Source organism: Salmonella sp. 32070601201500089SM, assembly GCF_017573605.1.
Lineage (GTDB): Bacteria > Pseudomonadota > Gammaproteobacteria > Enterobacterales > Enterobacteriaceae > Salmonella > Salmonella enterica.
In genome coordinates, this window is the sequence record NZ_JAGETK010000004.1 from 1 (window position 1) to 57,671 (window position 57,671).

The 57,671-nt window shown below is 52.2% G+C and carries 50 protein-coding genes and 8 pseudogenes (1 of these 58 running past the window's edge); 38 read left to right on the forward strand and 20 right to left on the reverse strand.

Annotated features, from left to right (window positions below):
• Positions 1–121 precede the first annotated feature (121 nt).
• Together J4728_RS24170 and J4728_RS08075 are read left to right on the forward strand one after the other, a co-directional pair.
• Positions 122–499: pseudogene (locus tag J4728_RS24170) on the forward strand (gp53-like domain-containing protein); the annotation flags it as partial.
• 6 nt (positions 500–505) lie between these two features.
• Positions 506–913: a tail fiber assembly protein gene (locus tag J4728_RS08075; RefSeq protein ID WP_208211565.1), complete on the forward strand. Its 408-nt coding sequence runs from the start codon at positions 506–508 to the stop codon at positions 911–913.
• Between the two features lie 66 nt (positions 914–979).
• On the opposite strand, the gene J4728_RS24275 is transcribed toward J4728_RS08075, so the two are convergent.
• Positions 980–1,216: a PagK family vesicle-borne virulence factor gene (locus tag J4728_RS24275; protein WP_350028752.1), complete on the reverse strand. Its 237-nt coding sequence runs from the start codon at positions 1,214–1,216 to the stop codon at positions 980–982.
• A 224-nt stretch (positions 1,217–1,440) separates the two neighbouring features.
• Here J4728_RS24275 and J4728_RS08080 point away from each other — a divergent pair.
• Both J4728_RS08080 and J4728_RS08085 read left to right on the forward strand, forming a co-directional pair.
• Positions 1,441–1,554, forward strand: a pseudogene (locus tag J4728_RS08080) (helix-turn-helix domain-containing protein); the annotation flags it as partial.
• 35 nt (positions 1,555–1,589) lie between these two features.
• Positions 1,590–1,682 (forward strand): annotated as a pseudogene (locus tag J4728_RS08085) (DUF4113 domain-containing protein); the annotation flags it as partial.
• A gap of 363 nt (positions 1,683–2,045) precedes the next feature.
• Here the strand turns inward: J4728_RS08085 and J4728_RS08090 are convergent.
• Positions 2,046–2,232, reverse strand: a pseudogene (locus J4728_RS08090) (IS630 family transposase); the annotation flags it as partial.
• Positions 2,233–2,333: 101 nt separating this feature from the next.
• On the opposite strand from J4728_RS08090, the pseudogene J4728_RS08095 reads away from it, so the two are divergent.
• Positions 2,334–2,423 (forward strand): annotated as a pseudogene (locus J4728_RS08095) (integrase core domain-containing protein); the annotation flags it as partial.
• A 730-nt stretch (positions 2,424–3,153) separates the two neighbouring features.
• Here the strand turns inward: J4728_RS08095 and J4728_RS08105 are convergent.
• Positions 3,154–3,291 (reverse strand): PagK family vesicle-borne virulence factor, encoded by a 138-nt coding sequence (locus tag J4728_RS08105; protein WP_001542312.1) that lies wholly within the window; start codon positions 3,289–3,291, stop codon positions 3,154–3,156.
• A gap of 119 nt (positions 3,292–3,410) precedes the next feature.
• Between J4728_RS08105 and J4728_RS24280 the strand changes: the two are divergent.
• A pseudogene (locus tag J4728_RS24280) lies at positions 3,411–3,510 on the forward strand (hypothetical protein); the annotation flags it as partial.
• Positions 3,511–3,745: 235 nt separating this feature from the next.
• Here the strand turns inward: J4728_RS24280 and gogB are convergent.
• Complete coding sequence (gene gogB, locus J4728_RS08110; protein WP_208211567.1) at positions 3,746–5,239, reverse strand: type III secretion effector GogB; 1,494 nt, start codon at positions 5,237–5,239, stop codon at positions 3,746–3,748.
• Between the two features lie 404 nt (positions 5,240–5,643).
• Between gogB and lepA the strand changes: the two genes are divergently transcribed.
• The 7 genes from lepA to acpS all read left to right on the forward strand — a co-directional run bounded on the left by lepA (position 5,644) and on the right by acpS (position 12,153).
• Positions 5,644–7,443, forward strand: coding sequence for a translation elongation factor 4 (gene lepA, locus J4728_RS08115; RefSeq protein WP_000790154.1), 1,800 nt, complete (start codon positions 5,644–5,646; stop codon positions 7,441–7,443).
• Between the two features lie 16 nt (positions 7,444–7,459).
• Entirely contained in the window at positions 7,460–8,434 is a 975-nt protein-coding gene (lepB, locus tag J4728_RS08120) for a signal peptidase I (protein WP_000002559.1), read from the forward strand.
• 273 nt (positions 8,435–8,707) lie between these two features.
• Positions 8,708–9,388, forward strand: a complete 681-nt coding sequence (gene rnc, locus J4728_RS08125; RefSeq protein WP_001068341.1) for a ribonuclease III — start codon at positions 8,708–8,710, stop codon at positions 9,386–9,388.
• Positions 9,385–10,290 carry a GTPase Era gene (gene era / locus J4728_RS08130; protein ID WP_000102230.1) on the forward strand — a complete coding sequence of 302 codons (906 nt, stop codon included), beginning with the start codon at positions 9,385–9,387 and terminating at the stop codon, positions 10,288–10,290. Before rnc ends, era begins: the two co-directional genes overlap by 4 nt.
• A gap of 11 nt (positions 10,291–10,301) precedes the next feature.
• Positions 10,302–11,030, forward strand: a complete 729-nt coding sequence (recO, locus tag J4728_RS08135; protein ID WP_000399381.1) for a DNA repair protein RecO — start codon at positions 10,302–10,304, stop codon at positions 11,028–11,030.
• A gap of 11 nt (positions 11,031–11,041) precedes the next feature.
• A complete protein-coding gene (gene pdxJ, locus J4728_RS08140; protein WP_000818964.1) occupies positions 11,042–11,773 on the forward strand; it encodes a pyridoxine 5'-phosphate synthase in 732 nt (243 codons plus the stop codon).
• A complete protein-coding gene (gene acpS / locus J4728_RS08145; protein WP_000986043.1) occupies positions 11,773–12,153 on the forward strand; it encodes a holo-ACP synthase in 381 nt (126 codons plus the stop codon). The genes pdxJ and acpS overlap by 1 nt, the downstream gene beginning before the upstream one ends.
• Before the next feature lie 111 nt (positions 12,154–12,264).
• On the opposite strand, the gene J4728_RS08150 is transcribed toward acpS, so the two are convergent.
• Both J4728_RS08150 and J4728_RS08155 read right to left on the reverse strand, forming a co-directional pair.
• Positions 12,265–12,525 carry a YfhL family 4Fe-4S dicluster ferredoxin gene (locus J4728_RS08150; protein WP_001196291.1) on the reverse strand — a complete coding sequence of 87 codons (261 nt, stop codon included), beginning with the start codon at positions 12,523–12,525 and terminating at the stop codon, positions 12,265–12,267.
• Between the two features lie 52 nt (positions 12,526–12,577).
• On the reverse strand, positions 12,578–13,489 hold the full coding sequence (locus tag J4728_RS08155) for a LysR family transcriptional regulator (RefSeq protein WP_208211569.1): 912 nt from the start codon (positions 13,487–13,489) through the stop codon (positions 12,578–12,580).
• A 115-nt stretch (positions 13,490–13,604) separates the two neighbouring features.
• On the opposite strand from J4728_RS08155, the gene J4728_RS08160 reads away from it, so the two are divergent.
• Positions 13,605–14,801 (forward strand): OFA family MFS transporter, encoded by a 1,197-nt coding sequence (locus J4728_RS08160; RefSeq protein WP_001276364.1) that lies wholly within the window; start codon positions 13,605–13,607, stop codon positions 14,799–14,801.
• A 21-nt stretch (positions 14,802–14,822) separates the two neighbouring features.
• Positions 14,823–15,740, forward strand: a complete 918-nt coding sequence (locus J4728_RS08165) for an oxidoreductase (protein ID WP_000684036.1) — start codon at positions 14,823–14,825, stop codon at positions 15,738–15,740.
• 38 nt (positions 15,741–15,778) lie between these two features.
• Here the strand turns inward: J4728_RS08165 and J4728_RS08170 are convergent, their stop codons facing one another.
• Entirely contained in the window at positions 15,779–16,627 is an 849-nt protein-coding gene (locus J4728_RS08170; protein ID WP_001522296.1) for a MurR/RpiR family transcriptional regulator, read from the reverse strand.
• A gap of 115 nt (positions 16,628–16,742) precedes the next feature.
• On the opposite strand from J4728_RS08170, the gene murQ reads away from it, so the two are divergent.
• Genes murQ through tadA form a run of 4 tightly spaced genes read left to right on the forward strand, consistent with a single transcriptional unit; the run spans position 16,743 to position 20,223 of the window.
• The gene (gene murQ / locus J4728_RS08175) at positions 16,743–17,636 is read left to right on the forward strand and encodes an N-acetylmuramic acid 6-phosphate etherase (protein ID WP_001048530.1); all 894 of its coding nucleotides are present in this window, start codon (positions 16,743–16,745) and stop codon (positions 17,634–17,636) included.
• Between the two features lie 10 nt (positions 17,637–17,646).
• Complete coding sequence (locus J4728_RS08180) at positions 17,647–19,008, forward strand: PTS transporter subunit EIIC (RefSeq protein WP_000361663.1); 1,362 nt, start codon at positions 17,647–17,649, stop codon at positions 19,006–19,008.
• Positions 19,009–19,011: 3 nt separating this feature from the next.
• Positions 19,012–19,647, forward strand: coding sequence for a phosphatidylglycerophosphatase C (yfhb, locus tag J4728_RS08185; RefSeq protein WP_000253558.1), 636 nt, complete (start codon positions 19,012–19,014; stop codon positions 19,645–19,647).
• Between the two features lie 24 nt (positions 19,648–19,671).
• Complete coding sequence (tadA, locus tag J4728_RS08190) at positions 19,672–20,223, forward strand: tRNA adenosine(34) deaminase TadA (RefSeq protein ID WP_001134566.1); 552 nt, start codon at positions 19,672–19,674, stop codon at positions 20,221–20,223.
• Between the two features lie 50 nt (positions 20,224–20,273).
• On the opposite strand, the gene mltF is transcribed toward tadA, so the two are convergent.
• Both mltF and J4728_RS08200 read right to left on the reverse strand, forming a co-directional pair.
• The gene (gene mltF / locus J4728_RS08195) at positions 20,274–21,818 is read right to left on the reverse strand and encodes a membrane-bound lytic murein transglycosylase MltF (RefSeq protein WP_000734241.1); all 1,545 of its coding nucleotides are present in this window, start codon (positions 21,816–21,818) and stop codon (positions 20,274–20,276) included.
• A pseudogene (locus J4728_RS08200) lies at positions 21,819–22,049 on the reverse strand (hypothetical protein). It abuts the gene before it with no gap.
• Between the two features lie 24 nt (positions 22,050–22,073).
• Between J4728_RS08200 and purL the strand changes: the two are divergent.
• The 5 genes from purL (at position 22,074) to glnB (ending at position 30,411) form a co-directional block, all read left to right on the forward strand.
• A complete protein-coding gene (gene purL, locus J4728_RS08205) occupies positions 22,074–25,961 on the forward strand; it encodes a phosphoribosylformylglycinamidine synthase (RefSeq protein ID WP_208211571.1) in 3,888 nt (1,295 codons plus the stop codon).
• A 504-nt stretch (positions 25,962–26,465) separates the two neighbouring features.
• Complete coding sequence (gene qseE / locus J4728_RS08210; protein ID WP_001676035.1) at positions 26,466–27,896, forward strand: two component system sensor histidine kinase QseE/GlrK; 1,431 nt, start codon at positions 26,466–26,468, stop codon at positions 27,894–27,896.
• 1 nt (position 27,897) lies between these two features.
• On the forward strand, positions 27,898–28,662 hold the full coding sequence (qseG, locus tag J4728_RS08215) for a two-component system QseEF-associated lipoprotein QseG (RefSeq protein ID WP_076741729.1): 765 nt from the start codon (positions 27,898–27,900) through the stop codon (positions 28,660–28,662).
• Entirely contained in the window at positions 28,662–29,996 is a 1,335-nt protein-coding gene (gene glrR, locus J4728_RS08220; protein WP_024131115.1) for a two-component system response regulator GlrR, read from the forward strand. Before qseG ends, glrR begins: the two co-directional genes overlap by 1 nt.
• A 76-nt stretch (positions 29,997–30,072) precedes the next feature.
• Positions 30,073–30,411 (forward strand): nitrogen regulatory protein P-II, encoded by a 339-nt coding sequence (gene glnB, locus J4728_RS08225; RefSeq protein WP_000717694.1) that lies wholly within the window; start codon positions 30,073–30,075, stop codon positions 30,409–30,411.
• Between the two features lie 48 nt (positions 30,412–30,459).
• Here glnB and dtpD read toward each other — a convergent pair whose 3' ends face one another.
• From dtpD to hmpA, 5 genes are all read right to left on the reverse strand, one after another.
• Entirely contained in the window at positions 30,460–31,920 is a 1,461-nt protein-coding gene (dtpD, locus tag J4728_RS08230; protein WP_208211573.1) for a dipeptide permease DtpD, read from the reverse strand.
• A gap of 55 nt (positions 31,921–31,975) precedes the next feature.
• On the reverse strand, positions 31,976–34,120 hold the full coding sequence (gene cadA / locus J4728_RS08235) for a lysine decarboxylase CadA (RefSeq protein WP_001100652.1): 2,145 nt from the start codon (positions 34,118–34,120) through the stop codon (positions 31,976–31,978).
• A gap of 82 nt (positions 34,121–34,202) precedes the next feature.
• Positions 34,203–35,534, reverse strand: coding sequence for a cadaverine/lysine antiporter (gene cadB, locus J4728_RS08240; RefSeq protein ID WP_000100008.1), 1,332 nt, complete (start codon positions 35,532–35,534; stop codon positions 34,203–34,205).
• A 360-nt stretch (positions 35,535–35,894) separates the two neighbouring features.
• Positions 35,895–37,433 carry a lysine decarboxylation/transport transcriptional activator CadC gene (cadC, locus tag J4728_RS08245; protein WP_208211575.1) on the reverse strand — a complete coding sequence of 513 codons (1,539 nt, stop codon included), beginning with the start codon at positions 37,431–37,433 and terminating at the stop codon, positions 35,895–35,897.
• Positions 37,434–37,614: 181 nt separating this feature from the next.
• Positions 37,615–38,805, reverse strand: a complete 1,191-nt coding sequence (gene hmpA / locus J4728_RS08250) for an NO-inducible flavohemoprotein (RefSeq protein WP_000883146.1) — start codon at positions 38,803–38,805, stop codon at positions 37,615–37,617.
• A 324-nt stretch (positions 38,806–39,129) separates the two neighbouring features.
• On the opposite strand from hmpA, the gene glyA reads away from it, so the two are divergent.
• Positions 39,130–40,383, forward strand: coding sequence for a serine hydroxymethyltransferase (gene glyA, locus J4728_RS08255; protein WP_000919178.1), 1,254 nt, complete (start codon positions 39,130–39,132; stop codon positions 40,381–40,383).
• A 195-nt stretch (positions 40,384–40,578) separates the two neighbouring features.
• A complete protein-coding gene (locus J4728_RS08260; RefSeq protein WP_001173729.1) occupies positions 40,579–41,718 on the forward strand; it encodes a 3-phenylpropionate MFS transporter in 1,140 nt (379 codons plus the stop codon).
• On the opposite strand, the gene csiE is transcribed toward J4728_RS08260, so the two are convergent.
• Positions 41,713–42,990, reverse strand: coding sequence for a stationary phase inducible protein CsiE (gene csiE, locus J4728_RS08265; RefSeq protein ID WP_000982961.1), 1,278 nt, complete (start codon positions 42,988–42,990; stop codon positions 41,713–41,715). The genes J4728_RS08260 and csiE overlap by 6 nt on opposite strands.
• A gap of 125 nt (positions 42,991–43,115) precedes the next feature.
• Between csiE and J4728_RS08270 the strand changes: the two genes are divergently transcribed.
• Entirely contained in the window at positions 43,116–43,754 is a 639-nt protein-coding gene (locus J4728_RS08270; RefSeq protein WP_001540629.1) for a DUF1007 family protein, read from the forward strand.
• On the forward strand, positions 43,745–44,731 hold the full coding sequence (locus J4728_RS08275) for a nickel/cobalt transporter (protein ID WP_000111011.1): 987 nt from the start codon (positions 43,745–43,747) through the stop codon (positions 44,729–44,731). The genes J4728_RS08270 and J4728_RS08275 overlap by 10 nt, the downstream gene beginning before the upstream one ends.
• On the opposite strand, the gene asrC is transcribed toward J4728_RS08275, so the two are convergent.
• From asrC to suhB, 5 genes and pseudogenes are all read right to left on the reverse strand, one after another.
• Positions 44,732–45,745: a sulfite reductase subunit C gene (gene asrC, locus J4728_RS08280; RefSeq protein WP_000020685.1), complete on the reverse strand. Its 1,014-nt coding sequence runs from the start codon at positions 45,743–45,745 to the stop codon at positions 44,732–44,734.
• A 10-nt stretch (positions 45,746–45,755) separates the two neighbouring features.
• The gene (gene asrB, locus J4728_RS08285; RefSeq protein WP_000017587.1) at positions 45,756–46,574 is read right to left on the reverse strand and encodes an anaerobic sulfite reductase subunit AsrB; all 819 of its coding nucleotides are present in this window, start codon (positions 46,572–46,574) and stop codon (positions 45,756–45,758) included.
• Between the two features lie 3 nt (positions 46,575–46,577).
• A complete protein-coding gene (asrA, locus tag J4728_RS08290) occupies positions 46,578–47,621 on the reverse strand; it encodes an anaerobic sulfite reductase subunit AsrA (RefSeq protein ID WP_208211577.1) in 1,044 nt (347 codons plus the stop codon).
• A 181-nt stretch (positions 47,622–47,802) separates the two neighbouring features.
• A pseudogene (locus J4728_RS08295) lies at positions 47,803–48,680 on the reverse strand (alpha/beta hydrolase).
• 144 nt (positions 48,681–48,824) lie between these two features.
• A complete protein-coding gene (suhB, locus tag J4728_RS08300; protein WP_000553465.1) occupies positions 48,825–49,628 on the reverse strand; it encodes an inositol-1-monophosphatase in 804 nt (267 codons plus the stop codon).
• 118 nt (positions 49,629–49,746) lie between these two features.
• Between suhB and trmJ the strand changes: the two genes are divergently transcribed.
• From trmJ to pepB, 10 genes are all read left to right on the forward strand, one after another.
• Positions 49,747–50,478 carry a tRNA (cytosine(32)/uridine(32)-2'-O)-methyltransferase TrmJ gene (gene trmJ, locus J4728_RS08305; RefSeq protein ID WP_208211578.1) on the forward strand — a complete coding sequence of 244 codons (732 nt, stop codon included), beginning with the start codon at positions 49,747–49,749 and terminating at the stop codon, positions 50,476–50,478.
• 159 nt (positions 50,479–50,637) lie between these two features.
• Positions 50,638–51,132, forward strand: a complete 495-nt coding sequence (iscR, locus tag J4728_RS08310; RefSeq protein WP_001241346.1) for a Fe-S cluster assembly transcriptional regulator IscR — start codon at positions 50,638–50,640, stop codon at positions 51,130–51,132.
• Positions 51,133–51,312: 180 nt separating this feature from the next.
• The gene (iscS, locus tag J4728_RS08315) at positions 51,313–52,527 is read left to right on the forward strand and encodes a cysteine desulfurase (protein ID WP_000775263.1); all 1,215 of its coding nucleotides are present in this window, start codon (positions 51,313–51,315) and stop codon (positions 52,525–52,527) included.
• A gap of 27 nt (positions 52,528–52,554) precedes the next feature.
• On the forward strand, positions 52,555–52,941 hold the full coding sequence (iscU, locus tag J4728_RS08320) for a Fe-S cluster assembly scaffold IscU (protein WP_000331704.1): 387 nt from the start codon (positions 52,555–52,557) through the stop codon (positions 52,939–52,941).
• A 28-nt stretch (positions 52,942–52,969) separates the two neighbouring features.
• Positions 52,970–53,293 carry an iron-sulfur cluster assembly protein IscA gene (gene iscA / locus J4728_RS08325; RefSeq protein ID WP_000028952.1) on the forward strand — a complete coding sequence of 108 codons (324 nt, stop codon included), beginning with the start codon at positions 52,970–52,972 and terminating at the stop codon, positions 53,291–53,293.
• 195 nt (positions 53,294–53,488) lie between these two features.
• On the forward strand, positions 53,489–54,004 hold the full coding sequence (hscB, locus tag J4728_RS08330; RefSeq protein ID WP_000384398.1) for a co-chaperone HscB: 516 nt from the start codon (positions 53,489–53,491) through the stop codon (positions 54,002–54,004).
• Between the two features lie 12 nt (positions 54,005–54,016).
• Entirely contained in the window at positions 54,017–55,867 is a 1,851-nt protein-coding gene (gene hscA, locus J4728_RS08335; protein ID WP_001196653.1) for a Fe-S protein assembly chaperone HscA, read from the forward strand.
• Position 55,868: 1 nt separating this feature from the next.
• The gene (fdx, locus tag J4728_RS08340) at positions 55,869–56,204 is read left to right on the forward strand and encodes an ISC system 2Fe-2S type ferredoxin (RefSeq protein ID WP_001124466.1); all 336 of its coding nucleotides are present in this window, start codon (positions 55,869–55,871) and stop codon (positions 56,202–56,204) included.
• Between the two features lie 11 nt (positions 56,205–56,215).
• Complete coding sequence (gene iscX, locus J4728_RS08345) at positions 56,216–56,416, forward strand: Fe-S cluster assembly protein IscX (protein ID WP_000523621.1); 201 nt, start codon at positions 56,216–56,218, stop codon at positions 56,414–56,416.
• A gap of 53 nt (positions 56,417–56,469) precedes the next feature.
• On the forward strand, positions 56,470–57,671 hold the 5' portion of the coding sequence (gene pepB, locus J4728_RS08350; protein WP_208211579.1) for an aminopeptidase PepB. It continues 82 nt past the right edge of the window; only the first 1,202 of its 1,284 coding nucleotides appear in the window; it begins with the start codon at positions 56,470–56,472; its stop codon lies off the right edge, out of view.

The window sequence follows — 57,671 nt, forward strand, 5'->3', positions numbered from 1 at the left end:
CACGATCAACAACCTGTTTGACCGCTTCAATTTTAAACTCTTCGGGATAACGCTTACCGCTCATGGGCACCTCTCTTTAAGTCATCTTAAATGACTCTGAGGTGTCTGTTAAACCTGTGGCGATTCAATCAATAGTGAACTGGCAATTCGTGACAACAACATCAACACCCGCGCCACCATTGATTATGTTAACCAGACTTTCGCCCGTAAAAATACCGGCAGCATTCAGGACTGGGGCTGGATTCTGGACGACAGCACCGGATTTATAATGCAGTGGGGAACACTTGGTAACTCAAACGGAACCTACAATTTTCCGCGCGCTTTCCCTGTTGGTTGCTTTGCAATTTTTGTAACCAATACCAACGCTCAGGGCTCCCAGGTAGATAACGCATTCGGATACCCGGTGAGCAACAGTCAGTTTTTTGCCGCCACAAAGTCATCAGGAATGGTCAATCTGGTCAATAATTTTCCTGTATCCTGGTTTGCAATTGGGAGATAAATATCAATGAGCGATTATTATTACAGCTTTAAAGAAAAAGGTTTTTTCTGGCAGCCGGATACCAAATCAGGCGATTACCCGGATGATTTAATCCCCCTGACCGATGAGCATTACCGCGAGCTTATGCAGGGCCAGGTGGACGGAAAATATATTGAGCACAGGAAAGGAGGCCCGGTACTGGTTGAACATCGCGAATATACGCCTGAAGAGCTGGTTGCACAGGCTGAAGCCAGAAAAGCGGAACTTCTTGCAGAGGCAGAGTCAGTTATTGCGCCACTGGCGCGGGCGGTAAAACTGAAAATTGCCACAGATGAAGAGATTAAACGGCTGGAAGCATGGGAACTCTACAGCGTAATGGTTAACCGGGTGGATACCACAAATCCTGACTGGCCTGATGTGCCTGTAAGCCAGTAATATGAGGTTGTGAAAAATCAGGCTGGCGTCAATAAAATATGCCAGCCTGAATTAATATTCAGTATACTAACAACGACATATCTGGCACCAGTCCGGTGGCTTCAGAATATCTGGTGGGTACTGTTTACACCATTCCTGACTCATGCCGATAAGAGCCCATGGGATTTCAGGCAATCCACTGGAGAAATGTTTTGTATTATCCGGTGGGGGTTTTGAATCACTGGCAGCCATCGCAGATGTCGAAAAGGCTGCAGCCGACAATGCAAAGGCTAGGACTAAAAATATGTTCTTAACGTGTCTCATAATATCACCTTTAAGTAGTGACTCACTATCCTTATTGTTACCGCATCCTTTATTACAGATATTAAAGGTTATTCATTACCACCTGGTGAGTAAATAAAAACTATTTAGAAAATATTTACTTTAAATAAAAAGGATAAGCAATGTTATATTTTCTATAGAAATTAATTCATATGAGAGTGAGTTCATGTGCTATTCAAATCCTTACTGGCTCCCATCCACTGGGAGCGCAGGCCGGGCGCCTGATTAGGGCAGGAGTACCGCGACAGCAGGTAACGATTATTTATGATGCGGGGCTGTCGACGCTGTACAGAAAATTCCCAGTCTCTAAACTGGCTTAAATATGCGCACATGACAATACAACCAGAAAATCACCGGGCAGGGGATACCGCAACAGTGGGCTATGAAGCGAGAAATACTTTCGCTGCGGTACACCACAAGATACTCTGAGCTATTGCGTGTTAAGTAACTTGTTCAATCAATTCCGGGTGTTGGCTCTTCACACTCCATACAGCGCGAGACAGCGTGCCAGATAAATTCTTCTGCCGGCACGGCACAGGAGGAAATTATCTCTCCGGCTTACTTCCCTACAACATCATGAGATCCAGTGAGTTTGATGATGGAACGAGGATGTGATGGGGCATATATGGGACATAAAACGCCACTTGCTTTAAGGTAAACTTAGACGACTGATGTTTAAGCAAGCTCTAACAATCTGTTATTTAGTGCACTCCTGGACGAGCTTTATTGTTTATGAAAAATACATGACCATATGATGAGGATTATCCGCATCACACTTGTCCAGCGCCTCCACACCGTCAGCGGTGAATCAGTTAATCCAGCGTCCAATGGGTGAACGGGCGTAGCAGAGCGTTCTGGCAACGTGGCCGATACTGTCTCCCGGGTTGCAGCATCAACATGGCAGTCAGTCTGCGGGCATGGTTTTTGTCACGCGTTTTATGGATAGTTTTCTGCATCAGGCGTCGTTCGGTACGGGGAATTGGTGCTATGATCGGCATCGCTTAGTCCGGTTGGTGATTTGTGATTTTTGGCGATTGATCAAATCGCACAATCCGGACTGAGTTCTATCAAAGTGATCTACTATTCGGCGCAGCTATTTATAACGCTTTGTTTTATTCATCCGGGAAAACCTCTGCAGAATGCCTGTATTGAGCGATATAACCGGACGGTGGGTTATGACTGGCTGGGGTAGTGCAACTGGTGCTACCTGATAATTTACATTCATCATTGCTACTAATGCTTAATAGTTTTTGGGTTAAAGCATCCGGGGAAACTGGTAATGATAAAGACTCTTTAGTCTCTAAAACTGCAGGGGTGCCGAGTAGAAAAACAATGCTTTCCAGGGGCTGGTACTCGAGGCTTATACGTTCCTGTAATCCTCTATTGTAGCCTTCAACATCTGTAGCTAATGTATTCTGCGGAACATGCTGATCATTTAAGACAAAGCATTGCAAAGAAGAATCATACGCATGTATTGAGGTATGTTCATCTGAAAATGCAGAAGTTAAAAATGTAGCCTTGTCCTCTAAATTAACATCGCTTACACATGCATATGGAGCGATTGTGCTCGCCACCCTGTTAGTACTATTAATTGTAAACATGTTACCTCCCAAGGAAAACCACAAGTATGATCCATAAATCACTAAGATATAAATATATACGAATCTCATCACAACAAGAGGAGACCCTTTTACATGCAGTAGTTTTTAAAGAAAAGTAATTCAAGCCTGTTAGACCTATCAATTAATACACCTCATAACTTCTGTTACATCTGGAACTTCCTGATTTATTAGCTGGGAATTATCTGTAAACGGGTAATATAACGTTGTGAAAAATCAGGCTGGTGTCAATAAAACATGCCATCCTGAAGTAATATTCAGTATACTAACAACCACAAACCTGAGACCAATTCAGTTGCTTCAGGATATCTGGCGGCCAGCCACTGGAAAAATGTTTTGTATTATCTGGTGGGGAGAATGACTGGCAGCCATCACCAATGCCGAAAAGGTCGTTGCCGACAGCACCAGAAGCAATGGTAAAAATATACTATTTTTCATAATTTCACCTGTAAATACTCAGATTGCCCTTGCCCTTGCCCTTGCCCTTGCCCTTGCTATTGATGTCGTTTATGCTCAGCATAGTTCACACTTCACTGTCATTGGATTAATAATTAAGTTTGTTGAGCGAAAATTTAATTAAAGAAAAAATAATAAGCATCGATATTTTTCTTTTTTTGCAGGTTTTCAACGCATGCCCGAATAAACGTGCGCAGATGGTGAAAAATCTGGTTGGCCATAAAAAAGTTTAAAGATAAATGCAGGTGCTTATCTGTTGCGATATCAATTAAATTAATCTTGTTTTTTATTCATACCCTTGCCAAACAGATATGTAGCAAGAAAATATGATACTAAGTAAAGTTGGCATGTAGTCTAGAGTTAGGGGGAGTATATATCCTTAACTCCAATAGGGCTGCTCTATATATAAATATATTAATTGCATATTTTTTTAAAGTCAACGATTTCTATTTTTAGGCTTATATTTATCCCAACCAACTAATGAAAAAACATCTTCGTGTGAAATAGCCTCACCATTAAGAAAAAATTTAACATTTTGTTTTACCAGATCATCATGTCGATTCCGATATACCCATCTTAGCTCATGTGCTGTAATAGAATTACCATGCTTTCCTGTTTTATTTGCGATATCACTTATAGCATCAACTAAATTGTCAATGACAAAAATAACTGACCGTTCCCTCAATCGTGTTTGAAATTCAAGACCGGCTTTACTTGTTTTTATCCAGCACTCCTCATTGGATAAGTCTGAATATTTATCTTCGGTAATATTGTATTTTTTATGTTGAGATAAAAATTCTCTAAAAAAAATCCCTCTCTGAACATCATTCAATCTTTCTGCTATCTTCTCATCTTTATTAAACACGGCTCTATTCTTCCTGTCCCAGACCGCATCTGTTAATGTATTTTGAATAATAATATCTTTTTTTGAAAAATAATATAACGAATTAACTAAAGTATTTACTCGATCTCTTGCCTTACATAAACCATAAACCACATCTCCAGGCTGAAAACTTAACACATCTCCTGCAGGTTTGTTACTAAAGGTAATATCACTCCTGGTAAGAAATTCAGGATTAAGCTTAACATAACCATCGGTACTAATATCTATATGTGCAGGCAGATTGCAGGTTGGTATTTCCCATGCAATAGGGGTCCTTGAGGATAAATTGATAGACTTTAAATTAACAGGAAGCTTAACTGGAAGTTTAATATTATCACAAAAGTTGATACTTAATTTTTTTAGCTTATCAGGCAAAATATCATCTATAACAGTACCGGGAACTGTTCGTATAAGTTCAATACTTAGTTCTTTTAACTCCTCAGGTAACATTTTCATTAATGGCAAGAAAGGGCAATTTTGTAAATCTAATTTATCTAATTTATATGGTAACTCAGCACATAATATTTCAGAGAAATTTTGCAATGACAAAGAAGATAGATGCGGAGGAAGGGGAGGCAAAAATTTACCATAGCATGCAGTAAAACTCTTTAATCCATAAGGTAATGCGGGGAAAGTATAATTTTCTTCATATGCCTGCATATCTATAGATAGTGACTCTAAGCTATCTGGGAAATATGAAATTTTAATGGTCTGATTTCCAGATATAGTTAAACTTTTTAACCCATCAGGAAGATTTGGAATAGACTCCAGTGTATAGCATGAAGATAAATTCAACTCGGATAAATTATCAGGAAATACCGGAATAGAGGTAACATAATGAGCAGTAATTGATAAGCTCCCGGTATGATTTGCTTCTATTATTTTGTCGTAAATACTATTACGCTCCTCCCTCTCAATATCTGGGGATTCTATTCTCCATTTATTTAATAACTCAAGGTTTGATGTCGCCTCGTTACTTGTATATGCATATTGCAATATGGCTGGTTGGAATCCTATTTTCATGCGCTTTTTCAATCTATATGTCAATACCAAGCTATCATTATTACATTTATTTTCATTCAGGCAAGATTTAGAACCTAGCCTAATACCGATCGTTTAAGAAGCTGTTAGCCGATTCAGCAACATGGAGAATTTGAAGACAATCCGGTGGGATGGATTACCGCAGTCACGTTGTCTGCAAGAACGTGACTGCGGTAGGCCGGCTGCTGTTTAGTCAGGACTGACTGTAACCGTGTTTATAGGTTTATAGATCGTATAGACCTCTATTGTGATGTAACATCGTATGTTGATCAGCAGATCGTATGCTGACGATTTCAAAGCTACAGTGTAATATGCACGCCAGTCGTTGATGGGGTAGTTATTGTGGAATGTCCACCGCTGTGTCCATCAAGAAAAATTTATCAGCATAGCGAGTTGAAAAATTCATATTTATGAAGAACATAAGAAATTTCTCCATCATTGCTCACATTGACCACGGTAAATCGACGCTGTCTGACCGTATTATCCAGATCTGCGGTGGCCTGTCTGACCGTGAAATGGAAGCTCAGGTACTTGATTCGATGGATCTTGAGCGTGAGCGCGGTATTACTATTAAAGCCCAGAGTGTGACGCTGGATTTTAAAGCGTCTGATGGTGAAACTTATCAACTGAACTTTATCGACACGCCGGGACACGTTGACTTTTCCTATGAAGTTTCCCGTTCGTTAGCCGCCTGCGAGGGCGCGCTGCTGGTGGTGGATGCCGGCCAGGGCGTAGAAGCGCAAACGTTGGCGAACTGCTACACCGCGATGGAAATGGATCTTGAAGTGGTGCCGGTGCTTAACAAGATTGACCTGCCGGCCGCCGATCCGGAGCGTGTGGCGGAAGAAATCGAAGACATTGTCGGTATCGATGCGACGGACGCGGTACGCTGCTCCGCCAAAACGGGTGTCGGCGTGACGGATGTTCTGGAACGCCTGGTGCGCGATATCCCGCCGCCGCAAGGCGATCCGGACGGCCCGCTGCAGGCGCTGATTATTGACTCCTGGTTCGATAACTACCTGGGCGTGGTATCGCTGGTGCGTATTAAAAACGGCACCATGCGTAAAGGCGACAAAATTAAAGTGATGAGCACCGGGCAGACCTACAACGCTGACCGCCTGGGGATTTTCACGCCGAAACAGGTTGATCGTACCGAGCTGAAGTGTGGCGAAGTAGGCTGGCTGGTCTGCGCCATTAAAGATATCCTCGGCGCGCCGGTTGGCGATACCTTAACCTCAGCGCGTAACCCAGCGGAAAAAGCGTTGCCGGGCTTTAAGAAGGTGAAACCGCAGGTCTATGCAGGTCTGTTTCCGGTCAGCTCCGACGATTATGAAAGTTTCCGCGACGCGCTCGGCAAGCTGAGCCTGAACGATGCCTCACTGTTTTATGAACCGGAAAGCTCCTCGGCGCTGGGCTTTGGTTTCCGCTGCGGCTTCCTCGGCCTGTTGCACATGGAGATTATTCAGGAGCGTCTGGAACGCGAATACGATCTGGATCTGATCACCACTGCGCCGACCGTGGTTTATGAAGTAGAAACAACGGCGAAAGAGACTATCTATGTTGATAGCCCCTCCAAGCTGCCGCCGTTGAATAACATTTATGAACTGCGCGAGCCTATCGCCGAATGTCATATGCTGTTACCACAAGCCTATTTAGGTAACGTTATTACGCTGTGTATTGAGAAACGCGGCGTACAAACTAACATGGTGTATCACGGTAACCAGGTCGCGTTGACCTATGAAATCCCGATGGCGGAAGTGGTGCTCGACTTCTTTGACCGTCTGAAATCAACGTCGCGCGGCTATGCGTCTCTGGATTATAACTTCAAGCGCTTCCAGGCTTCCGATATGGTGCGTGTTGATGTGTTAATCAACAACGAGCGTGTCGATGCGCTGGCGCTGATCACGCACCGTGATAACTCGCAAAGCCGTGGTCGCGAGCTGGTGGAGAAGATGAAAGATTTGATTCCACGCCAGCAGTTTGATATCGCGATTCAGGCGGCGATTGGTACGCATATTATTGCCCGTTCGACGGTAAAACAGTTACGTAAAAACGTGCTGGCGAAGTGCTACGGCGGCGATATCAGTCGTAAGAAAAAACTGCTGCAGAAACAGAAAGAAGGTAAGAAACGCATGAAGCAGATCGGTAACGTCGAGCTGCCTCAGGAAGCGTTCCTCGCCATTCTGCATGTCGGTAAAGACAATAAATAATCCCTAAGGAGTTGGCATGGCGAACATGTTTGCCCTGATTCTGGTGATAGCCACACTGGTGACGGGCATTTTATGGTGCGTTGATAAGTTTGTTTTCGCGCCAAAACGTCGGGCGCGCCAGGCTGCCGCGCAAACGGCGTCGGGAGATGCGCTGGATAACGCTACGCTCAATAAAGTGGCGCCTAAGCCAGGCTGGCTGGAGACCGGGGCGTCGGTTTTCCCGGTTCTGGCGATCGTTCTGATCGTTCGTTCATTTCTTTATGAACCCTTTCAGATCCCGTCAGGCTCAATGATGCCGACACTGCTTATCGGCGATTTTATTCTGGTGGAAAAATTTGCCTACGGCATTAAAGATCCGATCTACCAGAAAACCCTGATTGAGACCGGTCATCCAAAGCGCGGGGATATTGTGGTATTTAAATATCCGGAAGATCCTAAGTTAGATTACATCAAACGCGCCGTCGGTTTGCCGGGCGATAAAATCACTTATGATCCGGTTGCGAAAGAGGTGACGATTCAGCCTGGCTGTAGCTCCGGTCAGGCGTGCGAAAATGCGCTGCCGGTTACCTACTCTAACGTTGAGCCGAGCGATTTTGTACAGACCTTTGCCCGCCGTAACGGCGGAGAAGCGACCAGCGGTTTCTTTGAAGTTCCGCTAAACGAGACAAAAGAAAACGGCATTCGCCTGACCGAACGTAAAGAGACGTTAGGCGATGTAACCCACCGCATCCTGATGGTGCCGATAGCCCAGGATCAGTTGGGCATGTATTACCAACAGCCAGGACAACCGCTGGCGACCTGGGTTGTACCACCGGGACAATATTTCATGATGGGCGACAACCGCGATAACAGCGCGGATAGCCGTTACTGGGGATTTGTTCCGGAAGCGAATCTGGTCGGTAAAGCGGTCGCTATCTGGATGAGCTTTGACAAGCAGGAAGGGGAGTGGCCGACAGGCGTACGCCTGAGTCGTATCGGCGGTATTCACTAACTGTGACGAAATGATCGTTCACGCTGCCGTCTTTTTAGCGGCAGCGTGAATTATTTCCTGGATAAATTCCCTCAGACTAACGACATCCCCTGTCGTTGTGTATAGAATATTCCCCCGAAGTTTTAGGTTGGCGCCGTTTGGTCGCCACGGCACACGAAACAGCGTTGGTTATAGACAACCTTCTTTCCGCTGCAGCGATGCGGCAGGACAGATGACGTGTATCAGGTCTGTTTCGTGTGCTGGATTGTTGACGCATTCATTTATTGGTATCGCATGAACCCCATCGTAATTAATCGGCTTCAACGGAAGCTGGGCTACACTTTTAATCATCAGGAGCTGTTGCAGCAGGCATTAACTCACCGCAGCGCCAGCAGTAAACATAACGAACGCCTGGAGTTTTTAGGCGATTCAATCCTGAGCTTCGTTATCGCTAACGCGCTTTATCACCGTTTCCCACGGGTGGATGAGGGAGATATGAGCCGTATGCGCGCCACGTTGGTACGTGGTAATACGCTGGCGGAATTAGCCCGTGAGTTTGATTTAGGCGAGTGCCTGCGTTTAGGGCCGGGCGAATTAAAAAGCGGCGGATTCCGTCGGGAGTCCATTTTGGCGGACACCGTTGAAGCGTTAATCGGCGGAGTATTTCTCGATAGCAATATCCAGACCGTCGAGCAGTTGATCCTTAACTGGTATAAAACCCGTCTGGATGAGATAAGCCCGGGCGATAAACAAAAAGATCCTAAAACGCGCTTGCAGGAGTATTTGCAGGGTCGCCATCTGCCGCTGCCATCTTACCTGGTTGTGCAGGTACGCGGCGAGGCGCACGATCAGGAATTTACTATCCACTGCCAGGTCAGCGGCCTGAGCGAACCGGTGGTTGGCACGGGTTCCAGCCGTCGTAAGGCGGAGCAGGCTGCCGCCGAACAGGCGCTGAAAAAACTGGAGTTGGAATGAGCACTGACAAAACTTACTGCGGATTTATTGCCATCGTCGGACGTCCGAACGTTGGCAAATCCACCTTGCTGAACAAACTGCTTGGGCAGAAGATTTCAATCACTTCCCGTAAAGCGCAGACCACGCGCCACCGCATTGTCGGTATTCATACCGAAGGCCCGTATCAGGCAATTTATGTCGATACCCCGGGACTGCATATGGAAGAAAAGCGCGCCATTAACCGTTTGATGAATAAGGCGGCGAGCAGTTCGATTGGCGACGTTGAGCTGGTGATTTTCGTTGTGGAAGGCACCCGTTGGACGCCGGACGACGAAATGGTCCTGAACAAACTGCGCGATGGCAAAGCGCCGGTTATTCTCGCCGTTAACAAGGTGGATAACGTGCAGGAAAAAGCTGATTTGCTGCCGCACCTCCAGTTCCTGGCAAGCCAGATGAACTTTCTTGATATCGTACCCATCTCTGCTGAAACGGGTATGAACGTCGATACCATTGCCGGTATCGTGCGTAAACATTTACCGGAAGCGATTCATCACTTCCCGGAAGATTACATCACCGATCGCTCTCAGCGCTTTATGGCGTCTGAAATCATTCGTGAAAAGCTGATGCGTTTTCTCGGCGCCGAGCTGCCGTATTCCGTTACCGTTGAGATTGAACGTTTTGTTACCAACGAACGCGGCGGCTATGATATCAATGGGCTGATCCTCGTCGAGCGCGAAGGGCAGAAGAAGATGGTGATTGGCAACAAAGGCGCCAAAATCAAAACCATTGGTATTGAAGCGCGTAAAGACATGCAGGAGATGTTTGAAGCGCCGGTACACCTGGAACTGTGGGTGAAAGTGAAATCCGGCTGGGCCGATGACGAACGCGCTCTGCGCAGTCTCGGTTACGTAGACGATCTGTGAGTTAACACAGCGTGGAAGGGTGGCAGCGCGCATTTGTCCTGCACAGTCGCCCCTGGAGCGAAACCAGCCTGATGCTGGACGTCTTCACGGAAGAATCGGGGCGCGTGCGCCTTGTCGCCAAAGGCGCGCGATCTAAACGTTCCAATCTGAAAGGCGCGTTGCAGCCTTTTACGCCGTTATTGCTACGCTACAGCGGACGCGGCGAGGTGAAAACCCTGCGCAGCGCCGAGGCAGTTTCTCTGGCGCTGCCGTTAAGCGGTATTACGCTCTATAGCGGCCTGTACATCAACGAACTCCTCTCTCGCGTACTGGAATATGAAACGCGCTTCTCCGAACTCTTTTTTGATTATCTGAACTGTATTCAGGCGCTGGCGGGAACCACCGGCTCGCCTGAACCGGCGTTGCGACGTTTCGAACTGGCGTTGCTGGGTCATCTGGGGTATGGCGTCAATTTCACCCACTGTGCAGGCAGCGGCGAACGGGTGGATGACACCATGACCTACCGTTACCGCGAAGAAAAAGGCTTTTTCGCCAGCGTCGTCATCGATAACAACACCTTTACCGGACGGCACCTGAAAGCGTTGGAGGAGCGGGAATTTCCGGATGTAGATACCCTGCGTGCCGCTAAACGCTTTACCCGTATGGCATTAAAGCCGTATCTTGGGGGAAAACCGTTAAAAAGCCGGGAGCTGTTCCGGCAATTTATGCCCAAACGCACAGTAAAAATGAAGAAAGATTAACGAGGATTGTCATGGCTGAATTACTGTTAGGCGTCAATATTGACCACATTGCCACGTTACGTAATGCGCGCGGCACCGACTATCCGGATCCGGTACAGGCGGCGTTTATTGCTGAACAGGCAGGCGCGGACGGCATTACCGTACACCTGCGCGAAGATCGTCGCCACATTACCGATCGCGATGTGCGCATTCTGCGTCAGACGCTGCATACGCGTATGAATCTGGAGATGGCGGTGACCGAAGAGATGCTGGCGATCGCCGTAGAAACCAGGCCGCATTTCTGTTGTCTGGTACCGGAAAAACGCCAGGAAGTCACCACCGAAGGCGGCCTGGATGTGGCCGGACAGCGCGATAAAATGCGTGATGCCTGTGCGCGCCTGGCGGCGGCTGGCATCCAGGTTTCGCTCTTTATCGATGCCGATGAAGCGCAAATCAACGCGGCGGCGGAAGTCGGCGCGCCGTTTATCGAAATCCATACCGGCTGCTACGCCAACGCAGAAACCGATGCGGAACAGGCAAAAGAGCTGGCGCGTATTGCCAGCGCCGCGACCCTGGCGGCCCGTCTGGGGCTAAAAGTAAATGCGGGTCATGGCCTGACCTACCATAACGTCAAAGCTATTGCCGCACTGCCGGAAATGCACGAGCTCAATATCGGTCATGCCATTATTGGTCGGGCGGTGATGACGGGGCTGAAAGAGGCGGTGGCTGAAATGAAACGTTTGATGCTGGAAGCGCGCGGCTAATGGCGATTCTCGGCCTGGGAACGGATATTGTAGAGATTGCCCGCATTGAGGCAGTGATCTCCCGTTCCGGCGAACGTCTGGCAAGGCGTGTGCTCAGTGACAACGAGTGGGCTATCTGGGAGACGCATCAGCAGCCGGTGCGTTTTCTCGCCAAGCGTTTTGCGGTCAAAGAGGCGGCAGCGAAAGCTTTTGGCACCGGCATCCGCAACGGTCTGGCGTTTAATCAGTTCGAAGTGTTTAACGATGAGCTGGGAAAACCACGTTTGCGGCTGTGGGGCGAGGCGTTAACGCTGGCGGAAAAACTCGGTGTGGCGCACATGCATGTCACGTTGGCCGATGAACGCCATTACGCCTGCGCTACGGTCATTCTGGAAAGTTAGATTTGCCGGATGGCGGCGTAAACACGTTATCTGACCTACAGGCCGATATATTGTCGGCCTGATAAGCATAGCGCCATCAGGCATTGTTGCGTTGGAAGTGCGTTAACCCGCTTACAATTTATCTGCGTGATGCATCAGAACAAACTTATCCCACAACTGTTCTTCGGTTTCGACATGGGCGGGATCCTGCAAAATCGTATTGGGGATCGGGCAGACTTTCTGACAGGTCGGCGTTTCGTAATGGCCTACACACTCGGTGCATTTGTCGCTGTTAATCTCATAAATGCTGTCGCCCATTGAAATCGCCTCATTCGGGCACTCCGGCTCGCACATATCGCAATTGATACATTTTTTGGTGATTAACAGCGCCATCAGGAAATTCTCAGAAACAACACAAATCGGGCGGGCATTATACGCCTATTTTCTACTCGGGCCAGCTCTTTTCTGGCGCTGATTTGTTATCTACAGTGTAAAAATTTTTGATCTGCTTGAGCAGGCAGATGGTTGCGTTATCCAGTGAAAGGTCATTAGTGTGTACCAGCATGACAGGAATAAAGAATGCGGGGATGCCCAGTGAAACCAGGCGAACATTTTTGGGTGTCGATAAATGGGTTAGCGAGCGGGTAATAAATGCGATGCCAATCTGCGCTTCGGCATACTCAAGGCATGAGTAGTGGTTATCCAGTTCGCAGATGACGTTAGGAACGACTTTGCGGTTATTAAATTCTGTGGTGATGATCCCTCTTAATAGCAGAGAGTCATTAAGCACGATAATGGGCTGGTCGTTTAAATCTTTTAGATGCAGACGTTCGCGTGTCGCCAGAGGATGAGAAAGTGGGATTGCAGCGATAATTTCATCTTCAAACAGCATGGTCGAGCTTAGCTGGGCAGGGAGCGCTGTTCGATAAACAATGCCAATATCAACGGCGCTATCCGTCAGCTTTTTAATGGTTTGCTCAGTTGAGAACTCTTTAACATTTAAAGATATTTCCGGATGGTGCGCCATAAAGTTGCGAAAAGCGGGCAGGACCAGGTAGCTGCCTGACACCCCGATTGAAATAGTATCGCGCTGTTGATCCTGATAGGGAAGAAGTTCATTTTCGGCATTTTTTAAATCCAGCATTATTTTGTTAGCGTGTCGTTGCAAAATAATGCCTGCTTTTGTTAATTTAATTCCTCTGCCTTTTTGCTTAAATAATATTGTTTTAAGTGATGACTCAAGTTGTTTGATTTGCTGACTTAATGATGGCTGAGTGATAAATAGGCGACTGGCTGCCCGACCATAATGTAATTCATCACACAATATCAGGAAGGAGTGTAGTTGTTTGATATTCATTAAAATTTAATGCCAATCGATTGGGTTTTGTTATAACGATTATAAAAAATACCAAATTGTTTGCCTATTTTGCTTTTTTTAAACTGTGATCAGTGCATTTTAAAAAGGGAAAATTATGTCGGCATCAATCAACCGCTGGGGAATGCTTGCCGCTCACGTGTGCATCAATTTTGTGCTCGGGGGCGTCTACGCATTTAGCTATTTCAAAACACCACTCATGGCGCAATATCACTGGGATCCGGCTACGCTGGCGTTAGCATTCTCTATCAACATGGGGATCATTCCTTTACCGATGATTTGGGGCGGGAGAATGATCGACAATGGTAAAGGAAAGCAGGCGATAGTTATCGGCGGTATCCTGTTTTCTTTAGGTTTTATCTTGTCCGGGTTTGTGGATAATTTGCCCATGCTGTTTTTAACCTACGGCGTCATTGCCGGGTTGGGATCGGGCCTGGCTTTTACGGGTAATCTTAATAATATTCTGAAATTTTTCCCTGACCGTCGCGGTCTGGCCAGCGGTATCGTACTGGCGGGTGTTGGCGTCGGGACGCTACTTTGCACCCGCCTGGCCGAATATTTTATGGCGCAAACTCACGATGTTAGTCGGGCGTTGTTATATCTGGGTATTGTTTATCTGGTGGTTATTTTTATCGTCCAGTTCTTTATTCGTAGCGCGCCAGCAAAAGATAGCGGAGGAATTAAAGCGTCGCCACTGGATAAAGACTATCGGCACATGCTGAAAGATCTGCGCTTCTGGCTGCTGTTTATGATTCTGGCGCTGGGCGTGTTCTCTGGGATGGTAATTAGCTCAAGCTCTGCGCAAATTGGTATGACGCAGTACGGTTTACTGTCCGGTGCATTAGTCGTTAGCCTGGTCTCGATATTTAACTCGATCGGTCGCCTGTTCTGGGGAGGGTTAACCGATAAATTAGGCGGCTATAATACGCTGGTTATTGTTTACCTCTTTACCTGCTTGTGTATGCTGCTGTTATTTTTCTTCAATGGCAATACTTCGGTATTTTATTTCAGCGCTCTGGGCGTGGGCTTTGCTTATGCCGGTATATTAGTTATCTTCCCTGGTTTGACCAGCCAGAATTTTGGTATGCGTAACCAGGGGCTAAACTACGGCTTTATGTATTTTGGTTTTGCCGTCGGTGCGGTTATTGCTCCTTATGTAACGTCCGCTATTGCAAAATATACCGGAAGCTACAATACAGTATTTATTTTGACAACGGTGCTATTGCTTATTGGAGTCGTGTTGACCCTGATAACGAAAAAATATGTCGCAACGGTTTTAGCCAAAATTCATTAATCAGATAATAAGGAAATAAAAATGAAAATTGCAATCGCAGGTGCAGGCGCTATGGGGTGTCGTTTTGGCTATATGCTGCTGGAGGCCGGGCACGACGTGACGCTTATCGATAGCTGGCAGGAGCATGTCGACGCTATTCGTAGCAAGGGGTTGTTTGTCGAAACGGAAACGACTCAGAAGTATTACCCCATCCCTGCTATGTTGGCTGATGAATCCCAGGGGGAGTTTGAGCTGGTTATTCTGTTTACCAAAGCAATGCAGCTGGATAGCATGTTACAGCGTATCAAGCCATTACTGCCAGCCGCGAAAGTCGTGATGATTCTATCTAACGGTCTGGGAAATATTGAAACGCTGGAGAAATATGTCGATCGGCAGAAAATCTATGCGGGTGTGACGTTATGGTCCAGCGAACTGGAGGGGGCTGGGCATATTATGGCCACCGGTACCGGAACGATTGAACTGCAGCCGATTGCCAGCCAGGATTCGGCTCAAGAGGCTAAGGTCATTGCCACCCTTAATAGTGCTGGATTGAATGCTGAAATAAGCCCTGACGTATTATTATCGATCTGGAAGAAAGCAGCCTTTAATAGCGTAATGAACACCTATTGCGCGTTACTGGATTGTAATGTCGGCGGATTTGGTCAGCGGCCTGGTGCTTTAGATTTAGCGCAAGCGGTAGTTGATGAGTTTGTGTTAGTTGCTGCCAGCCAGAATATTCCGTTGACTGAGCAAATGGTGATGAATACGGTGAAGAAAGTGTTCGATCCGCGTGAGAGCGGCCACCACTATCCTTCTATGCATCAGGATTTACATAAAGGCCGACTGACCGAAATCGACTATTTAAATGGTGCGATTGCGCGAATCGGCGCTCAGAACAATATTGCCGTACCGGTTAACACACTCCTGACGCAATTGATTCACGCGAAAGAAGCGCAATAAACTTGATGGCTCTTCTGCATGAGGCGGAAGAGCCATTTTCATACCAGTTTTTTTACCAGCGCCTCGCTATGGCGAATACGCTCCGGCGCCCGCTCTAAATCCTGTTGTACCAGCGCCATAAACAGTAAGTCGGTCAACATCATTTGCGCATGTGTCGAGGAGATAGCGGCGCTGCGCGTCGCCTGCTCTTCGGCAATCGTATACAGACAGCGGGTGGCGCGTTGCTGCAAGGCGTTGGGAGAAAAACCGGTAATGGCCAGGATTTTCGCGCCTGTGCGTAATGTTTCGTCCGCCGCCAGGTTCAGCTCGCGCCGCTCCCCGGAATAAGAGATCGCCAGCAGCAGATCCTCCGGCGCCAGCGCCTGCACCGTCGCCAGCAGGGCGTGCATATCGCGCTCAACCACCGCGTTAATGCCAATCTTCAGTAGCTTCCAGGCAAAATTTTGCGCCACCAGCCCAGAGGCGCCAATCCCGGTGATCACAATACGGCGGGCGTGGCGCAGCATCGTGACGCTTTCTAACAGCTTTTCTTCACTGTTAACGTCCAGCGTGGCGTGCATCGCCGCCACATTCTCTTTAATTAATTTTTCCCCGACCAGGCGCATCGGATCGTCGCCGCGAATCTGGTTATGAACGGGAACGGAATGCGGATTAGGATTGCTGGCCAACGCTTCGCTGAGAGCCAGTTTCAACGCCGGAAACCCTTTAAACCCCAGTTTTTGCGCGAACTTGACTACGCTGGATTGGCTGACGCCCGCTTCAGCCGCCAGTTGCTGCGAGCTCAGATGCCGCGCCGTATCCGGTTGCGCGAGCAGATAATCCGCCAGTTTCCTGTCGCTTTGCGCGAGATCCGGATAACGCTGGCGAATACGAATCAAACAGTTCATGGGCAGCTCCTGCGAAACGTGATGGCGACGACAAAACGAAATTTCACTCGCCTGGGGGAATATTCTATTCCATCATGGACGCTTATTATGAATTAAAAATTCCAGAGGGACAAAAATGAATCTTGGTACCTTAGTGTCTGAAACCCGTAACCCGCAAACGATGGATCTGGATGCGTTGCCTACTCCTGAATTAGTTAAGCGTTTTAATGAACAGGATACGCTGGTAGCGGAAGCGGTAAAAGCCACTCTGCCTGACGTTGCGCGTGCGGTGGATGCCGCTGCGGCGGCGCTGAAGTCTGGCGGACGTATCATCTATATGGGCGCGGGCACCAGTGGTCGGCTTGGCGTACTGGATGCCTCAGAATGCCCCCCGACGTTTGGCGTTCCGCACGGTCTGGTCGTCGGACTGATTGCCGGCGGGCCGGGCGCGTTGTTGAAAGCGGTCGAAGGCGCGGAAGACAGCCAACAGGCAGGCGAAGACGATCTTGTCGCGCTAAATCTGCAAGAACAGGATCTGGTCGTGGGGCTCGCGGCGTCGGGTCGTACACCCTATGTGATTGGCGGCCTGCGCTATGCGCGACAGTCCGGTTGTACCACTGTTGCCGTCTCCTGTAATCCAGATTCGCCTATTGCGCGGGAGGCTAATATCGCCATTTCGCCCGTTGTCGGGCCGGAAGCGCTTACCGGCTCCACGCGGCTGAAATCCGGCACCGCGCAGAAAATGGTGCTCAATATGATTTCTACCGGCGCGATGGTGAAATTCGGCAAGGTCTATCAAAACCTGATGGTGGATATGAAAGCCACCAACGTCAAACTGGTCGATCGCGCGTGTCGGATGGTCGTTGAAGCGACCGGGATAGGTCGTGAAGAAGCAGAAGCGTTGCTGAAACAGACCGATTTTGAGGTTAAGCCCGCCATTTTGATGGCGCTTACGGGGCTGGATGCTGCAGCCGCCAGGGAAAAACTCGCCGCTCATCAGGGCTTTTTAAGGGCGGCGTTAGAACACTAAAGAGGTGTGTATGGATAAGACGGCAGCGCTCGCCAGCGACATTTTACGTGGTATTGGCGGAGAGCAAAATATTCTGCGCCTGGAAAACTGTATGACGCGAGTCAGGGTGGAGGTACAGGACGACAGCCAACTGGATATTCCGCGCTTAAAAGCGTTGCCTGGCGTCAGTGGATACGTAAAGCAAGGGGAGCAACATCAGCTGATCGTTGGGCCGGGGAAGGCTGCGCAGGTGGTTGATGCGATGCGCGTGCAGATTGCCGCAGGTGGTGTAAAGCCGGACGATGCTATGGCGCGTACCAAATCCGAGGCGAAAGCGAAGTATAAAGCGCCGATGAGCGATGCGTTGCGTAAGCTGGCGAATGTTTTTATACCGCTTATCCCCGCCTTTATCGCATCCGGCTTGATTACCGGCATTATCAACATTCTTAAACGTCCGGATATCGTCGGCGATGTTGCCGTCCACTATCCTAACCTGCTGGGCCTGATGGGGATATTTGGTAGCGCGGTATTCGCTATCATGAACATTCTTGTTGGCGTCAATACCGCGAAAGTCTTTGGCGGATCGCAGGCGTTAGGCGGCGTGATGGCGGGGATCCTTTCCAGCCCGCAACTGGCGCAGATTACGCTCTTTGGCGAGGTGCTTCAGCCGGGACGGGGCGGCGTTATCGCCGTCCTGCTGGTGGTGGCGTTAATGTGCTGGATTGAGCGCCAGTTCCGTAAGCTGCTGCCGGGGTCGCTGGAGTTAATTCTTAACCCTTTATTGACGACTGTTATCACCGGCGCGGTAGCGATTGTCGCTCTGCAACCGCTTGGCGGCTGGATTTCAGACGCTATCGCTCACGGCGCGTCCTGGGCTATCGATCGCGGCGGTTTTCTGGTGGGCGCGGTGTTAGCCGGAACCTTCCTGCCGTTGGTACTGACCGGGCTGCATCAGGGGCTGGTGCCTATTCATGTGGAGCTGGTGCAAGCGCACGGCTATAACGCGCTGTTTCCCATCCTGGCGATGGCGGGCGTTGGTCAGATAGGCGCGGCCATTGCCGTACTGATGAAAACCCGCAATGCGCGACTCAAAAAGGTAATTAAAGGCGCGCTTCCGGTCGGACTGCTGGGGATTGGCGAGCCGCTGATTTTTGGCGTCACGCTGCCATTGGGTAAGCCATTTATTGGCGCTTGCCTCGGCGGCGCGGTAGGCGGGGCGTTGATCAGCTACTGGAAAGTGGCGACGGTAATTACCTTTGGTATTTCCGGTTTGCCGCTGGCATTAACAATTGTTGCCGGAAAAGTCCTGTTCTATCTGTTAGGCTATTTAATAGCGGTAATTGCCGGGTTTATTTTTACCTGGCTGCTGGGGTTCAATGATCCAGAGGAGTAAGGTTTGGTCAGCCACGAGCGTCGTGTCGTCTTTTTTGATTTGGATGGAACGTTACATCAACAGGATATGTTCGGCAGTTTTCTGCGTTATTTGCTGCGCCGTCAGCCGCTAAATGCGCTGCTCGTACTGCCGCTGTTGCCCATTATCGGTATCGGTTTACTGGTAAAAGGGCGTGCGGCCCGCTGGCCGATGAGTCTGTTATTGTGGGGCTGTACTTTTGGCCATAGCGAAACGCGTTTGCAGGCGCATCAGGCGGATTTTGTCCGTTGGTTTCGCGCTAACGTCACGGCGTTTCCGGTAGTACAGGAGCGTCTGACCACCTATCTATTGAGCTCTGACGCGGATATCTGGCTTATTACCGGTTCTCCGCAATCATTGGTAGAGCAAGTCTATTTTGATACGCCGTGGCTGCCGCGCGTTAACCTCATCGCCAGCCAGATGGCGCGACGGTATGGCGGCTGGGTATTAACCGTGCGCTGTCTGGGCCATGAAAAAGTCGCGCAACTGGAACGTAAAATCGGTACGCCGCTGCGTCTTTATAGCGGCTACAGCGACAGCAAACAGGATAACCCGCTGCTTTATTTTTGCCAGCATCGCTGGCGGGTGACGCCGCACGGCGAGTTGCAGCAGCTCGAATAGTGAAACGCATAGCGTCTGTGTATAATGCCGCCCGCTTTCATTACCGGAGTTACCTCTTTGTCTGATGTCGAATTAGATCACGAATACTGGATGCGCCACGCGCTGACGCTGGCGAAACGCGCCTGGGACGAACGCGAGGTTCCGGTTGGCGCGGTATTGGTGCATAACCATCGCGTCATTGGCGAAGGCTGGAACCGACCCATTGGCCGCCACGATCCTACTGCGCACGCTGAAATAATGGCGCTGCGTCAGGGAGGTCTGGTATTGCAGAATTACCGGTTACTGGATACCACGCTGTATGTCACACTGGAACCCTGTGTGATGTGCGCAGGCGCTATGGTGCATAGCCGCATTGGACGCGTTGTCTTTGGCGCGCGCGATGCAAAAACCGGCGCGGCCGGATCGCTAATTGACGTGCTGCACCATCCGGGAATGAATCACCGGGTCGAGATTATTGAAGGGGTGTTGCGCGATGAATGTGCGACGCTGCTCAGTGATTTTTTCCGTATGCGTCGTCAGGAAATTAAAGCTCTGAAGAAAGCCGATCGTGCGGAAGGCGCGGGGCCGGCAGTATAGCGCAATGCCGGATAAGACGTTGCGCGTCGCCATCCGATAAGACCATCGCGCTATTTTTCTTCTTTCTTCTGCGGCGTAAACAGTAAAGACGGCGAATGCGTCAGGTAGCCTGATGACTGCGATAAAAACGACAGGAAGGGGAAGGGGGCTTTATTCAGCTCCTCCGGCGACACCGCCGGGTAATCCTGCGCCAGTTTCATAGCTTCCGCTTCCTGCTTTTCTTTTTCCTGCAAATACCCCACCAAACTTATCTGGTATTTACGGATATTTTCCACATAAGCATAAGCCTCATGTCCACGCGCGTAACCGTAGGTTAACTTACTGTAATACGGTTTTTGGCTTAATAGCGGCAAACGCTGCTTCACATCGGTCCAGCTATCCGGATTGCCTTTGGTTTTTACCGTCAGCGATCTGGCGTCGAGCATGTGCGCATAACCCATATTGTAGGCGGCTAAAGCAAACCAGATACGCTCGTCTTCCGGAACGGTTTCGGGAACTTTAGCCATCATATCTTCAAGATAGCGAGCGCCGCCGCTGATGCTTTGCTCCGCATCGGTACGGTCGGTCAGCCCCAGACTTTGGGCGGTATTTTTAGTCAGCATCATCAGGCCGCGCACGCCGGTTGGCGAGGTCGCCAGCGGGTCCCAGTGTGATTCCTGATAAGAAATCGCCGCCAGCAGGCGCCAGTCTATCTCTTTGGCATATTTTTTAAATAACGGTTCCAGCTCCGGCAGGACGTTATCTACCGCTCGCAGGAAAGAGCGGGTATCAACGTAGTCGAAATCATCGCCATGTCCCAGATATTTCTCTTCGATCCGCGCCAACGACCCGTCTTCATTGATCGAATTGAAAAAATCGAGCAGCGCGGCGGAGAGCGTATTATCGTCGTCCAGTCGGCTAAACCAGGTCACGGGCTGTTCATCCGTGACATCCAGCGCCACGGCCAGCTCGGGATGAACGCGCTGAAACAGACTGATCGCCACTGAATCGGCAATGGTGTAATCCAGTTTGCCGCTGATGACCTCTTCCAGCAGCGTCGTCGAGCCTTTTTTATCATCCACTTTCCAGCTCAGGTCGGGAAACTTTGTCTCTTTTAAACGCTGTAAGTCATTGACTACGACGTGCCCTGGCGCAATGGTAAGCTGATTCTCGTTAACGGTCGCCAGCGAACGTGGGCGATATTGTCCGACCCGGTAGACGAGCTGTTGCGAAACCGAGTAATACATGGGACCGGGCTGATAGTTTTTAACGCGTGCGCTGTCGTAGACCAGCCCAGCCGCGAGCAGGTCGGCATTGCCGTTATCCAGATCGTCAAACAACTGGCTGATATTCTGGCGCACCGTCACTTTCAGCTTCACGCCGAGATAGTTGGCGAACTGCTGCGCCAGTTCATAGTCCAGACCATATTTTTTACCGTTGATAACGGAATAGGTTAATGGCGAGTCGATCGTACTGACGCGCAGTATCCCCCGGGCTTGAATCGCGGCGATATGGTTTTCGGTTTTACCGAACCAGGGGATTGAGGGCCAAAGGGCTGCTGCCAGCAGCAGCGTCAATATGCCGATGAACAGATAATTAATCTTTAATTTTTTCAATTAGTTAATTCTCTGGATCGTGCGTTGCCTCGGGCTGAAAAAGACGTTTTGCTGCAATAGATAAGTCATTAATGAGCGGCATTTTGCGTAACAATGCGCCAGTTGGCAACTTATTCGCAACGATAGCCGCACCGTATGACAAGAAAAAGCGGTGATTTTATTTCTACGCAAACGGTTTCGTCAGCGCGCCAGATTCTTTATAATGACGGCCGTTTCCCCCCTTGCGCACACCGAAGCTTAGAAGACGAGAGACTTATGATGGAAATTCTGCGTGGTTCGCCTGCACTGTCTGCATTCCGTATCAATAAACTGCTGGCGCGCTTTCAGGCTGCCAACCTCCAGGTCCACAATATATACGCTGAGTATGTCCATTTTGCTGACCTGAACGCCCCGTTAAATGATAGCGAGCAGGCGCAGCTTACCCGTCTGCTGCAATACGGCCCGGCGCTTAGCAGCCATACGCCGGCGGGTAAACTCCTGTTGGTCACACCGCGTCCTGGTACCATCTCCCCCTGGTCTTCAAAAGCAACGGATATCGCCCACAACTGCGGCCTGCAACAGGTTGATCGTCTGGAGCGTGGCGTAGCGTACTATATCGAGGCTTCGACGTTGACGGCGGAACAGTGGCGACAAGTGGCCGCAGAGCTGCACGACCGTATGATGGAGACGGTGTTCTCTTCTTTAACCGATGCGGAAAAACTGTTTATCCACCATCAGCCTGCGCCGGTTTCCAGTGTCGATCTGCTGGGAGAAGGCCGTCAGGCGTTAATTGACGCCAACCTGCGTCTCGGTCTGGCGCTGGCGGAAGATGAAATCGATTATTTGCAGGAGGCGTTTACCAAACTGGGGCGCAACCCGAACGATATCGAACTGTACATGTTCGCCCAGGCGAACTCCGAGCACTGCCGCCACAAGATTTTTAACGCCGACTGGATTATCGACGGTAAACCGCAGCCGAAGTCGCTGTTTAAAATGATTAAAAACACCTTCGAAACCACGCCGGACTATGTGCTCTCTGCCTATAAAGACAATGCCGCGGTGATGGAAGGATCTGCGGTGGGGCGCTACTTCGCCGACCACAATACTGGCCGTTACGATTTTCATCAGGAGCCCGCGCACATTCTGATGAAGGTCGAAACGCATAACCACCCAACCGCCATCTCTCCGTGGCCGGGGGCGGCGACCGGTTCCGGCGGCGAAATTCGTGATGAAGGCGCCACCGGGCGTGGCGCGAAACCAAAAGCCGGGCTGGTAGGCTTCTCCGTTTCCAACCTGCGTATTCCGGGCTTTGAACAGCCGTGGGAAGAGGATTTTGGCAAGCCGGAACGTATTGTCACCGCGCTGGATATCATGACCGAAGGTCCGCTGGGCGGCGCGGCGTTTAACAACGAATTTGGTCGCCCGGCGCTGACCGGTTACTTCCGTACTTATGAAGAGAAAGTGAACAGCCACAACGGCGAAGAGCTGCGCGGCTACCATAAGCCGATCATGCTGGCGGGCGGGATCGGTAATATTCGCGCCGATCACGTGCAGAAAGGCGAGATCGTCGTGGGCGCGAAGCTGATCGTCCTTGGCGGCCCGGCGATGAATATCGGCCTCGGCGGCGGCGCGGCATCGTCAATGGCTTCCGGCCAGTCTGATGCGGATCTCGATTTTGCCTCTGTTCAGCGCGACAACCCGGAAATGGAACGCCGCTGCCAGGAAGTGATCGACCGCTGCTGGCAGTTGGGCGACGCTAACCCAATCTTGTTTATCCATGATGTGGGCGCGGGCGGTCTCTCCAATGCGATGCCGGAGCTGGTGAGCGACGGCGGGCGCGGCGGGAAATTCGAACTGCGCGACATTCTTAGCGACGAGCCGGGCATGAGCCCGCTGGAAATCTGGTGTAACGAATCCCAGGAGCGCTACGTACTGGCGGTCGCGGCTGACCAGTTGCCGCTGTTCGATGAACTGTGTAAGCGCGAACGCGCGCCGTATGCGGTCATTGGCGACGCTACCGAAGAACAGCATCTCTCGTTGCATGATAACCATTTCGACAATCAGCCGATCGACCTGCCGCTGGATGTCCTGCTGGGCAAAACGCCGAAAATGACCCGCGATGTGCAAACATTGAAGGCGAAAGGCGATGCGCTGAACCGCGCGGATATCACGATTGCCGACGCGGTAAAGCGTGTTCTGCATCTGCCGACCGTGGCGGAAAAAACCTTCCTTGTCACTATTGGCGACCGTACCGTCACCGGTATGGTGGCGCGTGACCAGATGGTTGGCCCGTGGCAGATCCCGGTAGCTGACTGCGCGGTCACTACCGCCAGCCTCGACAGCTACTACGGCGAAGCGATGTCGATTGGCGAGCGCGCGCCGGTGGCGCTGCTGGACTTTGCCGCCTCCGCCCGTCTGGCCGTCGGTGAAGCGTTGACTAACATTGCCGCGACGCAGATTGGCGATATCAAGCGCATTAAGCTTTCCGCTAACTGGATGGCGGCAGCCGGTCATCCTGGCGAAGATGCCGGTTTGTATGACGCGGTTAAAGCGGTGGGAGAGGAACTCTGTCCGCAGCTTGGCCTGACGATTCCGGTGGGCAAAGATTCGATGTCGATGAAAACCCGCTGGCAGGAAGGCAACGAACAGCGCGAAATGACCTCGCCGCTGTCGCTGGTGATTTCCGCGTTTGCTCGCGTGGAAGACGTGCGTCACACCCTTACGCCGCAGCTGTCAACGGAAGATAACGCCTTGTTGCTGATCGATCTTGGCAAGGGCCACAACGCGCTGGGCGCAACGGCGCTGGCGCAGGTCTATCGTCAGCTTGGCGACAAACCCGCGGACGTGCGTGACGTCGCGCAACTGAAAGGCTTCTATGACGCCATGCAGGCGCTGGTCGCTGCGCGTAAATTACTGGCCTGGCACGACCGTTCCGACGGCGGTCTGCTGGTGACTCTGGCCGAGATGGCCTTTGCCGGCCACTGCGGCGTGCAGGTCGATATCGCCGCGCTGGGCGATGACCATCTGGCCGCACTGTTCAACGAGGAGCTGGGCGGCGTGATTCAGGTACGCGCTGAAGACAGAGACGCGGTCGAAGCGCTGTTGGCGCAGTACGGCCTTGCTGACTGCGTCCACTACCTTGGTCAGGCTCTGGCTGGCGATCGCTTTGTGATTACCGCTAATGACCAGACGGTATTCAGCGAAAGCCGCACTACGCTGCGTGTCTGGTGGGCGGAAACGACCTGGCAGATGCAGCGTCTGCGCGACAATCCGCAATGTGCCGACCAGGAACACGAGGCGAAAGCGAATGATGCCGATCCGGGCCTCAACGTGAAACTGTCGTTTGATATTAATGAAGATATCGCCGCGCCGTACATTGCGACAGGCGCACGACCGAAAGTCGCTGTACTGCGCGAGCAGGGGGTGAACTCTCACGTGGAGATGGCGGCGGCGTTCCATCGTGCGGGCTTTGACGCGATTGACGTCCATATGAGCGACCTGCTGGGCGGTCGTATCGGTCTGGGCAACTTCCATGCGCTGGTGGCTTGCGGCGGCTTTTCCTACGGCGACGTGCTGGGGGCGGGCGAAGGCTGGGCGAAATCCATTCTGTTTAACCCTCGGGTGCGCGACGAATTCGAAACCTTTTTCCATCGTCCGCAGACGCTGGCGCTTGGGGTGTGCAACGGTTGCCAGATGATGTCGAATCTGCGCGAGCTGATCCCGGGCAGCGAACTGTGGCCGCGTTTTGTACGTAACCATTCTGACCGCTTCGAAGCCCGCTTCAGCCTGGTGGAAGTGACGCAAAGCCCATCGCTGCTGCTGCAAGGAATGGTAGGCTCACAGATGCCGATTGCGGTTTCCCATGGGGAAGGGCGCGTTGAGGTGCGGGACGATGCGCATCTTGCCGCGCTTGAGAGCAAAGGCCTGGTCGCTCTACGCTACGTTGATAACTTTGGTAAGGTGACTGAAACCTATCCGGCTAACCCGAACGGTTCGCCGAACGGCATCACGGCGGTGACGACCGAAAACGGTCGGGTGACGATTATGATGCCGCATCCGGAACGCGTATTCCGCACCGTCGCCAACTCCTGGCACCCGGAAAACTGGGGCGAGGATAGCCCGTGGATGCGTATCTTCCGTAATGCGCGTAAGCAGCTAGGGTAGTTCCATTCGTCGCCGTCCCGTATTTGGGTGGTGTCGCGAAATGCCGACATCGCCCTAAATACAGTGTCGCTAAAAGGTGACACTTAACTCATTGTTTTTCGATTAATATTAAGGTGATGGTGTTTAGTGTTGCCTTTTGGCGACATATTGCTTAAGTTTTGCTCGTTAGCGCCAGAGTGAGGTTAAGTTATAAAATATATTAAAATCATCATGTTAATTAATTGTTTTGCAACCTGGCACAATTACTGCATAATGATAACCAGTGGCTCATTCACCTTCTTATGTCAGCCCCTTAGGGACGCGCTACATAAACTTCGAATGACGCACAACAAGGTGCCTGCCGTCCAACTTCTGATAATAGCGTAGCTTTATCAACCTCCGGGCGAAACGTCGAGTTAGGCACCGCCTTATTCCATAACAAAGCCGGGTTTAGCCCGGCTTTGTTGTATCTGGCGCTTCCCTCGGTTAGCATCTTTTTTATTCTTCTTTTATGTGAGCGACACGTTGAAGCGCTGGTCTGTTTTCCCCCGTTCTTTACGACAATTGGTCATGCTGGCCTTTTTGCTGATCCTGCTGCCGTTGCTGGTTCTGGCCTGGCAGGCGTGGCAAAGCCTTAACGCATTAAGCGATCAGGCTGCGGTGACTAACCGCAGCACGCTTATTGACGCCCGGCGCAGCGAGGCGATGACCAACGTCGCGCTGGAGATGGAGCGAAGCTACCGACAGTATTGCGTGCTTGACGATCCGACGCTGGCAAAAGTGTATCAAAGCCAGCGTAAGCGCTATAGCGATATGCTGGACGCCCATGCCGGCGTCTTGCCGGATGATAAGTTGTATCAGGCGTTACGCCAGGATTTAAACGCGCTGGCGCAATTGCAGTGTAAAGATAGCGGCCCGGAAGCGGCAGCGGCCGCGCGTCTGGAGGCCTTTGCCAACGCTAATACGGAAATGGTGCAGGCGACGCGTACTGTGGTTTACTCGCGCGGGCAGCAGTTACAACAAGAAATCGCCGAGCGCGGACAATTTTTCGGCTGGCAGGCGCTGGTGCTATTTCTGGTGAGTCTGGCGATGGTGCTACTTTTTACCCGCATGATTATCGGGCCGGTGAAAGGAATTGAACGGATGATTAATCGCCTGGGCGAAGGCCGTTCTTTGGGGAATACCGTCACCTTTACCGGTCCGCGTGAATTACGATCGGTGGGGCAGCGCATTATCTGGCTGAGTGAGCGTCTGGCGTGGCTGGAATCCCAGCGCCATCAGTTTCTACGTCACCTGTCCCATGAGCTGAAAACCCCGCTGGCCAGTATGCGCGAGGGGACTGAGCTGCTGGCCGATCAGGTGGTTGGGCCGCTGACGCCGGAGCAAAAAGAGGTGGTCGATATTCTGGATGACAGCAGTCGTAATTTACAAAAATTGATTGAGCAATTGCTTGATTACAACCGGAAACTGGTAGACAGTGCCACAGAGCTGGAAGCGGTCGATATCGCGCCGCTTGTGGATATGGTGGTTTCCGCCCACAGTTTGCCTGCCCGCGCTAAAATGATGCATACCGATGTCGACCTGGAGGCCGAACGCTGCATAGCAGAGCCCATGTTGCTGATGAGCGTGCTGGATAATCTCTATTCCAACGCGGTGCACTATGGCGCTGAATCCGGTAACATTTGTATCCGTAGTCGCTCTCAGGGCTCCACGGTTTATATCGATGTGGTTAATAGCGGCGAGCCGATTCCGCAAACCGAAAGAGAAATGATTTTTGAGCCTTTTTTCCAGGGAAGCCACCAGCGAAAAGGGGCGGTAAAAGGCAGTGGGTTAGGGCTGAGTATCGCCAGAGATTGTATTCGTCGAATGCAGGGAGAGATCCAACTGGTGGATGACAAAGCGCAGGAAGTTTGTTTTCGCATCTCGCTGCCGCTGCCTGCATCTGACAAACACTAATATGAATTTAAGCCTGGTGCGTATGTCACACGTTTTCGTCCAAACTATTAAACGATGCCTTTTGCGGTGGGGAATACCGGTGGGCATATCGTGTCTGGCGCTGACCGCATGTGTTCCCCATGCTTCACAGCAACTGCCCGGTAGCGCAGCGCAGGACACGCTCCCCCATTATCAACTGGCGGATTATCTCCCGACGGCGTGCGCGGATATCTGGTCGCTACGCGGGCAGGCGGTGGAGACGAATCCGCTGTACTGGCTACGCACGATTGACTGCGCCGATCGTCTGATGCCGGTTCAGTCGCGCGCAGAGGCGCGCGCGTTGACGGATGATAACTGGCAAAATGCCTTCAGGCGCGGGATTTTACTGGCGGATGCAAAAATTACGCCGCCGGAGCGGCGCGCCATAGTGACCCGTCTGGAGGCGTTAAGCGCGCAAATACCGGCTCAGGTACGGCCCGTCTACCAAATCTGGCATGACGGTCAGGCGTTGCAATTAGCGCTTTCTGCCGAACGTCAGCGTTATAGCAAGCTCCAGCAAACGTCAGATAGTGAGCTTGATGCGCTGCGCCAGCAGCAACAGGCCTTGCAAACGCAGCTCGATCTTACCACCCGTAAGCTGGAGAGTTTAACCGATATTGAGCGCCAGCTTTCGACACGAAAACCGGCAGGGAATTACAACGCCGATACGCCGCATACCAATGACAAACCCGCGACGTCTGGAGATGGCGCGGCGCCGTCGCCGTCACAAGATGAGGTAACGCCATGATAAGCCGTAAACCGGCGCACCTGCTGCTGGTCGATGACGATCCCGGATTACTGAAATTGCTCGGTATGCGCCTGACCAGTGAAGGATACAGCGTAGTGACCGCAGAGAGCGGCCAGGAAGGACTGCGGGTACTGCATCGGGAAAAAGTGGATCTGGTAATAAGCGACCTGCGCATGGACGAAATGGATGGTATGCAACTGTTCACAGAAATTCAGAAAGTACAGCCGGGAATGCCGGTTATTATTCTGACGGCGCATGGTTCTATTCCGGATGCGGTGGCCGCTACCCAGAAGGGCGTATTCAGCTTTTTGACGAAGCCGATCGACAGAGACGCGTTATATAAAGCGATAGATGAAGCGCTGGAACAGTCCGCTCCCGCGACGGACGATAGCTGGCGCAACGCTATCGTTACCCGTAGCCCGCTGATGCTGCGACTGCTTGAACAGGCGCGCATGGTCGCGCAGTCGGATGTCAGCGTATTGATTAACGGACAAAGCGGCACCGGGAAAGAGATTTTCGCACAGGCGATTCATAATGCCAGCCCGCGCAGTAACAAGCCGTTTGTCGCCATCAACTGCGGCGCGTTACCGGAACAGTTGCTGGAGTCCGAATTATTCGGCCATGCGCGCGGCGCCTTTACCGGCGCAGTGAGCAATCGTGAAGGGTTGTTCCAGGCGGCGGAAGGCGGCACGCTGTTTCTGGATGAAATTGGCGATATGCCCGCGCCGTTACAGGTGAAGCTGCTGCGGGTGTTACAGGAGCGCAAAGTCAGGCCGCTGGGCAGCAATCGCGATATTGATATCGACGTGCGAATTATTTCCGCGACGCACCGCGATCTGCCGAAGGCGATGGCGCGGGGCGAATTTCGTGAAGATTTGTACTACCGGCTGAATGTCGTGAGCCTGAAAATTCCGGCGCTGGCGGAGCGTACCGAGGATATTCCGCTGCTGGCTAATCATCTGCTCAGACAGTCGGCACAGCGGCATAAACCGTTTGTTCGCGCCTTTTCTACTGATGCAATGAAACGGCTGATGACGGCAAGCTGGCCGGGCAACGTGCGCCAACTGGTCAACGTCATTGAACAATGCGTGGCGTTAACCTCTTCGCCGGTGATCAGCGATGCGTTGGTCGAACAGGCGCTGGAAGGCGAAAACACCGCGCTGCCCACCTTTGCCGAAGCGCGAAACCAATTTGAACTGAACTATCTGCGCAAGTTACTGCAAATTACCAAAGGTAACGTGACGCACGCGGCAAGGATGGCGGGGCGCAACCGCACGGAATTCTATAAGCTACTCTCCCGCCACGAACTGGATGCGAATGATTTCAAAGAGTAGTTTTCATGCCGTAAAGTAGCGCGAAATATGTTACGTTTAACCGATCAAAACACAGGCGACCTTTTCAAGGAATAGCATGAAAAAGATTGATGCGATTATTAAACCCTTCAAGCTGGACGATGTCCGTGAAGCGCTGGCCGAGGTAGGTATTACCGGCATGACGGTCACTGAAGTCAAAGGCTTTGGCCGTCAAAAAGGCCACACCGAGCTGTATCGCGGCGCGGAATATATGGTGGATTTTCTGCCGAAGGTAAAAATTGAAATCGTTGTGCCTGACGACATCGTGGATACCTGTGTTGACACCATCATTCGTACCGCGCAGACGGGGAAAATCGGCGACGGTAAGATCTTTGTCTTTGATGTCGCCCGCGTTATTCGTATCCGTACTGGCGAAGAAGACGACGCGGCTATCTGATGTGCCGATTCGCTGCCCGTCTCCTCCTTGTGGGCAGCGAGCCACCGTTTAATCGCCCTGCGGTAGCGCCGATGTAGTCCGGGTGCAAACCCATCTCAGGCCGACAATGGCGACGAGCAGCGCCACGCAACTTAGCGTCCACTCGCCCATTTGCGAGAAAAAGTGTCCGTAGGCGGCTACCGCCGTATCACTAATTTGCGATTCCGTGGTTTGTTGCGCGACGACGCCAGCCAGCCAGTTAGCGACCGCGCCGGTCGCCAGCATATAAATACCGGTTAGTACGCCCGTGACGCCAGGCAGGTTGAGGCGGGTAATTTGCGCCATCGCGACCGGATCAATAAACAGCTCTGCAAAGCCCATCAGCGCCAGCCCTGCGATCATCATTCCCATTGATGCCTGCCCGTCTAACCGGGCCTGATGCGCGTTTAGCGCCAACAGCATAAAACCGCCGCCCATTAATACCAGCCCCACGGCAAATTTAAGCCAGACGCGCAGCACCGAGCGGGCGCTCTCTTTCGGGCTGCTCAGCCACGCCAGCACCACGCCCGCCGCCATCACCGCAATCGCATTGACCGACTGGAACAATGCGGTGGGAACGGTCATATTCAGCCAGTGGCGGTTGACAAAACGGTCGATGAATAAACTGATCGAACTTCCGCCCTGCTGCGCCAGAACCCAGAAGAGAGTGCCGGTGATCATTAACAGAACGATTTGCCACAAGGCGCGACGGTGTTCGGGAAATTTAACCATAATACGGGCGATAAGTTGCGCCGCGAAGACGCAGACAATGGCCAGCACATAGCCAGACCAGTTATTTTCCAGCAGGAGGGTGAAGAATACCGGTGCGATACACAGCATTAATACCAGCCAACCCCAGGTTGGAAGGGCGAATTTAACCGCCCGCAGCGCGGGGCGATTAACACCGCGCGTCTGCTGAAAGTGGCGATGACCGCTTAAAAAGATGAGCAGGCCGATGAACATTCCCACGCCCGCCAGCGCAAAGCCGACATGCCAGCCATACCACTGCGCCGCCAGACCACAGGCGATCGGCGCGGCTATCGATCCAATATTCCCGGCGGCGTAGAGCAGCGAGAATCCCCCGTCGCGGCGGTTGTCATCAGGGGCGTAAAGTTCGCCCAGCAGACAGCTAATATTGGATTTAAACAAGCCGTAGCCGCAGATAATAATGGCGAGCGCCGCATATAAACTCAGCGTTGAATCAGATTCTAAGCCCAATACCACATGACCCAGCGTCATCAATAAGGCGCCGGTGATAACCGCCACGCGGTTGCCAAGCAGGCGGTCGGCAAGCCAGCCGCCAAGAATAGGGGTAACGTAAACTAAAGAGGCGTAGGCGCTGAAGAGGTTGATCGCGTGGCTGTCATTAAAACCAAGCTGGTGGGTAAGATAAAGGATGAGTAAGGCACGCATGCCGTAAAAGCTGAAGTATTCCCAAATTTGAATCGCCACGATGTAAAAAATCGCGCGCGGTTGTGAGGGTGTTTTCATAAAGTCTCCTTGCTGCGTGAAAAAAGGGAAGTGGCAAGCCACTTCCCTTTGGTACTTATTTCGTATTTTCTTTCAGCACCTTAACGGTGTAACGTCCGTCTGCCTGACGATAGGCGCCGTGGATATCGGTTTCGAAGCCCGGATAGTGGGCGCCGATTTCGCACAGCATTTGCAGGAATTCCAGTACCGGACGGCTTTCCTCGGTGATCATTTCACCAGGCATCACCAGCGGCACTCCCGGAGGGTAAGGAAGGATCATGTTGGCGTTGACGCGTCCAACCATCTCTTCAAGATACACCTCTTCCGTTTCGCCATGCAGCTCTTTCTGGAACGCAGTATACGGCGTCATCACCATTTTCGGCAGCACTTCAAACGCACGGTACATTAAGTCCGGCAGATTATGATGTTCGACCAGTTTATGAATATTCTGCGCCAGTTCCTGGATGCGCATATTTTCATAAAACTCAGGCGCTTCGCGGTACAGTGCCGGCAGAATGTTTTTGACGCGCAGGTTCAGGTCAAAGGCGCGTTTAAATTCAGTGAGCGCGCGCAGCAGGCTCAGAGCTTTGGTTTTGTCGATACCAATGCTGAACAGGAACAGCAGGTTGTATGGACCGGTTTTTTCTACGATGATGCCGCGTTCATCGAGATATTTGGCGACCAGACTTGCCGGAATACCGAATTCATCCATCGTACCGTCTTTCTTCATCCCCGGCGTCAGGATAGTGACTTTGATCGGGTCGAGGTACATGTGTTCGTTATCGATATTTTTGAAGCCATGCCATGCGCTATCTGAACGCAGCGGCCAGCACTCAGCCCCATCAATATGTTCCGGCTGCCATACGTCAAAGAACCAGCCGTCAGATTCGCTTTTCAGGCGTTTAATTTCTTTACGGAATTTAATCGCACGTTCAATAGAGCCGTTAATCAGGCGTTTACCCGCATTACCTTTCATCATCGCCGCTGCGGTTTCAGTAGACGCTACGATACCGTAGTGCGGAGAAGTGGTGGTATGCATCATGTAGGCTTCGTTAAAGGTTTCTTCGTTAATGTCGCCTTTAACATGAATCATGGATGCCTGTGAAAACGCCGCCAGCAGTTTATGCGTGGACTGGGTTTCATAAATGATTTTGCCTTCTACACGGTCGCCGCTCATACCGCATTTACCCTGATAAATAGGGGAGAAATTGGTATAAGGCACCCAGGCGGAGTCAAAATGAATGGACTTCACATCCAGAGTTTTCTTGATGTAGTCAGTGTTATACAACAAACCGTCATAGGTTGAGTTAGTAATAACAGCATGGACCGGCCAGGTTGCGTTAGGCGTCTCTTTTACCCGTTTAGCGATAGTGGCGTGCTGGAACTCGCTTTGCGGAATACCGCCAAGAATACCGTAGGCGTTACGGGTTGGGCGGAAATAAATCGGCGTAATGTCGCTCATCATCATCAGATGGGTCAGCGATTTATGGCAGTTACGGTCAATCAGTACCGTGCTGCCTGCCGGCGCGGAGTACATACCGACGATTTTGTTCGCCGTAGAGGTGCCGTTCGTCACCATGTAGCTACGTTCGGCGTTAAAGACGCGGGCGATATACTCTTCCGCTTCTTTATGCGGGCCGGAGTGGTCCAGCAGTGAACCCAGTTCGGAAACGGAAATCGAAATATCGGATTTCATCGTGTTCGGGCCGAAGAAATCATAAAAGATGCTGCCGACGGGGCTTTTCTGGAAAGCGGTCCCGCCCATGTGGCCAGGCGTACAGAAAGTATATTTCCCTTCGCGCACATATTTGAACAACGCTTTTGTCAGCGGCGGCAGAATATTGTCGATGTATTCATCGGTATTCTGGCGAATTTTCGCCGCGATATCGGCTGCGGCGCCTAAAGCATATTCAAAGAAGCGAACCTGCATTCTCAGATCGTTGAGGCTGACGTCCAGTGTAGAGTAGCTGTTGGCGAAGGCGTACAGCGGCATATACTCGTTCAGCTTGCTAATCTCTTCGCAAAGCTCAAGGTTATATTTATCCCAGTCGAAAATGACGCCGCAAAGGCGGGAGTTATTTTCAATCAGCTTCAGCAGGTCTTCTCGGTCGTTTGGATAGACGATACGGAAATTTAAACCTTCCAGTGCACGATGCAGTTCACGAATAGGCTCTTCTTTAAAGTAGACGCCCATGTGGTTCATGATAGCAATAACGTTCATAGTCTTGTTCCTGGTAAAGTGGGCCCCTCCCGCTACGCTATAGCAGGTGACGAAAGGGGCTTTGAGAAAAAGGAGTTAGCGGTTAAAGCGCTTCAGCCGTATTGTTGTCGCTGTCGTTGTTCTGGCGCTGGTGCATTTTGCGACCGTAGAACATCAGGATGATCAGACTGACGATAAAGGTGCCGGAGAGTTCGAAGGAGCTGGCGCCCATCAGTGCGATGAAGCAAAATGCGCAGCCCAGTACAGAACAAATCAGGCTTACCGAGTTACGGATGTTGAACCCTTCGAAGCGAATCAGGTCAACACAGGAGTAGAAGTACGGCAGCATGGTAAGCAGTACGGCAATCCCGGTCAGTTCGCCGAACAGGTCGGACGCTTTACCGCCGCTGGAGTTCATGATGGTGATCAGAATCATCAGCGCCGTCATTTTCACCGCAGCCAACAGCAGACCTTTTTTCGGAATACCGTTTTTATCCATTTCACCGTAAATTTTCGGGAAGTTGCCGTCGTTGGCGGCGCGAACCCCAGCCTGGCCGACCAGCATCATCCAGGAGCCCAGAGACGTCAGGCAGGCGAAAGCGGTAAAGGCGGAAACCAGCGGCGCAGCCCAGCCACCCAGAATCGTGGAGGTACTGATAGCGAACGGCGCGCCGGAAGAGGCCATAACGGAAGCTGGGAACATCCCGGCGATAACCTGAGTCGCGGCGATATAGATGATGCCTGCCAGCGCGGTACCCAGCATGGTTGCCAGCGGTACGGTGCGTTTCGGGTTTTTCACCATGCCGGTGCTGACGGCGGCAGACTCAACGCCAACGAACGCCCACAGGCAGAGCAGAATACTTTTAACAATGGCGTGAGAGTCGGTCGTCGTGGACGTGTTCCAGTTCGCGTGATAGGTCGCGATATCGAACCAATGCCAGCCGGCGACTGCGGTCAAGACTACCGGGATCAGCACCAGGAATAGGCCAATCGTTGTCAAGCGGCTGACCCAGGCCCCACCCAGCATATTAATAAAGGTGAACAGCCAGACGATAGCAATACAGGCAATACCTGCCGGTATTGGATTATTTAATGCCGGGAAGAACGTAGAAAGATAAGAAACAGCGGTAATGCCGATGGCTAAGTTACCAATCCAGTTTGCGTGATAATAAAGAACGCCGGTCTGGAAACCAAACGCCGGAGATATTTCCCCAGCATAAGCGATAGGGCCACCCTGTTGAGGGTTTTTGGTTGCCAGCCTCGCATAAACATAAGCCAGCGACATTGCCCCAATAATAGAAATTACCCAGCCCCAGATGGCAATGCCACCAATACTGGCAAGGTTGGCGGGTAATAATGCAATCCCGCTCCCCATCATATTACCGGCAACGACGCCAGTACAGGCAAATAGCCCGATCTTTTTGACAGAACTCATGTTCATTTCTCCTGAGCTGTATTTTTAAGAACCGGGCTTATGCTTCATATATGCTGCGTGCCCGTTCAACTGTCGATAAGATTAACGATTGGGTTGAGATAAGTCCTAAAGAAAAAGTGAAATAAACACAAACATGAAAAAACTGATAGATTGATTTTTTTGAATTAACATATAAATATCATGAAAAATATCATGAAAGGATAAACATCGTTTAATTACAAAGAGTTATATTTACATATCTTTGCGATGAATATGTTGCCAAAATTAACATAAGCTATTTTTGGCAACATGTTTTTCACAAAATAAAAGCGAAAAATTTAATATCTTTTCGCTTTTATTCGTCATGGTTCAGCGTTAAATTTAATCTTCTGCCAGAAAACTATTCAGATAAGGGACAATTTTCTGAACGGATGTCTGAAATACGCCATTTTCGATCCAGTACAGCGTGTTTTCACCTGGACGTAAATTAAAGGCGGTCAGATAGGCATCAGCGGCCAGACGATTCTCACCTTTCATTTCGTAAACTTTCCCCAACAGGACATAGTTAAACCACGACATTTCAAGCTCGATGCTTTTATTGATTTCCTCATACGCTGCATCGATATCACCTTTGCCCAAAAGATCAACGGTCTTGATTTTATAATAAACAGACGTTTTCTCAACGCCCGGAATTTGATCTATTTTTTTAAACTCTTCGTTCAGTGCGGCCACTTGTTCTTTATCAAACGGCTGCTGTGATTGCCGTAATACATCTACCAGCACTTTATATTCATAGGCATAGTTGAAATCAGGAGTTTCCTTAATAATGCCATTCAGAATATCGCTGGCTTTACCTAGCGCCTGCGCATCGCCGCTCAGAATAAGCTGGCGCGCCTCATAAAAACGCATCAGCGCGGTATTTTGCGGCGTTCTGAACAGGGCCAGTTGTTCTCGCATACGATCAGGCCAGGGCTGTGTTAAAACGAAAGACAGGCTATTAAACAGATCATCCTGGATGGACAACAGGTTAGTATTGGTGACGAAATAACGCTTATCCAGCATGGTTGAACCATCGGCGTTATCAATGAGCACTACAGACATAAAGCACTGCTGCGCCCGATAGTGGCGCTGATTGACAAACTGAATGGTTAACGTCTTACCGGAGCTGCTTGGCTCATTGACCCGGTAATTGGTTTTATCGTGCACCATAAAGGTCGAGTAGGTGTTCAGCAAGTCGGTGATTAAGCCGCCCAGACCGATGGCGTAGGACTCCTGCGAGACCCAGTTATTACAGGAATTGCCGCCTTCAAAACGAACATCTATATCTCGTGGGTTAAGTAATAACCGCGTTTTTGTTACCGCGGCATTATGATCTACCACCGACATCACGATAAACACCACCAGCGTCGCCAGCGAGAGTAGGAACATTACCCACGTCCAGAAAGCGGCGATACGCGGCTTTTTCGCCTTTTTAGTCGGCGTTTGCAAAGAGGCGGGCGGCACAGGCGTAGCGGCAGTAGCCCCCTCTGTCGGTTCTGCATTCGTTGCTGCGATCGGCGGCGACGTTGATAAATTATCGATCTCATCGCTATTTTCTTCGCACCAGATAACCGGCGCCGTCAGCTTATAGCCGCGTTTAGGTACGGTAACGATGTATTCAGCATTGCTGTCTCCGCCATCTCTTAATGATTTGCGTAGTTCAGAAATGCTTTGGGTGACAACATGGTTGGTCACGATGGTGCGCATCCAGACATGATCAATAATGTTATCCCGGCTTAACACTTCATCCGGATGATGCGCAAAATACATCAGAAGATCGATCAGCCGTGGTTCAAGAGTAATCTGGCGTCCCTGACGACTGATCTGATTAACAGAAGGTGTAACCAGCCACTCTCCAATGCGTACAACAGGTTGCTGCATAAAAAGATGCCCTAACGAGCTAAGTCAAACGTTAATAATAACACGATTTGCACAGACTTTTTTTATTCCCCTTTTTTGTAAAAGAAAGGCATAAAAAGCAGCGCAATAAGCAGGGGAACGGGGAGGAAAACGGGCGTTCGCCTTAACGATAACGCCCGTTTTTTCAGAGGATTTCTTGCAATTACAGCACCTTATGCGGGCCGAAGCATTCGTAATGAATGTTTTCGTTATTCACGCCAAGTGAAACCAGTTGTTTTGCGGCAAACTGCATAAAGCCTACCGGGCCGCAAAGATAGAACTGCATTGCCGGATCGCTGATCGCGGCTTCCAGTTTGCTTAAATCCATCAGCCCTTCGCTGTCGAAGAGGCGTTGGGCGCGATCGGCCTCAGTCGGCTCGCGGTACCAGGTATGGGCAGTGAAACGCGGCAGTGTACGGCCCAGCTCGCTCACTTCGTCGGCAAACGCATGGACGTCGCCGTTCTCCGCCGCGTGGAACCAGTTCACCTGCGCGGTATGCTGTTCTTTCGCCAGCGTATCGAGCATCGCTAACATCGGCGTCTGGCCGACGCCAGCGGAAATCAGCGAAACGGGGGTATCAGCGGCGACATTCATAAAGAAGTCACCTGCCGGCGCAGCCAGATGTACCACATCGCCTACGCTGGCGTGATGGTGTAACCAGTTTGATACCTGGCCGCCGTCTTCACGCTTCACGGCAATACGGTACCCTTTGCCATCGGGTTTACGGGTCAGTGAATATTGGCGGATCTCCTGATGCGCAAAACCTTCCGGCTTCAGCCAGACGCCCAGATACTGCCCGGGACGGTATTCCGCCACCGTACCGCCGTCGACCGGTTCAAACTCAAAGCTGGTGATCAGTGCGCTACGCGGGGTTTTCGCAACGATGCGGAAGGGGCGCGTGCCTTCCCAGCCGCCGTCTTTGCTGGCGTTCTCGTGATAAATCTCGGCTTCCCGATGAATAAAGACGTTAGCCAGTACGCCATAGGCTTTGCCCCACGCGTCCAGCACTTCCTGGCCCGGGTTGAACATTTCGTCCAGCGTCGCCAGCAGATGCGTCCCGACGATGTTGTACTGCTCCGGCTTAATCTGGAAGCTGGTGTGCTTCTGCGCGATTTTTTCTACCGCCGGCAGCAACGCCGGTAAATTTTCGATATTGCTGGCGTAGGCCGCGATAGCATTAAACAGGGCTTCACGCTGATCGCCGTTACGCTGGTTGCTCATATTGAAGATTTCTTTGAGCTCCGGGTTATGCGTAAACATACGGTCGTAGAAGTGGGCGGTCAGTTTCGGTCCTGTTTCAACCAGCAGGGGAATGGTGGCCTTTACTGTAGCGATGGTTTGTGCGTCAAGCATACGTGCTTCCTTTATGTGAAAATCTAATGATGTATATCAAATGCATCTTATAAAAATACCCTTGCATTGTAAATGGATCTTCTCTGCTTTACGTTATGGAGGTAACAACGTGAAAAATCTGCATCACAAAGCTGAAAAGAAATCCGTTGAAATTCGTCAGGCTCTCGTTCAGGAAACCCTTATCTGACGCATAGGTAATCGTTTGCGTAAAAACCTTTGTCAAGACCTGTTATCGAAGAATGATTCGGTTATACTGTTGGCCGAAGTCCCACGGACTGCCTTTTCAGGCACAAATTTTATTGTTAGCTGAGTCAGGAGATGCGGATGTTAAAGCGTGAAATGAACATTGCCGATTATGATGCCGAATTGTGGCAGGCTATGGAGCAGGAAAAAGTACGTCAGGAAGAGCACATCGAACTGATCGCCTCCGAAAACTACACCAGCCCGCGCGTGATGCAGGCGCAGGGGTCTCAGCTGACCAACAAATACGCTGAAGGTTATCCGGGCAAGCGCTACTACGGCGGTTGCGAATACGTTGATGTCGTTGAGCAGCTGGCTATCGACCGCGCGAAAGAACTGTTCGGCGCCGACTACGCTAACGTGCAGCCGCACTCCGGTTCTCAGGCTAACTTCGCTGTTTACACCGCGCTGCTGCAGCCGGGCGACACCGTTCTGGGTATGAACCTGGCGCAGGGCGGCCACCTGACTCACGGCTCCCCGGTTAACTTCTCCGGTAAACTGTACAACATCGTACCTTACGGTATCGATGAGTCCGGTAAAATTGACTATGACGAGATGGCGAAGCTGGCCAAAGAGCACAAGCCGAAGATGATTATCGGTGGCTTCTCTGCCTACTCCGGCGTGGTTGACTGGGCAAAAATGCGTGAAATCGCTGACAGCATCGGCGCATACCTGTTTGTCGACATGGCGCACGTGGCGGGCCTGATTGCCGCAGGCGTTTACCCGAACCCGGTTCCGCACGCTCACGTGGTCACCACCACCACCCACAAAACCCTGGCGGGTCCGCGCGGCGGCCTGATCCTGGCGAAGGGCGGCGATGAAGAGCTGTATAAAAAACTGAACTCCGCCGTCTTCCCAAGCGCGCAGGGCGGCCCGCTGATGCACGTGATCGCCGGTAAAGCGGTAGCGCTGAAAGAAGCGATGGAGCCGGAGTTCAAAGTTTACCAGCAGCAGGTGGCGAAAAACGCCAAAGCGATGGTGGAAGTGTTCCTGAACCGCGGCTACAAAGTGGTGTCTGGCGGCACTGAGAACCACCTGTTCCTGCTGGACCTGGTGGATAAAAACCTGACCGGTAAAGAAGCTGACGCCGCGCTGGGCCGCGCCAACATCACCGTGAACAAAAACAGCGTGCCGAACGATCCTAAGAGCCCGTTCGTGACTTCCGGTATCCGTATCGGTTCTCCGGCGGTCACTCGTCGCGGCTTCAAAGAAGCGGAAGTGAAAGAGCTGGCTGGCTGGATGTGTGACGTACTGGACAACATCAATGATGAAGCTACCATTGAACGCGTGAAAGCGAAAGTACTGGATATCTGCGCCCGCTTCCCGGTTTACGCGTAAGCGCTTATGTTGTGAAAATGGCCCGATGGCGCTGCGTCTGTCGGGCATTACTTATGCGCCATAACGTGACGCCGCCGGAAGTCATTATCCGGCGGCGTTGTCGTTTGAACTTCTCCCTCCGCCTGTTAACCTTATGTTACCCTTGCCAGCGCAACCGTTTACCGCCAGACTATCGCCTCCAAACGGGAGGGAATCATGGCATTGCATTCCACGCGCTGGCTGGCGCTCAGTTATTTCACCTACTTCTTTAGTTACGGTATTTTTCTGCCCTTCTGGAGCGTCTGGCTCAAAGGTCTTGGGCTAACGCCGGAAACCATCGGTCTTCTGCTGGGCGTGGGGCTGGTCGCGCGTTTTCTCGGTAGTCTGCTCATTGCGCCTCGCGTAAGCGATCCTTCGCGGTTGATCTCCGCGCTGCGTGTACTGGCATTGCTGACGCTGGTATTTGCGCTGGCATTTTGGGCAGGAACGCATGTCGCGTGGCTAATGGTGGTGATGGTTGGGTTTAACCTCTTCTTTTCACCACTGGTGCCGCTGACCGATGCGCTGGCCAATACCTGGCAAAAGCAAATTACCCTGGACTATGGTCGGGTGCGGCTGTGGGGGTCCATCGCCTTCGTGATAGGGTCGGCGCTGACCGGTAAGCTGGTGAGTTTATACGATTACCAGGCGATTCTGGCGCTACTGACGCTCGGCGTCGCCTCGATGTTGCTGGGTATGTTGTTACGTCCCAGCGTGCCGCCGCAAGGGGAAAGCCGTCAGCAGGAGAGCGCAGGCTGGCCCGCCTGGCGTACGCTGGTGGCACAAAGTTGGCGTTTTCTCGCCTGCGTCTGTTTGCTGCAAGGGGCGCACGCCGCCTACTACGGTTTTAGCGCCATCTACTGGCAGGGGGCTGGCTATTCAGCATCGGCGGTCGGCTATTTATGGTCGTTGGGCGTGGTGGCGGAAGTGATCATTTTCGCCCTGAGTAAAAAGCTATTCCGCCGGTTTAGCGCCCGCGACTTGCTGTTGCTTTCCGCTGTGTGCGGCGTGGTACGCTGGGGACTGATGGGCTGGAGTACGGCGTTGCCGTGGCTGATTGTGATACAAATCCTGCACTGTGGCACGTTTACCGTTTGCCATCTGGCCGCCATGCGCTATATCGCTGCGCGTCAGGGAAGCGAGGTGATTCGTTTGCAGGCCGTCTATTCCGCTGTGGCGATGGGCGGCAGTATCGCGATTATGACGGTATTTGCCGGTTTTCTGTATCAACATCTGGGCGGCGGCGTATTCTGGATTATGGCGCTGGTGGCATTGCCCGCTATCTTCCTTCGGCCCAAAGTGGTTGCCGCGTCATGATTCCAGGATCTTGCGGATCTGCTGCTGTTGGTGCTCTGTGAGGGCGCGATCCGCATGAATTAATGGCGGTGAGAAGAGCGGTAGCGGCGTGGCGTAAGGGGTAACAATCAGCGCTACGCCGCGCGGGCATCCCTCTTTTTGAAACGCCTGGAGCGATATCCGTCTGATATTCAGCGGCAATAGGGTCAGTTCACGCAGTTGCTGCTCAATATGCGTCTCCAGCGCATCATTTTTATCCGCTAACAATACGATCTGTCTCTCATGCAAATCGTTATCCTGCATCAGCCAGGCGCCGAAAATCACTGCCACCAGCCCCGTCTCTTCCTCGGAAAAGTGGATACCATATTCGGCTTCAAACCCGGCGAGCGCCTCACGTGTGGTGCGAACCAGACGCGGATAAAGACGGTTGAACTCTTCCGGAAGCGTATTATCGATGCCAATCGTGAATAAACTTCGGTTCAGCGCCTGGGCGAGATGGACATAGAGCTGATCGTTAAGCCCTTGTTCGTCGCTGAAGCGTACGTTCCCTTTTTCTCGAAAGCGCAGCACCAGCCGCGCCACCTCCAGTCGCAGTTGTTGCGCCCGTTGATGCGTGTCGCGAATCGGGTCGGGGAGGCGAATCATTGAAAACAGTAACGCCATAAACAGCGCTTCATTGAGCGGTGCGGCCTGCATCACGTGGCGCTGCCAGTGACGACCAATTTCCTGGGCGAGTGGATATTCCGCGCACGACTGCGCCCAAATCTGCTGTACAGGGTTGAACTCCGGGGTGATGCCGGCATGGTGTTGTAGCAGACAATACTGTAAAAAGAGACGCAGGAACTGCACGTCGCGATGTTCAAATGGTTTTTGCAACCGGCGGGCGCACAGATTGATGAGCGCGTGCAGATTAATATCGTCATACAGCGGACGCGCGATACCGCGCTGCTTTAGCGCGTTTTTTAAGGCCGGGGTAAACTGTTGCGTGACGAAGGTCGGGCATAAACGCAGGCCGCGCCTGAGCCAGTGTAAAAGGCAAAGGCGCTGATCGAGTGCTGTACCTTCGATCCGATAGCAACCGTTCTGGCATGTTGTGATGGCAAGGCGATGATAGCGCTGGATCTCCAGGCTTGTCTCAGTGATATCCTCACGGGCAGTATCATCATCAACGCCATTAAGCGCGCTGAAGATTTCCACCGTGGCAATTGGCTCCGGCTGGAAAAGCGTCAGCAATACCTGACAGCGGCGCTGGGGAGCGGAAAGTACAGATGGTGGGGCAATTGTCGGCATCATCTGTCAGGTCTCCCGTTAGTTTGTCTGGTAAGGATAGCTAAAGTTTGCGTGTGAAAAATGTGATAAGCGTGCTTTTAGGCCAGGAATGCTGAGGAGTGTCACAGAATTTTTATCGCGAGGAACAGATGAAGCCAGTGAAACGCAGCGCCTTAACACTATTTCTTGCCGTTTTATCTTTCGTGGCGGCGGCGCATCCGCACAGCTTCATCCGTCTGCAAACGCAGGTGGTCAGTGAAAATGAGCAATTTGTGGCGTTAAAAATGCGCTGGACAATGGACGCGCTGACGTCCGCCGATCTGCTGTATGACGCCGGAAACGCGGCACCGGGGTCAGAAATATGGAAAAAGTTGGCGGCGGAAGTGATGGCTAACGTACTTGGGCAGCACTACTTTACAGAAGTGTGGCGCAATGGCGCGAAAGTGAAGTTTAAAAACAGGCCGACAGAATACGGTATGACGCGTGACGCGCATCAGGCGGTATTGACCTTTACGCTACCGCTGGCTGAACCGCAGCCGTTAAGCGGACAGACTTATACCTTTTCAACGTTTGATCCCTCTTATTATGTCGATATGCATTATGACCAGGCCAGCGATATCACGATGCCGGAACCGCTGCGCGAAAAGTGTCGGATTCAGGTTTATACTCCTGCGCCCGGCGAAGAGACGCTACGTTTCGCCCAGTCGCTGGATAAGGAGGACGCGCCGCCGGAGGATATGGATTTAGGTAAACAGTTTGCCCAAACGGTGACCTTGCAATGTCAGTAATTTTTTCTCAACGCACTCCGGGGCGACGCTGGCTCTCGCTGTGGCCATTGGCGTTATTCCTGCTGCTGATGCTGGTTGGCGGTCTGTGGATATGGCAGGCCTGGCCGCAGGTGATGTTGAAAAGCGCTCTTTGGCAGCGGGACGTAAATCAGCAGTTGAGCGCGCTGCTTAATGCGGTGGCGACGCATCCTGAGCGGGCGGGCGGATCTTTGCTTCTGCTGAGTTTTATGTATGGCGTGCTTCATGCGCTGGGGCCGGGACACGGCAAAGTGGTGATCGCGACATGGTTGGCGACGCATCCTTCGAAGCTGAAATCAAGTATCGTGTTAACCCTCGCCGCCGCGTTATTACAGGGGTTCGTGGCTATCGGGTTGGTGGTGGGCGTGCTGACCGTATTGCAACTTCCGGCCAGGCAGCTCCATCTGAGCGGTTTCTGGCTGGAAAAGGGGAGCTATGCGTTAGTTGGCGGGCTGGGCATTTTGCTGTGCTGGCGGGCCATAAAAAGGTTACGCGCGCTGCTACGTAAACCTGTCTTTATCGCTTTTACGCCGCGCCATGTTCACCATGAAAAATGCGGCTGCGGACATCAGCATCTACCGACGCAGGAACAATTGCATAGCGGCGATGACTGGCGCGCGCGATTCATGATCGTACTGTCTATGGGGATGCGGCCCTGTTCCGGCGCGATAATGGTGCTGTTATTCAGTAAAGTGATTGGCGTTTTTAGCTGGGGAATGGCGTCGGTACTGGCGATGGCGGCGGGAACCTCGCTAACGATTACCTCGCTGGCATTGCTGGTACACACTTTTCGTGCTCTGGCGGTGAAGCTCAGTGGAAACAAAGCGCCAGCGTTATGGCGGCAGGTAGGCTGGTCAACGCTGGCGCTGGCCGGAGGGGTCATACTGCTTGTCGCGGCGCTGGTCATGTGGTTTAGCGTGCCGCAGCCTGTGGGCGGGCTGCGGCCATGGCGTGGTTGATTAGTGTCCGGCGGGTTTGAGATGCATCCGCGCGACGGATTCGTCTTCGGCCCAGTAAATGCGTTCGGCGACCATCGCTTCCGGATTGAGCTGAACGCCGCGCAGTACCCGTTCTTTAAAACGCAGATAGCCGCCTTTGTCGATCAGATGGCCCATATGTAGATAGATCGGTTTTCCGCCGAGCATCTCTTTTTCAAATTCATACAGGTTAACGATCACCTGCTTTATCACATCTTCAGTCACCCAGTTGAGGAAGAGCTTGCCGACGCGCGGCGTCTTTTTACTGGTGCGTCCGCCCAGACGGACTTGCCAGAGCTGATCCGGCTTACGTTGCCAGGCCAGCGTCGGACAGGCCAGCACGCACTCGCCGCAGCCGATACAGGCGGACTCTTCTTTGACCGCTTTGCCGTTCTTCAGTGCCAGGCAGCCTACCGCGTGGTGACTACAGGCCTTCACGCAGGCGCCGCAACCGATACAGCGATCGGCAGTGAAGCGCATTTTCGCCACGCCAATAATTCCCAGATCGGCCATTGACGCCTTCGCGCAATCATTCGGGCAGCCAACGATGACCGTTTTGAGATGATAAGGGCTGGGATAGACCAGTTTTTCAAGACGACGGGACAGACCGGTCGTGTCAGTGTTGGCTTTCTGGCAAATGCGGTTCCCCTGACAGGCGACAATATTTCGCCCGCCAATAGCGAGATAGCCCGCTTTGGTATCCTCAACCTGGACGTCGCACAGTTCTATTTCAATCTCGCGAAGAAACGGCTCCAGCGCGGCGTTCACGTTGTCGATATCTTCGTAACGGATACCCGGCATCGCCAGCTTCTGGCGGGTAGTGAGGTGAATTTGTCCGTTGCCCCAGGTTTCGGCGATGTCACGCGCCACCGTTAGCAAATGCGCGGGCAAAATACCGCCGGGAATGCGGACGCTGATCATGGCTTCGCCGCGCACTTTTGACAGGCGATATTCGTTTTTCGCACGGGCTTTAATGATATCAATATCAATGCTCATGATGTTCTCCTTAATCGGCAAAACGTTGCGCGACGGCGTAGTTAAATATCGGGCCGTCGGTGCAGACATACACTTCGCCCATACGGCAGTGGCCGCACTTCCCGACGGAGCAGGCCATCCGGCGTTCGTAGTCCACCCAGATTTGCTCCGGCTTGAGCCCTTTTTGCAGCAGCATTTTTACGGTAAAGGTAATCATTATTGGCGGCCCAACGACGATGGCCTGCATAGTGTCGATATCGCTAAGCGTCATGTCGGCAAGCCGATCGGTCACCCGGCCAATCTGGTAACGGTCATCAGCCTCGCCTTCATCCAGCGTGAGCACCAGATTATGTTTGCCGCGCCACGTCGCCATTTCTTCTTTGTACAGCACGCAATCGCGATTTTTATAGCCGAGAATCATATCCAGTTGACCAATTTCCTGGGGATTCTCAACGAAATAGCGCATTAAGCCTTTCACCGGCGCGACGCCCGTACCGCCTGCGACAACCAGTAAGGGCTTATGGCGCAGCGTATCGACCGGATAGCCATTGCCATAGCAGCCGCGTAGCCACACGTTGTCGCCTTCTTTCAGCGTAAAGAGGGCGCTGGTCACTTTTCCGACATTACGAATCAGCAGATCTATCCAGCCGTCGCCGTAGTCGGAAACGGAGATGGGCGCTTCGCCGACGCGCGGCAGCGACACCTCAACAAATTGCCCCCAGTGCGCGGGAAAATCGACGGCCACGCGGAAATTCCACTCCAGCGGCGTGTGGCGAGTAATACTGAGGATGCGGTACGCCGCAGGCAGCAAACTGTGCTGCGGTTTATCATGACAGGAACAATGTGACATGCGTTATGCCTCCTCTGCCAGCGCCTGCCGAACGGCAGCGGTCATTTTGTTGATAATCAAAGAAAATTTGATGTATTGCGGGCAGCGATCGTCGCAGCGGCCGCAGCCGACGCACATATGTTCAATGCCGTTGCGCGCTTTGTAGTCATTGACTTTATGCAGGGCGCGGTAGCGCAGACGCTCGCCGGGTTTTTCGCGAAAACCATGACCGCCGGCCATGTCGCTAAAGCCCGGCACCATGCAGCTTGCCCACTGGCGGCGGCGTTCGCCGCGCTGCGGATTTTCATCATAGGCGACGTCAAAGACGCTATAGCAGGTACAGGTTGGGCACCCGGTAGTGCAGCGGCCACAACTGATGCAGCGGCTGTCGTAAGCGTCCCATAGCGGATGGCGGGTGAGAATGTCGCGAATTTTTTGCGGATCGCGGCAAACGCTGTCCGGCGTGACGACGGTTTCCCGGTTTTCGCTGACGAAAGAGGGGGTATAGTCAGCCTCCTGCCCCAGCCCTTGTATCGCCGCCTCGATAAAGGGATCGCGGATGCTGACAAGCGCGCCCTCATCGCTAAAACGCATGGCGGCGCTATAACGGTCAGTTTTATTAGTACCCATTGAGACGCAGAAACAATTTTCGAAGCTTTCTTCACACTCAATAAGGACGAAACGAATATGCTCCCGTAGCAGTTGATAACTGTAATCGGAATTATTCCCATTTGATAAATACATATAATCCAGCCGCGACATGGCGTTAATGTCGCAGGCGCGGGCAAAGATGATTATCGGGGAAATGTCTGTCTCGGCAATTTGAATGGTGTCTTTATCGAAATAAAAGAGCGTTTCGGTGATAGGGGCGATAATGGTATTCGGCGACATGTGCGATTTCTCGTGCCAGATGAGATCGCGCCAGCCGCTAATCCGTTGATAAATAATGTTGTCAGTGTCGGAAAAACGTCCGCCGCGAAACTCTGCGGACGGGGCAAACACGCGCCATTTTTTGTTTAATCGCTGGATAAGCAAACTAAACTCGTCAGGCGTAATTTTGATAGCCATCACATACTCCACAGTAATATTCAGGAAAAACAAATGAAAATAAATTGTTATAAAAATCAGTTGAATATTACTGTTACGCTAGCGCTAATCCATCGCCTTCGCTAACGGGAAAAAATGGTTTTTACTATCGGTATAATAAATATATTCTTAATCATAAAATATGCATATATACAGCGTCGCGCTATTTAGCGGATAGCGCGGTCTGAATAAATTTAATCATTGCATCACGGTAAAGGTTTGCATAACGTCCGGAAAAAGCATCAATGTGATCGCCGTCAGGAATGAAGATTTTTTGTTTGGGCTCCCGGGCGAGGGCATACAATTTCTCACTGTCCTGCCAGGGAATAACATGGTCTGCCGTGCCATGAAGAATCAATACCGGAATGGGGCTGACGCTGGCAATATTGCGATCCGCGCTATAGCGGTCATCAAGCAAATAGCCGCTGCCCGGGATCATCTGGTTGCGATGGAGGAATAGGATAAAAACGTTGAGTCAAGGATAATCGCACGTATGCCCGCCTGGTCGGCGTAGCGCATATTTGCGCAGCCTACGCAGTGGCCTACGGCGGCCAGTACATTATTGCCGCCCAGGCTCTGCCCCAGCAGTACCAGGCGCTCGGGGTTAACGTCGGCGCGATGCCGCACATAATCTATCGCGCTTTTCGTATCGTCCAGTAGCCCCTCTTGTGATGGGGTACCCTCCGATTCGCCAAAACCACGGTAATCAAACATAAACAGGTTTACGTTGCGTTCTGGCAGCCAACTGACTAACGGCCAGTGCGCCGACATATTTCCGGCGTTGCCATGGACATGAATCACCGTCGCGACGGCGTTTTCCGGCCTGCCGAAAGCAGTGGGAATAAACCAGCCGTGCAGATGCGTGCCATCTTTGGCGGTAAAGGTAATGGATTCAGCTTCGGCAGGGGTTGGCCCATAGACTTTATTGTCCGGGTAATAAAAGGCATTGATCGCTACGCGGGGTAGCAGATAAATACAGACCACAATGATAAACAGAATAAAAAGGGATTTGACGATGCGTCGGGTATGTTGAAGGGTCATGTTCGCTTCCTTGCCGCTTTATGCCAATAGCGGAGCAGGGAGCGATCGTACAAAAACATGCAGGCAAGTAAAGCGATGAGGCTGTGTTTAGGAAAAACGCCTGAAAAGGCACGGCGGATGAGTGGCCCCATCCGCCGAAGAGACTTAGCGCTTCAGCGCATCGCTCAGTTCGTCGCGCATATTCGCCAGCATGGCTTTAACGACGCGCGGATTCCCCGCCACGATATTACCGGTCATCATGTAGTTATGGCCGCCGGTGAAATCGCTGACGATACCGCCCGCTTCACGAACCAGCAGTTCGCCTGCGGCGAAATCCCACGGACGAAGGCCAATTTCAAAGAAACCATCGACACGACCTGCAGCCACATAGGCCAGATCCAGCGCGGCGGAACCGGTGCGGCGGAAATCGGCGCATTCGCTGAACAGCTTGCCGATAATATTAATGTAGGTGGTCGCGTATTGTTTGGCTTTGAACGGGAAGCCAGTAGCGAGGATAGTGCCGTCCAGATCGCGCGCGGTACTGCCGCGCAGACGGTAGCCGTTCAGCTGTGCGCCCTGACCGCGGGTGGCGGTGAACAGTTCGTTACGCATCGGATCGTACACGACAGCCACTTCAGTACGGCCTTTAATGCGTACAGCAATGGAAACAGCGAAGTGTGGCAGACGTTTGATGAAGTTGGTGGTGCCATCCAGCGGATCGATAACCCATTGAACATCCTGATCTGTGCCAACGTGCTCACCGCTTTCTTCGGTGATAATAGTGTGTTGCGGGTAAGATTTGCGAATGGTGTCGATAATCACCGCTTCAGCGGCCTTATCTACATTGGTCACAAAATCGTTACTGCCTTTTTGGCTCGCTTCTACAGCGTCCGGAGTTTCATAGTTTTTGGCAATTACATTACCCGCCTTGCGCGCTGCGCGCACGGCGATGGTCAGCATCGGATGCATCGGTCTCTCTCACTGGATGTTAAAGAACGGGAAAACGGCGCAGAGTATAGCAGCGAGATCGGAATCTGTCTTGGTTTTATGGTAAGATGTCAGAATAATCTTTAGCTGAAGAAAGACAATGCTGCAAAACATTCGAATTGTGCTGGTGGAAACCTCCCACACCGGCAATATGGGCTCCGTGGCTCGCGCTATGAAAACCATGGGCTTAACTAACCTGTGGCTGGTAAACCCGTTGGTGAAACCGGACTCCCAGGCTATCGCCCTGGCGGCAGGCGCCAGCGATGTGATCGGTAATGCGCAGATCGTCGGTACGCTGGATGAAGCGTTGGCTGGCTGTAGCCTGGTGGTCGGCACCAGCGCCCGTTCCCGCACTTTGCCGTGGCCGATGCTTGATCCGCGCGAGTGCGGCTTAAAAAGCGTGGCGGAAGCGGCAAATACGCCGGTTGCGCTGGTTTTTGGTCGTGAGCGTGTCGGGCTGACTAACGATGAGTTGCAAAAATGCCATTATCACGTCGCTATTGCCGCTAACCCGGAGTACAGCTCGTTGAATCTGGCGATGGCGGTACAGGTCATCGCGTATGAAGTCCGCATGGCCTGGCTGGCGACGCAGGAAAACGGCGACGCGGCAGATCATGAAGAGACGCCGTATCCGCTGGTGGACGATCTTGAACGTTTCTACGGCCATCTGGAGCAGACGTTGCTCTCCACTGGCTTTATTCGCGAAAACCATCCGGGGCAGGTGATGAATAAATTGCGCCGTCTGTTTACCCGCGCCCGCCCGGAAAGCCAGGAGTTGAATATTCTGCGTGGGATTCTGGCGTCTATTGAGCAGCAGAATAAAGGCAAGTAACCGCATCAATATCGCACGGAACGCTAAATACCTGACTAATTTACTCAAGTAAATAGTTGACCAAATTACTCGGGAATGTCAGACTTGTCCCTGCTATGCAATACCCCCATTTTACAATAAAAAACCCCGGGCAGGGGCGAGTTTGAGGTTAAGTAAGACATGAGACTGACATCTAAAGGGCGTTATGCCGTGACCGCAATGTTAGACGTTGCGCTCAACTCCGAAGCGGGCCCGGTACCGTTGGCTGATATTTCTGAACGTCAGGGGATTTCCCTTTCTTATCTGGAACAGCTATTTTCCCGTTTACGTAAAAACGGTCTGGTTTCCAGCGTACGCGGGCCGGGCGGCGGTTATCTGCTGGGTAAAGATGCTGGCAGCATTGCGGTCGGCGAAGTGATCAGCGCGGTTGATGAATCCGTTGACGCGACCCGTTGCCAGGGGAAAGGCGGCTGCCAGGGCGGCGATAAATGCCTGACCCATGCGCTGTGGCGTGATTTAAGCGATCGTCTGACCGGTTTTCTCAACAATATTACCTTAGGCGAGCTGGTGAATAACCAGGAAGTTCTGGATGTGTCTGGTCGCCAGCACACGCATGACGCGCCGCGCGCCAGCGGTCGTGCGCAGGACGCTATCGACGTTAAATTACGCGCTTAATTAAAATATTACGCCATCTCTTCTGGCGGCCTCATGCGGTGAATGCCGCGGTCGTCTGAAAGATGAAGCGTAAAAAAGAATTCAGAATCAGGCCGGGACGCGGACGTCCCGTCAACACGGTCGTACATCCAGCCGGTTGCCTGATTCCTTGCATTGAGTGATGTACGGAGTTTAAGAGCAATGAAATTACCGATTTATCTCGACTACTCCGCAACCACGCCGGTGGACCCGCGTGTTGCCGAGAAAATGATGCAGTTTCTGACCCTGGACGGAACCTTTGGGAACCCGGCGTCTCGTTCACACCGTTTTGGCTGGCAGGCTGAAGAAGCCGTCGATATCGCCCGCAACCAGATTGCTGAACTGGTCGGCGCCGACCCGCGTGAAATCGTCTTTACCTCAGGGGCGACGGAGTCTGATAACCTGGCGATCAAAGGCGCTGCCAACTTTTATCAGAAAAAAGGCAAGCACATCATCACCAGCAAGACCGAGCACAAAGCGGTGCTGGACACCTGCCGTCAGCTTGAGCGCGAAGGGTTTGAAGTGACCTACCTGGCGCCCCAGCGCAACGGCATCATCGATCTCAACGAGCTCGAAGCAGCGATGCGTGACGACACCATTCTGGTTTCCATCATGCACGTGAACAACGAAATCGGCGTGGTGCAGGATATCGCGACCATCGGCGAAATGTGCCGCGCGCGCGGTATCATCTACCACGTTGACGCCACCCAGAGCGTGGGCAAACTGCCTATCGACTTGAGCCAACTGAAAGTGGATCTGATGTCCTTCTCCGGTCATAAAATTTATGGTCCGAAAGGCATTGGCGCGCTGTATGTGCGTCGTAAGCCGCGTATTCGCATTGAAGCGCAGATGCATGGCGGCGGGCACGAGCGCGGTATGCGATCTGGTACTCTGCCTGTCCACCAGATCGTCGGCATGGGCGAAGCTTACCGTATCGCGAAAGAAGAGATGGAGACCGAAATGGCCCGTCTGCGCGGTCTGCGTAACCGTCTGTGGAACGGCATCAAAGATATTGAAGAAGTTTACCTGAACGGCGACCTTGAGCAGGGCGCGCCAAACATTCTCAACGTGAGCTTTAACTACGTTGAAGGCGAGTCGCTGATCATGGCGCTGAAAGACCTGGCGGTCTCTTCCGGTTCCGCCTGCACCTCCGCCAGTCTGGAACCGTCCTACGTGCTGCGCGCGTTGGGCATGAATGACGAGCTGGCGCATAGCTCTATCCGTTTCTCTTTAGGTCGTTTTACCACTGAAGAAGAGATCGACTACACCATTGATCTGGTTCGTAAATCCATTGGCCGTCTGCGTGACCTTTCTCCACTGTGGGAAATGTACAAGCAGGGTGTGGATCTGAACAGCATCGAATGGGCACATCATTAATCGGTATCGGAATCAGGAGAATTTATAATGGCTTACAGCGAAAAAGTAATCGATCACTATGAGAACCCGCGTAACGTAGGGTCGTTTGACAACAACGACGATAACGTGGGAAGCGGCATGGTTGGCGCGCCGGCCTGCGGCGACGTCATGAAGTTGCAGATTAAAGTTAACGATGAAGGTATCATTGAAGACGCGCGCTTCAAGACTTACGGCTGCGGTTCCGCTATCGCCTCCAGTTCTCTGGTAACGGAGTGGGTGAAAGGGAAATCCCTGGACGAAGCGCAGGCGATTAAAAACACCGACATTGCAGACGAACTGGAGCTGCCGCCGGTGAAAATTCACTGCTCTATTCTGGCGGAAGACGCGATTAAAGCCGCTATTGCGGATTACAAAAGCAAACGCGAAGCGAAATAAAATAGAACGTTAACATTGAGGTTTTGTTATGTCGATTACACTTAGCGACAGTGCAGCAGCGCGAGTTAATACCTTCCTGGCCAACCGTGGTAAAGGGTTTGGTCTGCGTCTGGGCGTGAGAACCTCCGGCTGCTCAGGTATGGCTTATGTACTGGAATTTGTTGACGAGCCAACGGCGGAAGACACCGTGTTTGAAGACAAAGGCGTTAAGGTAGTGGTTGACGGCAAGAGCCTGCAATTTCTGGACGGTACACAGCTGGACTTCGTAAAAGAAGGTCTGAACGAAGGGTTTAAATTCTCCAACCCGAATGTGAAAGATGAGTGTGGTTGCGGCGAAAGCTTCCACGTGTAACCGTGTTCCGCTGTTATACCGAGCATTCGTGCTGCAGAAAAGCGGCAAGCGAGTGAATCCCCAGGCGCTTATTTGAGTAAGTGACTGGGGGAACCCGCGCAGACAACGCATCTGCGGCGCGAAGTAAGAAGGTATAACCCCACCGTGGTCGCCTGCGTGTGGGGTTTGTTCTGACAGGCTATCCCTGAGAATGTTATGGATTACTTCACCCTCTTTGGCTTACCAGCCCGTTATCAGATTGACACCCAGGCGCTGAGCCTTCGTTTTCAGGATCTGCAACGCCAGTATCACCCTGACAAATTTGCCAACGGCACTCAGGCGCAGCAGCTTGCCGCCGTCCAGCAATCCGCCACGATCAACCAGGCCTGGCAAACGCTGCGTCACCCTTTGACGCGCGCGGAGTATCTGCTTTCCTTACACGGGTTCGATCTGGCCAGCGAGCAACATACGGTACGCGACACCGCGTTTCTGATGGAACAACTCACGCTTCGCGAAGAGCTGGACGATATCGAACAATCAAAAGACGACGTGCGGCTGGAAAGCTTCATCAAACGCGTACAAAAGATGTTTGATGCTCGTCTTCAGCAAATGGTGGAACAGTTGGACAACGCCGCGTGGGACGCGGCGGCGGATACGGTGCGCAAACTGCGGTTTCTCGATAAACTGCGAAGCAGCGCAGAACAACTCGAAGAAAAGCTGCTCGATTTTTAACTGGAATCTAACATGGCCTTATTACAAATTAGTGAGCCTGGTCTGAGCGCCGCGCCGCATCAGCGTCGTCTGGCGGCGGGCATCGACTTAGGCACTACCAACTCTCTGGTTGCGACGGTTCGCAGCGGCCAGGCGGAAACTCTGCCTGACCACGAAGGGCGCCACCTGTTGCCTTCAGTGGTTCACTATCAGCAGCAGGGCCATACGGTCGGTTACGCTGCGCGCGACAATGCCGCGCAGGATACGGCCAACACTATCAGCTCTGTGAAACGCATGATGGGACGCTCGCTGGCGGATATCCAGGCGCGCTATCCGCATCTGCCTTACCGGTTTAAGGCAAGCGTTAATGGGCTGCCGATGATTGACACGGCGGCTGGATTGCTCAATCCGGTACGCGTATCGGCTGATATTCTCAAAGCGCTGGCCGCGCGGGCTAGCGAATCGCTCTCCGGCGAGCTGGATGGCGTGGTGATTACCGTTCCCGCCTATTTCGATGATGCCCAACGTCAGGGGACGAAAGACGCCGCGCGGCTGGCAGGCCTGCATGTGCTGCGCCTGCTCAACGAACCGACGGCGGCGGCGATTGCCTACGGTCTGGACTCAGGCAAAGAAGGCGTTATTGCTGTTTACGATCTCGGCGGCGGTACCTTCGATATCTCTATTTTACGCCTGAGCCGCGGGGTGTTTGAAGTGCTGGCGACGGGCGGTGATTCTGCGCTCGGCGGCGACGACTTTGACCATCTGCTGGCGGACTATATTCGCGAGCAGGCGGGAATTGCCGATCGTAGCGACAATCGCGTTCAGCGCGAACTGCTGGATGCCGCGATTGCGGCGAAAATCGCCTTAAGCGATGCCGATACCGTTCGCGTTAACGTTGCGGGCTGGCAGGGGGAGATCACTCGCGAGCAGTTTAACGATCTCATTTCCGCGCTGGTTAAGCGCACGCTATTGGCCTGCCGTCGCGCATTGAAAGATGCCGGCGTTGAGCCCCAGGACGTTCTGGAAGTGGTCATGGTCGGCGGTTCGACCCGTGTACCGCTGGTGCGTGAGCGGGTGGGCGAATTTTTTGGCCGCACGCCGTTAACCGCTATCGACCCGGATAAAGTGGTCGCTATCGGCGCAGCGATTCAGGCCGATATTCTGGTCGGCAACAAGCCGGACAGCGAAATGCTGCTGCTGGACGTGATTCCACTCTCTCTTGGGTTGGAGACGATGGGCGGCCTGGTGGAAAAAGTCATTCCGCGCAACACCACTATCCCGGTGGCGCGCGCGCAGGATTTCACCACCTTCAAAGACGGCCAGACCGCGATGTCTATCCATGTGATGCAGGGCGAACGCGAACTGGTGCAGGACTGCCGCTCGCTGGCGCGCTTTGCGCTGCGCGGGATTCCGCCGCTGCCGGCGGGCGGGGCGCATATTCGCGTGACCTTCCAGGTAGACGCCGATGGCCTGTTGAGCGTCACCGCAATGGAAAAATCCACCGGCGTCGAGGCCTCCATTCAGGTCAAACCTTCCTATGGCCTGACCGATGGCGAAATCGCCTCGATGATCAAGGATTCCATGAGTTTTGCCGAGCAGGACGTGAAAGCGCGTATGCTGGCGGAGCAAAAAGTCGAAGCCGCGCGCGTGCTGGAAAGTTTGACCGGCGCGCTAACTGCCGACGCCGCGCTGTTAAGCGCCGCAGAACGTCAATGCATTGATGATGCCGCCGCACATTTAAGCGCGGTCGCACAAGGCGATGATGTTGACGCCATAGAACAAGCCATTAAAAACGTAGATAAACAAACCCAGGAATTTGCCGCTCGCCGCATGGACCAGTCGGTTCGTCGCGCGTTGAAAGGCCATTCCGTAGACGAGGTTTAACATGCCGAAGATTGTTATTCTGCCTCATCAGGATCTTTGTCCGGATGGCGCAGTTCTGGAAGCTGAGACCGGTGAAACCATTCTTGACGTTGCGCTGCGCAACGGCATCGAGATTGAACACGCCTGTGAGAAATCGTGCGCCTGCACCACCTGTCACTGTATTGTACGTGAAGGCTTCGACTCCTTGCCGGAAAGTTCGGAAGAAGAAGACGATATGCTGGATAAAGCGTGGGGGCTGGAGCCGGAAAGTCGACTGAGCTGCCAGGCCCGCGTTACCGACGACGATCTGGTTATCGAAATTCCACGTTACACAATCAACCATGCGCGTGAGCATTAACAGAGGGTAGTATGGGACTCAAGTGGACCGATAGCCGCGAGATCGGCGAAGCGTTATACGACGCATATCCTGATGTCGATCCTAAAACCGTTCGTTTCACCGATCTGCATCAGTGGATCTGCGAACTGGACGATTTTGACGACGACCCTAACGCATCCAATGAAAAAATTCTGGAGGCGATTCTGCTAGTCTGGTTGGATGAAGCAGAGTAAGTCAAATAACGGGCTGCCCTACGGCGGCCCGTTTGCTAATAAGGAAAATAACAATGACAGAAGCCATGAAAATTACGCTTTCCACGCAGCCTGCCGATGCGCGCTGGGGCGATAAAGCCACTTACAGTATTAATAACGACGGTATTACCTTGCATCTTAACGGTAAAGACGATCTGGGGTTGATCCAGCGTGCGGCGCGTAAAATCGACGGCCTGGGAATAAAACAGGTCGCGCTGACAGGCGAGGGATGGGATACCGAGCGTTGTTGGGCATTCTGGGCGGGTTACAAAGGACCAAAAGGCGTCCGTACCGTAATGTGGCCGGATTTAGACGATGCCCAACGTCAGGAACTGGATAACCGCCTGACCATTATTGACTGGGTGCGCGACACCATTAATGCTCCGGCGGAAGAGCTTGGGCCGGAGCAACTGGCGCAGCGCGCGGTGGATCTGCTGTGCAGCGTCGCGTGCGATAGCGTCACTTATCGTATCACCAAAGGCGAAGATCTGCGCGAGCAGAACTATATGGGGTTGCATACCGTAGGCCGTGGTTCTGAGCGTCCGCCGGTGCTGCTGGCGCTGGATTACAACCCGACGGGAGACAAAGATGCGCCGGTTTATGCCTGCCTGGTCGGTAAAGGTATCACCTTTGACTCCGGCGGCTACAGTATCAAACAAAGCGCTTTTATGGACTCAATGAAATCCGATATGGGCGGCGCGGCGACAGTAACGAGCGCGCTGGCGTTCGCCATTACCCGTGGGCTGAATAAACGCGTAAAACTGTTCCTGTGCTGCGCCGATAATCTGATCAGCGGCAATGCGTTTAAACTGGGCGATATTATTCGCTACCGTAATGGTAAGAATGTCGAAGTCATGAATACCGATGCGGAAGGGCGACTGGTACTGGCGGATGGCCTGATTGACGCCAGCGCGCAACACCCGCAGCTAATCATTGATATGGCGACGTTAACCGGCGCGGCGAAAACGGCGCTGGGTAACGACTACCATGCGCTATTCAGTTTTGACGATACGCTGGCGGGGCGCTTGCTGACCAGCGCGGCGCAAGAGAATGAACCGTTCTGGCGTCTGCCGCTGGCGGAGTTCCACCGTAACCAGCTGCCGTCTAACTTTGCGGAACTGAACAACACCGGCAGCGCGGCGTATCCCGCTGGGGCAAGCACCGCCGCGGGTTTTCTGTCGCACTTTGTTGAAAATTACCGCGAAGGCTGGCTGCACATTGACTGTTCCGCCACTTA

Bases quoted from the DNA above. Each gene is read 5' to 3' on its own strand.
- J4728_RS08075 (WP_208211565.1), top strand. From the start codon at position 506: ATGAGCGATTATTATTACAGCTTTAAAGAAAAAGGTTTTTTCTGGCAG.
- J4728_RS24275 (WP_350028752.1), bottom strand. From the start codon at position 1,216: ATGAGACACGTTAAGAACATATTTTTAGTCCTAGCCTTTGCATTGTCG.
- J4728_RS08105 (WP_001542312.1), bottom strand. From the start codon at position 3,291: ATGAAAAATAGTATATTTTTACCATTGCTTCTGGTGCTGTCGGCAACG.
- lepA (WP_000790154.1), top strand. From the start codon at position 5,644: ATGAAGAACATAAGAAATTTCTCCATCATTGCTCACATTGACCACGGT.
- lepB (WP_000002559.1), top strand. From the start codon at position 7,460: ATGGCGAACATGTTTGCCCTGATTCTGGTGATAGCCACACTGGTGACG.
- rnc (WP_001068341.1), top strand. From the start codon at position 8,708: ATGAACCCCATCGTAATTAATCGGCTTCAACGGAAGCTGGGCTACACT.
- era (WP_000102230.1), top strand. From the start codon at position 9,385: ATGAGCACTGACAAAACTTACTGCGGATTTATTGCCATCGTCGGACGT.
- pdxJ (WP_000818964.1), top strand. From the start codon at position 11,042: ATGGCTGAATTACTGTTAGGCGTCAATATTGACCACATTGCCACGTTA.
- acpS (WP_000986043.1), top strand. From the start codon at position 11,773: ATGGCGATTCTCGGCCTGGGAACGGATATTGTAGAGATTGCCCGCATT.
- J4728_RS08150 (WP_001196291.1), bottom strand. From the start codon at position 12,525: ATGGCGCTGTTAATCACCAAAAAATGTATCAATTGCGATATGTGCGAG.
- J4728_RS08155 (WP_208211569.1), bottom strand. From the start codon at position 13,489: ATGAATATCAAACAACTACACTCCTTCCTGATATTGTGTGATGAATTA.
- J4728_RS08160 (WP_001276364.1), top strand. From the start codon at position 13,605: ATGTCGGCATCAATCAACCGCTGGGGAATGCTTGCCGCTCACGTGTGC.
- J4728_RS08165 (WP_000684036.1), top strand. From the start codon at position 14,823: ATGAAAATTGCAATCGCAGGTGCAGGCGCTATGGGGTGTCGTTTTGGC.
- J4728_RS08170 (WP_001522296.1), bottom strand. From the start codon at position 16,627: ATGAACTGTTTGATTCGTATTCGCCAGCGTTATCCGGATCTCGCGCAA.
- murQ (WP_001048530.1), top strand. From the start codon at position 16,743: ATGAATCTTGGTACCTTAGTGTCTGAAACCCGTAACCCGCAAACGATG.
- J4728_RS08180 (WP_000361663.1), top strand. From the start codon at position 17,647: ATGGATAAGACGGCAGCGCTCGCCAGCGACATTTTACGTGGTATTGGC.
- tadA (WP_001134566.1), top strand. From the start codon at position 19,672: ATGCCGCCCGCTTTCATTACCGGAGTTACCTCTTTGTCTGATGTCGAA.
- purL (WP_208211571.1), top strand. From the start codon at position 22,074: ATGATGGAAATTCTGCGTGGTTCGCCTGCACTGTCTGCATTCCGTATC.
- qseG (WP_076741729.1), top strand. From the start codon at position 27,898: ATGAATTTAAGCCTGGTGCGTATGTCACACGTTTTCGTCCAAACTATT.
- glnB (WP_000717694.1), top strand. From the start codon at position 30,073: ATGAAAAAGATTGATGCGATTATTAAACCCTTCAAGCTGGACGATGTC.
- dtpD (WP_208211573.1), bottom strand. From the start codon at position 31,920: ATGAAAACACCCTCACAACCGCGCGCGATTTTTTACATCGTGGCGATT.
- cadA (WP_001100652.1), bottom strand. From the start codon at position 34,120: ATGAACGTTATTGCTATCATGAACCACATGGGCGTCTACTTTAAAGAA.
- cadB (WP_000100008.1), bottom strand. From the start codon at position 35,534: ATGAGTTCTGTCAAAAAGATCGGGCTATTTGCCTGTACTGGCGTCGTT.
- cadC (WP_208211575.1), bottom strand. From the start codon at position 37,433: ATGCAGCAACCTGTTGTACGCATTGGAGAGTGGCTGGTTACACCTTCT.
- hmpA (WP_000883146.1), bottom strand. From the start codon at position 38,805: ATGCTTGACGCACAAACCATCGCTACAGTAAAGGCCACCATTCCCCTG.
- glyA (WP_000919178.1), top strand. From the start codon at position 39,130: ATGTTAAAGCGTGAAATGAACATTGCCGATTATGATGCCGAATTGTGG.
- J4728_RS08260 (WP_001173729.1), top strand. From the start codon at position 40,579: ATGGCATTGCATTCCACGCGCTGGCTGGCGCTCAGTTATTTCACCTAC.
- csiE (WP_000982961.1), bottom strand. From the start codon at position 42,990: ATGATGCCGACAATTGCCCCACCATCTGTACTTTCCGCTCCCCAGCGC.
- J4728_RS08270 (WP_001540629.1), top strand. From the start codon at position 43,116: ATGAAGCCAGTGAAACGCAGCGCCTTAACACTATTTCTTGCCGTTTTA.
- J4728_RS08275 (WP_000111011.1), top strand. From the start codon at position 43,745: ATGTCAGTAATTTTTTCTCAACGCACTCCGGGGCGACGCTGGCTCTCG.
- asrC (WP_000020685.1), bottom strand. From the start codon at position 45,745: ATGAGCATTGATATTGATATCATTAAAGCCCGTGCGAAAAACGAATAT.
- asrB (WP_000017587.1), bottom strand. From the start codon at position 46,574: ATGTCACATTGTTCCTGTCATGATAAACCGCAGCACAGTTTGCTGCCT.
- asrA (WP_208211577.1), bottom strand. From the start codon at position 47,621: ATGGCTATCAAAATTACGCCTGACGAGTTTAGTTTGCTTATCCAGCGA.
- suhB (WP_000553465.1), bottom strand. From the start codon at position 49,628: ATGCATCCGATGCTGACCATCGCCGTGCGCGCAGCGCGCAAGGCGGGT.
- trmJ (WP_208211578.1), top strand. From the start codon at position 49,747: ATGCTGCAAAACATTCGAATTGTGCTGGTGGAAACCTCCCACACCGGC.
- iscR (WP_001241346.1), top strand. From the start codon at position 50,638: ATGAGACTGACATCTAAAGGGCGTTATGCCGTGACCGCAATGTTAGAC.
- iscS (WP_000775263.1), top strand. From the start codon at position 51,313: ATGAAATTACCGATTTATCTCGACTACTCCGCAACCACGCCGGTGGAC.
- iscU (WP_000331704.1), top strand. From the start codon at position 52,555: ATGGCTTACAGCGAAAAAGTAATCGATCACTATGAGAACCCGCGTAAC.
- iscA (WP_000028952.1), top strand. From the start codon at position 52,970: ATGTCGATTACACTTAGCGACAGTGCAGCAGCGCGAGTTAATACCTTC.
- hscB (WP_000384398.1), top strand. From the start codon at position 53,489: ATGGATTACTTCACCCTCTTTGGCTTACCAGCCCGTTATCAGATTGAC.
- hscA (WP_001196653.1), top strand. From the start codon at position 54,017: ATGGCCTTATTACAAATTAGTGAGCCTGGTCTGAGCGCCGCGCCGCAT.
- fdx (WP_001124466.1), top strand. From the start codon at position 55,869: ATGCCGAAGATTGTTATTCTGCCTCATCAGGATCTTTGTCCGGATGGC.
- iscX (WP_000523621.1), top strand. From the start codon at position 56,216: ATGGGACTCAAGTGGACCGATAGCCGCGAGATCGGCGAAGCGTTATAC.